The organism is Faecalibacterium sp. An122 (assembly GCF_002160895.1).
Taxonomy (GTDB): domain Bacteria; phylum Bacillota; class Clostridia; order Oscillospirales; family Ruminococcaceae; genus Faecalibacterium.
The window spans coordinates 56,848-113,404 of record NZ_NFLL01000002.1 but is presented as its reverse complement, the minus strand read 5'-3'; the positions used below and the strand labels follow the sequence as shown (position 1 = coordinate 113,404).

Annotated in this window: 52 protein-coding genes, 1 tRNA gene and 2 riboswitches (1 of these 55 cut by a window edge); of the genes, 13 read left to right on the top strand and 40 right to left on the bottom strand. The window is 64.7% G+C overall.

The window, feature by feature from the left end:
- From B5E67_RS02505 to B5E67_RS02495, 3 genes are all read right to left on the bottom strand, one after another.
- Positions 1-702, bottom strand: partial view of a homoserine dehydrogenase gene (locus B5E67_RS02505; protein WP_087366504.1) — the 5' portion only. 534 nt of this gene lie to the left of the window's left edge; only the first 702 of its 1,236 coding nucleotides appear in the window; it begins with the start codon at positions 700-702; its stop codon lies beyond the left edge, outside the window.
- Between the two features lie 36 nt (positions 703-738).
- Positions 739-1,179, bottom strand: a complete 441-nt coding sequence (locus tag B5E67_RS02500) for an ACT domain-containing protein (protein ID WP_087245347.1) — start codon at positions 1,177-1,179, stop codon at positions 739-741.
- Between the two features lie 136 nt (positions 1,180-1,315).
- Positions 1,316-3,853: a transglycosylase domain-containing protein gene (locus tag B5E67_RS02495; protein WP_242956731.1), complete on the bottom strand. Its 2,538-nt coding sequence runs from the start codon at positions 3,851-3,853 to the stop codon at positions 1,316-1,318.
- Positions 3,854-4,099: 246 nt separating this feature from the next.
- On the opposite strand from B5E67_RS02495, the gene B5E67_RS02490 reads away from it, so the two are divergent.
- Positions 4,100-4,489, top strand: a complete 390-nt coding sequence (locus tag B5E67_RS02490; protein ID WP_087245345.1) for a hypothetical protein — start codon at positions 4,100-4,102, stop codon at positions 4,487-4,489.
- A 73-nt stretch (positions 4,490-4,562) separates the two neighbouring features.
- Complete coding sequence (locus B5E67_RS02485) at positions 4,563-5,246, top strand: SDR family oxidoreductase (protein WP_087382531.1); 684 nt, start codon at positions 4,563-4,565, stop codon at positions 5,244-5,246.
- 44 nt (positions 5,247-5,290) lie between these two features.
- On the opposite strand, the gene B5E67_RS02480 is transcribed toward B5E67_RS02485, so the two are convergent.
- Both B5E67_RS02480 and B5E67_RS02475 read right to left on the bottom strand, forming a co-directional pair.
- Positions 5,291-6,499, bottom strand: a complete 1,209-nt coding sequence (locus tag B5E67_RS02480) for a cation:proton antiporter (protein WP_087382527.1) — start codon at positions 6,497-6,499, stop codon at positions 5,291-5,293.
- A 63-nt stretch (positions 6,500-6,562) separates the two neighbouring features.
- Positions 6,563-6,635: riboswitch (Fluoride riboswitch) on the bottom strand.
- A 398-nt stretch (positions 6,636-7,033) separates the two neighbouring features.
- Positions 7,034-7,498, bottom strand: a complete 465-nt coding sequence (locus B5E67_RS02475; RefSeq protein WP_087245339.1) for a CBS domain-containing protein — start codon at positions 7,496-7,498, stop codon at positions 7,034-7,036.
- Between the two features lie 331 nt (positions 7,499-7,829).
- Here B5E67_RS02475 and B5E67_RS02470 point away from each other — a divergent pair, with 331 nt between their 5' ends.
- The 6 genes from B5E67_RS02470 to B5E67_RS02445 all read left to right on the top strand — a co-directional run bounded on the left by B5E67_RS02470 (position 7,830) and on the right by B5E67_RS02445 (position 16,960).
- On the top strand, positions 7,830-9,362 hold the full coding sequence (locus B5E67_RS02470) for an ABC transporter substrate-binding protein (RefSeq protein ID WP_087382524.1): 1,533 nt from the start codon (positions 7,830-7,832) through the stop codon (positions 9,360-9,362).
- 52 nt (positions 9,363-9,414) lie between these two features.
- Complete coding sequence (locus B5E67_RS02465) at positions 9,415-9,765, top strand: Asp23/Gls24 family envelope stress response protein (protein WP_087245335.1); 351 nt, start codon at positions 9,415-9,417, stop codon at positions 9,763-9,765.
- Between the two features lie 56 nt (positions 9,766-9,821).
- Positions 9,822-11,528 carry a DAK2 domain-containing protein gene (locus B5E67_RS02460; RefSeq protein ID WP_087382521.1) on the top strand — a complete coding sequence of 569 codons (1,707 nt, stop codon included), beginning with the start codon at positions 9,822-9,824 and terminating at the stop codon, positions 11,526-11,528.
- A gap of 508 nt (positions 11,529-12,036) precedes the next feature.
- Complete coding sequence (locus B5E67_RS02455; RefSeq protein ID WP_087382518.1) at positions 12,037-14,685, top strand: cation-translocating P-type ATPase; 2,649 nt, start codon at positions 12,037-12,039, stop codon at positions 14,683-14,685.
- A 281-nt stretch (positions 14,686-14,966) separates the two neighbouring features.
- Positions 14,967-16,265, top strand: coding sequence for a potassium transporter TrkG (locus B5E67_RS02450; RefSeq protein WP_087382513.1), 1,299 nt, complete (start codon positions 14,967-14,969; stop codon positions 16,263-16,265).
- A gap of 14 nt (positions 16,266-16,279) precedes the next feature.
- The gene (locus B5E67_RS02445) at positions 16,280-16,960 is read left to right on the top strand and encodes a TrkA family potassium uptake protein (RefSeq protein ID WP_087245325.1); all 681 of its coding nucleotides are present in this window, start codon (positions 16,280-16,282) and stop codon (positions 16,958-16,960) included.
- A gap of 91 nt (positions 16,961-17,051) precedes the next feature.
- Here the strand turns inward: B5E67_RS02445 and B5E67_RS02440 are convergent, their stop codons facing one another.
- The 10 genes from B5E67_RS02440 to B5E67_RS02395 form a co-directional block, all read right to left on the bottom strand.
- Entirely contained in the window at positions 17,052-21,341 is a 4,290-nt protein-coding gene (locus tag B5E67_RS02440; RefSeq protein WP_242956729.1) for a PolC-type DNA polymerase III, read from the bottom strand.
- 12 nt (positions 21,342-21,353) lie between these two features.
- A complete protein-coding gene (locus B5E67_RS02435; protein WP_087382510.1) occupies positions 21,354-21,860 on the bottom strand; it encodes a GNAT family N-acetyltransferase in 507 nt (168 codons plus the stop codon).
- Positions 21,857-22,903, bottom strand: a complete 1,047-nt coding sequence (ispG, locus tag B5E67_RS02430) for a flavodoxin-dependent (E)-4-hydroxy-3-methylbut-2-enyl-diphosphate synthase (RefSeq protein ID WP_087382507.1) — start codon at positions 22,901-22,903, stop codon at positions 21,857-21,859. Before ispG ends, B5E67_RS02435 begins: the two co-directional genes overlap by 4 nt.
- A gap of 22 nt (positions 22,904-22,925) precedes the next feature.
- Complete coding sequence (locus tag B5E67_RS02425; RefSeq protein WP_242956727.1) at positions 22,926-24,038, bottom strand: site-2 protease family protein; 1,113 nt, start codon at positions 24,036-24,038, stop codon at positions 22,926-22,928.
- Between the two features lie 64 nt (positions 24,039-24,102).
- The gene (gene dxr / locus B5E67_RS02420) at positions 24,103-25,254 is read right to left on the bottom strand and encodes a 1-deoxy-D-xylulose-5-phosphate reductoisomerase (RefSeq protein ID WP_087382501.1); all 1,152 of its coding nucleotides are present in this window, start codon (positions 25,252-25,254) and stop codon (positions 24,103-24,105) included.
- Between the two features lie 27 nt (positions 25,255-25,281).
- Positions 25,282-26,142 carry a phosphatidate cytidylyltransferase gene (locus B5E67_RS02415; RefSeq protein ID WP_087382498.1) on the bottom strand — a complete coding sequence of 287 codons (861 nt, stop codon included), beginning with the start codon at positions 26,140-26,142 and terminating at the stop codon, positions 25,282-25,284.
- 29 nt (positions 26,143-26,171) lie between these two features.
- Positions 26,172-26,888 (bottom strand): polyprenyl diphosphate synthase, encoded by a 717-nt coding sequence (uppS, locus tag B5E67_RS02410; RefSeq protein ID WP_087382496.1) that lies wholly within the window; start codon positions 26,886-26,888, stop codon positions 26,172-26,174.
- Between the two features lie 105 nt (positions 26,889-26,993).
- On the bottom strand, positions 26,994-27,548 hold the full coding sequence (gene frr, locus B5E67_RS02405) for a ribosome recycling factor (protein WP_087245311.1): 555 nt from the start codon (positions 27,546-27,548) through the stop codon (positions 26,994-26,996).
- 165 nt (positions 27,549-27,713) lie between these two features.
- Positions 27,714-28,424 carry a UMP kinase gene (gene pyrH, locus B5E67_RS02400; RefSeq protein ID WP_087245309.1) on the bottom strand — a complete coding sequence of 237 codons (711 nt, stop codon included), beginning with the start codon at positions 28,422-28,424 and terminating at the stop codon, positions 27,714-27,716.
- A 156-nt stretch (positions 28,425-28,580) separates the two neighbouring features.
- Complete coding sequence (locus B5E67_RS02395) at positions 28,581-29,276, bottom strand: DNA alkylation repair protein (RefSeq protein ID WP_087382493.1); 696 nt, start codon at positions 29,274-29,276, stop codon at positions 28,581-28,583.
- Between the two features lie 115 nt (positions 29,277-29,391).
- Here B5E67_RS02395 and B5E67_RS02390 point away from each other — a divergent pair.
- The 3 genes from B5E67_RS02390 (at position 29,392) to B5E67_RS02380 (ending at position 31,180) form a co-directional block, all read left to right on the top strand.
- Positions 29,392-29,466 (top strand) — tRNA-Gly (locus tag B5E67_RS02390).
- Between the two features lie 72 nt (positions 29,467-29,538).
- On the top strand, positions 29,539-30,039 hold the full coding sequence (locus tag B5E67_RS02385; protein WP_087382490.1) for a GNAT family N-acetyltransferase: 501 nt from the start codon (positions 29,539-29,541) through the stop codon (positions 30,037-30,039).
- A 151-nt stretch (positions 30,040-30,190) separates the two neighbouring features.
- The gene (locus tag B5E67_RS02380; protein ID WP_158098840.1) at positions 30,191-31,180 is read left to right on the top strand and encodes a C-GCAxxG-C-C family (seleno)protein; all 990 of its coding nucleotides are present in this window, start codon (positions 30,191-30,193) and stop codon (positions 31,178-31,180) included.
- Positions 31,181-31,285: 105 nt separating this feature from the next.
- Here B5E67_RS02380 and B5E67_RS02375 read toward each other — a convergent pair whose 3' ends face one another.
- The 25 genes from B5E67_RS02375 to B5E67_RS02255 form a co-directional block, all read right to left on the bottom strand.
- Positions 31,286-31,999, bottom strand: a complete 714-nt coding sequence (locus B5E67_RS02375; protein WP_242956724.1) for a TraX family protein — start codon at positions 31,997-31,999, stop codon at positions 31,286-31,288.
- 25 nt (positions 32,000-32,024) lie between these two features.
- The gene (locus B5E67_RS02370) at positions 32,025-32,705 is read right to left on the bottom strand and encodes a precorrin-8X methylmutase (protein WP_087382484.1); all 681 of its coding nucleotides are present in this window, start codon (positions 32,703-32,705) and stop codon (positions 32,025-32,027) included.
- Positions 32,702-33,214 (bottom strand): cob(I)yrinic acid a,c-diamide adenosyltransferase, encoded by a 513-nt coding sequence (locus B5E67_RS02365; RefSeq protein WP_087245299.1) that lies wholly within the window; start codon positions 33,212-33,214, stop codon positions 32,702-32,704. The genes B5E67_RS02370 and B5E67_RS02365 overlap by 4 nt, the downstream gene beginning before the upstream one ends.
- A gap of 2 nt (positions 33,215-33,216) precedes the next feature.
- A complete protein-coding gene (locus B5E67_RS02360; protein ID WP_087382481.1) occupies positions 33,217-34,698 on the bottom strand; it encodes a cobyric acid synthase in 1,482 nt (493 codons plus the stop codon).
- Positions 34,695-35,768 (bottom strand): threonine-phosphate decarboxylase CobD, encoded by a 1,074-nt coding sequence (gene cobD / locus B5E67_RS02355; RefSeq protein WP_087382478.1) that lies wholly within the window; start codon positions 35,766-35,768, stop codon positions 34,695-34,697. The genes B5E67_RS02360 and cobD overlap by 4 nt, the downstream gene beginning before the upstream one ends.
- Positions 35,765-36,742, bottom strand: coding sequence for an adenosylcobinamide-phosphate synthase CbiB (gene cbiB, locus B5E67_RS02350; protein WP_087382474.1), 978 nt, complete (start codon positions 36,740-36,742; stop codon positions 35,765-35,767). The genes cobD and cbiB overlap by 4 nt, the downstream gene beginning before the upstream one ends.
- Positions 36,736-37,344 carry a histidine phosphatase family protein gene (locus B5E67_RS02345; protein ID WP_087382471.1) on the bottom strand — a complete coding sequence of 203 codons (609 nt, stop codon included), beginning with the start codon at positions 37,342-37,344 and terminating at the stop codon, positions 36,736-36,738. The genes cbiB and B5E67_RS02345 overlap by 7 nt, the downstream gene beginning before the upstream one ends.
- Complete coding sequence (locus B5E67_RS02340) at positions 37,341-37,679, bottom strand: bifunctional adenosylcobinamide kinase/adenosylcobinamide-phosphate guanylyltransferase (RefSeq protein WP_087382469.1); 339 nt, start codon at positions 37,677-37,679, stop codon at positions 37,341-37,343. Before B5E67_RS02340 ends, B5E67_RS02345 begins: the two co-directional genes overlap by 4 nt.
- Before the next feature lie 27 nt (positions 37,680-37,706).
- Positions 37,707-38,594: an adenosylcobinamide-GDP ribazoletransferase gene (locus tag B5E67_RS02335; protein WP_242956722.1), complete on the bottom strand. Its 888-nt coding sequence runs from the start codon at positions 38,592-38,594 to the stop codon at positions 37,707-37,709.
- Positions 38,591-39,121 (bottom strand): bifunctional adenosylcobinamide kinase/adenosylcobinamide-phosphate guanylyltransferase, encoded by a 531-nt coding sequence (locus B5E67_RS02330; RefSeq protein ID WP_087382466.1) that lies wholly within the window; start codon positions 39,119-39,121, stop codon positions 38,591-38,593. Before B5E67_RS02330 ends, B5E67_RS02335 begins: the two co-directional genes overlap by 4 nt.
- A 1-nt stretch (position 39,122) precedes the next feature.
- A complete protein-coding gene (gene cobT, locus B5E67_RS02325) occupies positions 39,123-40,205 on the bottom strand; it encodes a nicotinate-nucleotide--dimethylbenzimidazole phosphoribosyltransferase (RefSeq protein WP_087382463.1) in 1,083 nt (360 codons plus the stop codon).
- Between the two features lie 5 nt (positions 40,206-40,210).
- Positions 40,211-41,551, bottom strand: coding sequence for a cobyrinate a,c-diamide synthase (locus B5E67_RS02320; RefSeq protein WP_087382866.1), 1,341 nt, complete (start codon positions 41,549-41,551; stop codon positions 40,211-40,213).
- A gap of 30 nt (positions 41,552-41,581) precedes the next feature.
- Positions 41,582-42,778: a precorrin-6y C5,15-methyltransferase (decarboxylating) subunit CbiE gene (gene cbiE / locus B5E67_RS02315; protein ID WP_087382863.1), complete on the bottom strand. Its 1,197-nt coding sequence runs from the start codon at positions 42,776-42,778 to the stop codon at positions 41,582-41,584.
- Positions 42,766-43,518 carry a precorrin-6A reductase gene (gene cobK / locus B5E67_RS02310; protein WP_087382460.1) on the bottom strand — a complete coding sequence of 251 codons (753 nt, stop codon included), beginning with the start codon at positions 43,516-43,518 and terminating at the stop codon, positions 42,766-42,768. The genes cbiE and cobK overlap by 13 nt, the downstream gene beginning before the upstream one ends.
- Complete coding sequence (gene cobJ, locus B5E67_RS02305; RefSeq protein ID WP_087382457.1) at positions 43,515-44,246, bottom strand: precorrin-3B C(17)-methyltransferase; 732 nt, start codon at positions 44,244-44,246, stop codon at positions 43,515-43,517. The genes cobK and cobJ overlap by 4 nt, the downstream gene beginning before the upstream one ends.
- On the bottom strand, positions 44,243-45,241 hold the full coding sequence (locus tag B5E67_RS02300; protein ID WP_087382454.1) for a cobalamin biosynthesis protein: 999 nt from the start codon (positions 45,239-45,241) through the stop codon (positions 44,243-44,245). Before B5E67_RS02300 ends, cobJ begins: the two co-directional genes overlap by 4 nt.
- Positions 45,238-45,996 carry a precorrin-4 C(11)-methyltransferase gene (cobM, locus tag B5E67_RS02295; RefSeq protein ID WP_087382451.1) on the bottom strand — a complete coding sequence of 253 codons (759 nt, stop codon included), beginning with the start codon at positions 45,994-45,996 and terminating at the stop codon, positions 45,238-45,240. Before cobM ends, B5E67_RS02300 begins: the two co-directional genes overlap by 4 nt.
- 4 nt (positions 45,997-46,000) lie before the next feature.
- Positions 46,001-46,708: a precorrin-2 C(20)-methyltransferase gene (gene cobI / locus B5E67_RS02290; protein ID WP_087364579.1), complete on the bottom strand. Its 708-nt coding sequence runs from the start codon at positions 46,706-46,708 to the stop codon at positions 46,001-46,003.
- Positions 46,698-47,846 (bottom strand): cobalt-precorrin-5B (C(1))-methyltransferase CbiD, encoded by a 1,149-nt coding sequence (gene cbiD / locus B5E67_RS02285; protein WP_204246514.1) that lies wholly within the window; start codon positions 47,844-47,846, stop codon positions 46,698-46,700. Before cbiD ends, cobI begins: the two co-directional genes overlap by 11 nt.
- A 25-nt stretch (positions 47,847-47,871) precedes the next feature.
- On the bottom strand, positions 47,872-48,639 hold the full coding sequence (locus B5E67_RS02280; RefSeq protein ID WP_087382448.1) for a sirohydrochlorin cobaltochelatase: 768 nt from the start codon (positions 48,637-48,639) through the stop codon (positions 47,872-47,874).
- Positions 48,636-49,409: an ABC transporter ATP-binding protein gene (locus tag B5E67_RS02275; RefSeq protein ID WP_087382445.1), complete on the bottom strand. Its 774-nt coding sequence runs from the start codon at positions 49,407-49,409 to the stop codon at positions 48,636-48,638. The genes B5E67_RS02280 and B5E67_RS02275 overlap by 4 nt, the downstream gene beginning before the upstream one ends.
- Positions 49,406-50,482 (bottom strand): iron ABC transporter permease, encoded by a 1,077-nt coding sequence (locus B5E67_RS02270; RefSeq protein ID WP_087245269.1) that lies wholly within the window; start codon positions 50,480-50,482, stop codon positions 49,406-49,408. Before B5E67_RS02270 ends, B5E67_RS02275 begins: the two co-directional genes overlap by 4 nt.
- Positions 50,482-51,504 carry an ABC transporter substrate-binding protein gene (locus B5E67_RS02265; protein ID WP_087382441.1) on the bottom strand — a complete coding sequence of 341 codons (1,023 nt, stop codon included), beginning with the start codon at positions 51,502-51,504 and terminating at the stop codon, positions 50,482-50,484. The genes B5E67_RS02270 and B5E67_RS02265 overlap by 1 nt, the downstream gene beginning before the upstream one ends.
- Positions 51,505-51,721: 217 nt before the next feature.
- Positions 51,722-51,918: riboswitch (cobalamin riboswitch) on the bottom strand.
- A 34-nt stretch (positions 51,919-51,952) separates the two neighbouring features.
- Positions 51,953-52,948 (bottom strand): tRNA dihydrouridine synthase DusB, encoded by a 996-nt coding sequence (gene dusB / locus B5E67_RS02260; RefSeq protein ID WP_087364589.1) that lies wholly within the window; start codon positions 52,946-52,948, stop codon positions 51,953-51,955.
- A gap of 97 nt (positions 52,949-53,045) precedes the next feature.
- Entirely contained in the window at positions 53,046-53,708 is a 663-nt protein-coding gene (locus tag B5E67_RS02255) for a GntR family transcriptional regulator (RefSeq protein ID WP_087245263.1), read from the bottom strand.
- A gap of 357 nt (positions 53,709-54,065) precedes the next feature.
- Between B5E67_RS02255 and B5E67_RS02250 the strand changes: the two genes are divergently transcribed.
- Both B5E67_RS02250 and asnB read left to right on the top strand, forming a co-directional pair.
- Positions 54,066-54,512: a transcriptional repressor gene (locus B5E67_RS02250; RefSeq protein ID WP_087245261.1), complete on the top strand. Its 447-nt coding sequence runs from the start codon at positions 54,066-54,068 to the stop codon at positions 54,510-54,512.
- Between the two features lie 329 nt (positions 54,513-54,841).
- Entirely contained in the window at positions 54,842-56,416 is a 1,575-nt protein-coding gene (gene asnB / locus B5E67_RS02245) for an asparagine synthase B (RefSeq protein ID WP_087245550.1), read from the top strand.
- Positions 56,417-56,557 lie beyond the last annotated feature (141 nt).

Sequence of the window (56,557 nt, the reverse complement as noted above, 5' to 3'; positions counted from 1 at the left end):
GGCCTGGATATCCTCCACCGTCACGTCACGGATGCCGCGGGTGGGGATGTTCTGGGGGTAGACGTGATGCCCGCAGACCAGCGAGGACAGAATCGCGATCTTGCGGCAGGCGTCGCGGCCGTCCACGTCGTCGCTGGGGTCCTTGGTCTCGGCATAGCCCAGCTGCTGGGCGATCTTGAGGGCCTCATCAAAGCCCATATTCTCCCGGGCCATCTTGGTGAGCATAAAGTTGGTGGTGCCGTTGACGATGCCCTCCACCTCGGTGATGACGTTGGCGGCCAGGCACTGGTGCATGGGGGTGATGATGGGGGTGCCGCCGCCCACCGAAGCCTCAAACAGGAAGGCGCAGTTATGGCTCTTGGCCAGGGCCAGCAGCTCGGCGCCATAGGTGGCCACCATCTCCTTGTTGGAGGTACAGACGCTGCGGCCGCTCTCCAGGGCCTGCTTCACATAGGGATAGGCGAAGCGGGTGCCGCCGATGGTTTCCACCACCACCTTGACCTCGGGGTCTGCCAGAATGACGTCGATGTTCTTGACAAACAGGGCCGCGTCGGGACGGTCCGAGAAATCCCGCACATCCAGAATGTACTTGACCTCCACCGGCTCGCCGGCCCGGCGGGCCACGCTGGCGGCGTTGCGGTTCAAAACCTCATACACGCCGCTGCCCACAGTGCCGAACCCTAAAATTGCAATCTTAGCCATAGTCTTGCCCTCGCTCCTATCCTTCTGTTTTGCGGCTCAGACGTCGTAGCCCAGCCGGACCCCGACCACGGTGCTCTGGCGGCCCAGCATGGCGGCCAGCTCGTCGGGGGTCATCTGCATGGTGTCGGTGCGGATGGTCACCGCCACCTGGGCCGTCCCGTTCTCGGGGGTGGCCTGGTTGATGGTGACGATGCTGGCCCCGGCGCTGCTGATGCCGGCCAGCAGGCTCTGCAGAGCACCGGTCTCGTCCCGGAGGGTGGCCATCACGGTGATGAGCTCCCGCCCGTTCTCTGAGTCGAAAATGCAGTCTTTGTACTTATAAAATGCGCTGCGGGATAGCCCCACGCTGCGGGTGGCCGCGGAAATATTCCGGGCCTGGCCGCTGGCCAGCAACTCTTTGGCGCGGATCACCTTCAGAAAAACCTCCGGCAGCACCTGCGCGTCTACAAGATAAAATCGGCGCTCCAATCTGTTCACCTCTCAAGCACAACTGTTCTTGCAGGAAATATAATAGCATCCGCCCCCCTGCAATGCAAGAGGACGGATGCGTTTTTGGCAGAATCGCCAGTTTTCACTTGAGTGAACACGGTTTAGGTGTCCGAATTGCCCCGAATCAGTCGGTATCCACGCCCTCGGTGTCCACCGATGCAGGCACGACGCCGCCGCTGTGGTCGTAGTTGCAGGTGGCGGGCAGGTCATCGGCCTTGTAGTAACCGACCGCGGTGCTGGGACAGCCCGAAGCGGCCAGCAGGCCGCTCTGGGTGCAGTAGGACCGCTGGACCACGCCGTCGGCCACCGGGAATTCCTTGTAGGCGTAGCCTTCCTGGACCTCGTTCATGAGCGCCTTCCAGGCCTCGACGCAGGTGCGGGTCTTGGCCTGGCTGCCCAGGGTCTTGGTCATGTCGTAGGGGGAGTCATAGCCCCACCAGACGGCGGTGACGTAGTAGGGGGTGCCGCCCACAAACCACAGGTCCTTTTCATCGGTGGTGGTACCGGTCTTACCGAAGGAGCGCATTCCGCCGGTGGTGGGATAGCGGCCGGCTGCGGTACCGACGCTGCTGTACAGGACGTTCTGCAGCAGCTGGTTCATGATGGTGGCGGTCTGGGGGGTCAGAGCCTGGTAGCTGGTGGCGTTGTTCTCCAGATAGATGTTGCCGTCCCGGTCCAGAACCCGGCTGTACAGGTGCGGTGTGGTGTACTGGCCGTCGTAGAAGATCTGGAAGGCCGCCGCCAGAGCCAGCGGCGTGACGCCGTGGGTCTGGCTGCCCATGACCATGGGGGCCAGGCCGACGTCGTTGACCGGGTCCAGGGTATCCAGCTGGAGGGTGTTATAGACGAAGTTGAAGATGGTGCTGGCGCCCACCAGGTCGCCCACACGGACGGCGATGGTGTTCAGGGAGCGGGCCAGACCGTTCCACAGGGGAACATCCTGGTTGTCGCCGTAGTTGCCGCCGTAGTTCTGGGGCCAGCTGCGCCATGCGTTGGGGTAAGCCCGCAGAGCCTGGTCGGACAGGCCGGACAGGCCGTTCCGGCGGCAGTAGTCGTCGTCACGGATGACCATGTCGCTCTTGAGGTAGAGGGGCGAGTTGTTGAGCATGGTGGACCAGTTGACCAGGCCATACTCGATGCCCAGGGCGTAGGCGCCGATGGGCTTGATGGACGAACCGGTCTGGCGGGTGACGCTGTAGGCGCGGTTCAGGGTCAGGTCCCGGGTCTTTTCGCCCAGGCCGCCCACCATGGCCACCACGTTGCCGTCGTAATCCAGCATAACCATGGCCGCCTGGGTGCGGACGTTGCGGTAGTAGGTGACGGTGCCGTCCTCGGCGGTGGTGGTCTTGAGGGTGCCGTCGGCGTTGTAGACGGGGGTGTCGTCCTCCGACAGGGAGGACACCGGCTCCTCATGCCAGCCCGCCGGGAAGTAGGCGTCGCCAGTGTTGAGCATCAGCTCTTCCATCTGGGTCTGGATCTTGGGATTGACGGTGGCCTCGATGGTGAAACCGCCGGTGTACAGCATCTGCTGGGCGGCCGCCTCGGTGATGCCCTCCTTCTCCATGATGTCCTCCACCACTTCCTCAAACAGGGCGTCGGTGAAGTAGGAGTTGTTGGTGGCTGTGGTCTTGGAGGCGTCCTCCTCCGCCAGCACCAGGGGCTGGGCGATGGCCTCGCGGTAGACGTCCTCCGAGATGACCCCCTGATCCCACATATTATAAAGGATGAAATTCCGGCGGTTGATCAGGTTCTCGGGGTTGGTGTAGGGGTTGTAGTTGGTGGGGTTCTTGGTGATGGAGGCGATGGTGGCGCACTCCCACAGAGTCAGCTGGCTGACATCCTTGTTGAAATATTCCAGAGCCGCCGTCTGGACGCCCTGGATGGTGCCGGTGAAGCTGATGGTGTTGAGGTACGCCTCCAGAATGGTCTCCTTGGAGTAGTTTCGGTAGAGGGTATAGGCGCGGTAAATCTCGCGCACCTTGCGCAGGGCGCCCTCGATGCCGCTGGCGCTGTCATCATCGGTCAGGTTCTTGATGAGCTGCTGCTCGATGGTGGACGCGCCCTGTTTGGAGCTGTAGATGGGGATGATATACTCGTTGATCATGGCGCCCACCGTCCGCTTGAGGTTGAAGCCGGGCTCACTGTAGAAGTCCTTGTCCTCGGTGCAGATGAAGGCGTACTGGAGGTAGGTGGGGATCTGTTCCAGATCCACCCACATCCGGTGGCTGTTGCTGGAGCGCAGGGTGGCGTACTCGATCTGTTCCCCGGTATCGGGGTCGGTGGCCATCACCACGCTGGACTGGCTCAGCTCGATGTTGTCCAGGTTGAGCAGGTCGCCGTCGTTGGCGGTGGCCTGCACCACATAAAAGACCAGGCAGACCGCCAGGGCACACCCGGCCATGATGCCCAGGCAGAACAGGGTGGCGATGACCCGCATCACACCCCGCAGGATGGGATGGCCTTTCTTTTGCTTTTTGGGCCCGCGGCCCCGCTGGGGGTCACCCGGCTCACGGGGGGGCCGCCCGCTGCCCGACGGCGCGGATTGTGCAGACTCTTTGCGGCTGTGGGTGGTGTTGACCACCCGGCGGCCCGAGCCCGACGCGGCGCTGTGGCTGCCGCTGCCCGTGCTGTCGCTGCGGTGAATGCGCCTCATTTCATTCATAGCGATGCAAATTGCCTCCTTATCCGGATTGTTCCGGTTATCTGTTCCCCGTCTGCCGCCCGGCGGCAGAGGGATGATCTTCGGCGTTTTCTGCGGCCGCCGTCCATGCCTGGCGGCGCACAGTCCTGCGTGTTATTATAACACACTTATCCGGTGAAAGTACAGCACCCCGCTGTGAAATTTGGCATCTATTGTGTGAAATGGGCCCCTTTTGCCCATACTATCGCCGAAAGGAGCCCGGCTTTTATGCGTAAACTTTGGTATTATCTCTATTATGGCCTGTGTGCCTTCACCATCGTCTTCAGCCTGTACTGGATGGCCACCATGCCGCCCCGGTCCGCTTCTTCGGTTTCCCCCAGCTCGTCCTCCTCCAGCAGCACCCCCAGCCTGCGGGCGGGCAACTCCCTGGCGGACGTGCCCCAGGAAACCCAGCAGGAGGGCTACTATCTCTGCGACGAGGGCGGGCGGCTGGCGGTGTACAGCTGCACCGCCGACGGCACTCCCCGCCAGCGGCTGGAGCTGACCGACATCTACGTCAACCTGCTGCCCGAACAGGACGCGCTGCGGTTCAAGGCGGGGTATCTGGTCTGGAGCCGCCAGGAGCTGGAGACCCTGCTGGAAGATCTGGGCGCCTGAACGGTTGACAGCGGCCCGCCTGTTAGGGTATACTGACTTGTAAGAATTTTGTAACTTACCAGGAGGGCTTTTTATGTCCAACATTTATTTGATAACCGGCGCCACCTCTCCCCTGGGCCTGGCCCTGATGGAGCGGCTGTTGTCCACTCTGGCGGAAGGAGATCTGATCCTGGCCCAGGGCTGCGGCGATCTCTCCCGGCTGGCGGGGCTGTGCCAGGCCCGCCCCGGCTTCATCCGCCCCTACGACGTGGATTTCACCCAGCCGCTGGCGGTACGGGCATTCCTCAGCGATCTGACCGATACCTACCCCGCCCCCACCCATCTGATTCATCTGGCCGGGCTGCGGACCATTCCCGCCGCTTACGCCTGCTTTGACGAGGAGCGTTTTGCCGAGGAGCGGGCTGTCCAGCTGGACAGCGCCCTGCTGCTGTGCAAGACCTTCCTGCCCCGGATGGCTGCCGCCGGCGCCGGCCGGGTGCTGTTCCAGCTGAGCGGCGCCCTGCCGGGCGTTCCCGCCGGGCAGACCGCTTCCGCCTCGGTGGTCCAGAACGCCCTCACCGGCCTGGCCCGTTCTCTGGCGGACGAGTACGCCTCCGCCGGCCTCACCGTCAACTGCGTCCAGGCCGGGCCGTTCCAGACCGAGACCGGGGAGCCCGGCCCCGTCAGCCCCGCCGATGTGGTGCCGGCCATCCTGTTCCTGCTGAGCCAGGACGCCGCCAAGATCAACGGCGTCACCCTGCCGGTGGGCACCCTGTAACCTCAAAAAAGAGCCCCGGCGCCATCCAGCTGCCGGGGCTTTTTTCAAGTTGTCTCGGGTTCTCTGGTCAGGAGTTTCCTGTAGGTCAGGTCCATCCCCAGAGCGCCCAGCGGGGCGGTGATGAGGATGGCCAGCACCGCCACCGACAGCACCATCTGACCGCAGGGCAGGCCCATGGCCAGGGGCACCGAGCCGATGGCCGCCTGGACGGTGGCCTTGGGCAGGTAGGCGATCATGCAGAACAGCCGCTCTTTCCAGGTCAGCTGGGTGCCGGCCACGCAGAGGGCCACGCCCACCGACCGGAAGGCCAGCGCCGCCAGAATCATCCGAACGGCGGCAGGTCCGGCGGTGAGGGTGTAGCGGATATCCACCGACGCGCCCACCAGGACGAACAGGATCACCTCAGCGGCCAGCCACAGCTTGCCGAATTTTTCGCTCAGGCGCTTGGACACAAAGCTGGTGCTGCGGATTTTCAGGACACAGGCCATGCTGACCACCGCCAGCAGGCCCGACACCGACACAATCCCCTCCAGCCAGGTCTCCACCGCCATCAGCAAAAAGGACACCCCCAGCACCACAATCACCTTCATGCTGTTGCGGACATAGTGCTTGTGGGCGTAAGCGGTCTCAAAGAACTGGCTCAGCAGCCAGCCCGCCGCAGCGCCCAGCAGCACCCCCAGCACAATGGACACCGGAATATTCACAAAGTCCATCACATGGGCCGCGCCGCCCTGGGCCATGCTCACAAAGGAGGAAAAGAGGACGATCACATAGATGTCGTCGCAGGAAGCTCCCGCCAGCACCATCTGAGGGATGCTCTTGCCGGTGCCGTAGCGGCTGTCCATCAGCTGGACCATCCGGGGCACCACCACCGCCGGGGACACCGCGCCCAGCACCGCGCCCATGACGGCGGCCTCGATGCGGTTCACCCCCAGAATGGCCGGGGCCAGCAGAAAGAAGGCCAAAATCTCAAAGCTGGCCGGGACGCAGGCCATCATCACCGCCGGCCGGCCCACCTTTTTCAGGTCGGCCAGGTCCAGGGACAGGCCCGCCTTGAGCAGAATGATAATCAGAGCCATCTGCCGCAGGTCGGCCGAGATGGACAGGATGGACGGGTCCAGCACGTTCAGCACATAGGGACCCAGCAGGATGCCGGTGAACAGCATCCCGATGATGCGGGGCAGGTGCAGACGCTGGCACAGCGCCGCCAAAGCCAGCCCCACCAGGAAAATGAACGCCAGAGATGTGAGCATAAAATCGTTTCCTCCTATCGAATCGGGACAGGACGCAAAAAAGCCGATGCCTTCTGCGACCTTGCAATCACAGAAGTCATCAGCTTGTTCAAGCGGTTCAGGTTGCCCTGGGGAGAACTTCATTCCCCGGCGCACGCCCCATCTGCGGGCCCGGAACGGGCCGGCGGGGACGTCTCCGCGGGAGATTATACACCCCCGCTGCCGGTTTGTAAAGGACTTTTTTCAGCTCTGCAGCTCCTCCATGGCCTCCCGCAGGTTGTCGGCAGAGAAGAGGAACGCCCCATTTCTGCTGTATACCTCCACATGTCCGCCCACATACCGGATCTCGATTTCGCTCATCTTCTGTCTCTCCTCTCTGTCGGATGTTTCGGGGAGGGTTCCCTCCCTCGTCCTGACAAGAGAATACCAGAACAAAAGCCCTATAAACTGTACTTTCAAGTTTTTTCTGCGGCTTTTGGCGCAAAATTTGATGGGATGGACCCTCCGGGGGCAGAAAAAAACCCCCGCCGGGCGGCAGGGGTGAAGCGATCTTGTTCAGTTGCGGGCGGTGCAGACCGCCATGCCGGCGTTCTGGTCCGGGCTGTTTGCCTGTTCGCACCGGCGGGATTTGTCGTAGCAATAGCGGATGATGGCCTGGCGGCGGACAATCCCGATGAACACGCCCCGGTCATCCACCACCGGCACAAAGTTCTGGTTCATGGCGGCCTCAATCAGCTGGTCCATGCTGGTGTTGACCGTCACCGGCAGGTAATCCCTCTTGCGCTCAAAGCTGCTGATGGGGATATCCTCGGCCCCCTCAATGTCCAGGCCGTGGTACCGCTTGATCCCCCACAGCAAATCTCCCTCGGTAAGGGTGCCCACATATTCCCCTTTCCGGTTCAGGATGGGAATGGATGCATAGCGGTTGTTCTCCCACTTCTCCAGGGTCTGCCGGAGGGTGAAGTCGTCGTAAACGTACATCAGGTCCTGTTTGGGGGACAGGAAAAACAAAATATTCATTTCGATGAAGCTCCTGCTTGTATAATTGTCGGTTGGCCGGGTCTGAATAAAGTCTGTCTGCGGCGCATGGCCACAGGGGGGTTCCGTCCATGGCGTCCGCCCCCTTTCTCCTTCCTATTTTAGCACTTTCGCACAGCAAAATAAAGTTCCGCACAGATTTTTTAGATTTTATTCACAACTGCCCTTCAACTTTTTCGAAAATCCATGCCAAATCCATGCACAAGCTGCGGTTTTGTGCTATACTAAAGTTATCCCTGGGCGCGCCGTCTGCTCACCTGTTCAGTATAGCAGACCTCTGCGCCGAATCTTGCCAAAGGAGGCCGGAAAGCCCATGCACCTGTTTTCCTTCGTCCGCCGCGGCACAGCGGCGGTGCTGGCCTGTCTGGTGCTGGCCAGTTGTTCCCGACCTGCCGTCCTGCAGCCCTCCTCGTCGGAGGCAGAGAGCGCAGCCTCGGGGACGGACGGGTCCGGCGCCAGCCAGAGTCAGCCGGCCCGCTTCGCCATTGCGGTGAGCGAGGGCAACTATAACCCTTACCTGAACACCAACACCCTCACCGAACAGGTGGCGGGGCTGGTTTTTGAAAAGCTGGTCCGCATCTCCCCCCGGATGGAGCTGGAAATGCGGCTGGCCGAGTCGGTGGTGTCCACCGGCACCACCGTCACCATCCGGCTGCGCAGCGGCTACACCTTTGCCGACGGGGTTCCCATCACCGCCGATGACGTAGCCGCCAGCCTTCTGGCCGCCAAGGCCAGCGGCTTTTATGCCGGACGGCTGGCCAACCTCACCGACGCCCAGGCCGTGGGCAGCGACACCGTTGTGCTGACCCTGGCCTCCCCCGACAGCCTGTTTGGCTATCTGCTGGATCTGCCCATCCTGAAGGCAGCCGAGGTGGCCTCCCCCCAGCCCACCCCCAGCGGGCGCTACACCTATGGGGCAGAGGAAAACACCCTCACCCCCAATCCCCGGGCGCCTTTCCCGGAGGAAGGGCCCGACACCATCTGGCTGACCCCTGTCAGCGACTACGCCGAACTGGTCTCCCAGCTGGCCATGGGCCAGATCAGCTTTTATCTGGCGGAGGAGAGCGCCTCCTCGGCGGTGGCCACCTCTGAGAGCTATTTCCGCACCAACACCCTGTTGTTCCTGGGGGTGAACGGCTCGGCGGACAATCCCCTGTGCTCCACCAGCCAGGGCCGCGTCCTGCTGAGCACTGCCCTGTCCCGCCAGGACCTGGCCGACCGCTACGCCAGCGCCACCCCCGCCACCGGCGCCCTCAACGGGCTGTATGAGTGTGCCCGGGGCCAGCAGGTCATCTCGGCTGAGTCCGATCCCAACGCCCTGCCCGCCGCCATGGCGGCCCTGGGCTACACCCTGGACGAGGCCTCCGGCTACTACCAGAACGCCGCTGGACAGCGGGCCAGCGTCAGTATTCTGGTGTGCGGCAGCTCGGCCGACCGGATCTATGCGGCCCGTCTGCTGCAGCAGCAATGGGCCGAGGCGGGCATCGAAGTCACCCTCACCCAGGCCGAGGATTTCAACGCGTATCTGCAGATGATTCAGAGCCGCGAATTTGAACTGTACATCGGTGAAATGAAGTTGTATAATAATATTGACCTCTCGCCGTTCTGGAGCGGCAGCGCCCGCTATGGTCTGGCCGTCACCCAGCAGCTGCTGGACGCCTACAACCTGATGCGGGCCGACAGCTCCACGGCCGGTGCATTCGAGAGTCTTTTCGCCGAACAGATGCCCTATATTCCTCTGCTGTGGAGGGGCGGGGTCACCGTTTCCAACCGACGCACCAGCGGCGTGGTGTCCAGCGTCAGCGATTTGTATTATTCGCTGGCCAGCCTTTCCATTGCAGAGTAAGCGCAAAACGCTTTATTAAATTCAAATTTTAATAAGAAGGAGCAGAGCGATTATGATCACTACGCATTTTCCCTTGGGCGATGTCCGCTTTTCCGCCGAGTACTTCTCGACGCTGGTAGGCGAAGCCGCCAAGAGCTGCTACGGCGTGGCCGCTATGGCGCCCCGCGGGGTGGCCGACACGGTCAAAAGCCTGGTGCGCGGCGAGGATTTCGCCGAGAAGGGCGTCCGTGTCACCCCTGAGAATGGCCGTCTGGTCATCGAGATCCACATCGCTGTCGGCTATGGGCTGAACATTTCCACCGCAGCCCAGAGCATTACCCATCGCGTGCAGGATGAAGTGGAGCATGCCACCGGCCTGCGCGTGGCCCGCGTGATCGTGTCGGTGGACGACGTGATTGCCTGATCTGACCAAACACAACTCCCCGGGCGCGCCCGTGGGCTGACAAGGAGTAAAAAGCAATGATTAGTGGTAAAATTCTGCGTGACGCCATCATTTCAGGCGCAAACAACATCAACAACCAGCGCTCCCGCGTGGACGAGCTGAACGTCTTCCCCGTGCCCGACGGCGACACCGGCACCAACATGGGCATGACGGTGGGCGCTGCCGTCCGCGAGCTGGAAGCTCTGGGCGCTGACTGCACCGTGGGCGAGGCCGCCAAGACCGCCGCTTCCGCCATGCTGCGGGGCGCCCGCGGCAACTCGGGCGTCATCACCAGCCTGCTGTTCCGCGGCTTCTCCAAGGCCCTGGAGGGCAAGAAGGAGGCCGGCGCCGACGATCTGGTCCTGGCTCTGGAGAAGGGCGTGGAGGCCGCCTACAAGGCCGTCATGAAGCCCACCGAGGGCACCATCCTGACGGTGGCCCGCATCGCCTCCGAGGAGGCCAAGGCCAGCAAGATCGCCGATGTGGCCGAGCTGTGGGATCTGGTGCTGGCTGCCGGCCAGCGCGCCCTGGAGGACACCCCCAACCTGCTGCCCGTCCTGAAGAAGGCCGGCGTCGTGGACGCAGGGGGCCAGGGCATCATGATTATCTTTGAGGGCATGGGCAAGGTGTTCCACGGCGAGGACATCATTCCTCCCGCCGAGGAGACCCAGCACAAGGCCAAGCTGTCCACCGCCAACGCCGGCCGCGGCGTCTTTACCGACGACCTGATGAAGGTGGAGGACATCAAGAACGGCTACTGCACCCAGTTCCTGATCCACAAGGACGACGGTGCCAGCGCCGCCAAGATGCGCGCCTTTGCCGAGTCCAACGGCGACAGCGTGGTCTGCATCGAGGATGACGATGTCATCAACCTGCACGTCCACACCGCCGACCCCGGCAAGATCCTCACCGAGGCCATCAAGTACGGCTACCTGACCAACTTCAAGATCGAGAACATGCACGAGCAGTTCCTGGCCCGCCAGAAGCAGGGCAAGAGCCTGGAGAAGCAGGCCGAGGCCGAGCAGAAGCAGCGCGCTTCCGACGCCATCGCCAGCGAGTTCGTCTACGCAGCCGTAGATCCCAGCCGTGACTATGGCTTTGTGGCCGTGGCCGCCGGCGAGGGCCTGAAGGCCGTCTTTGCCGACCTGTCGGTGGATGCCGTGGTGTCGGGCGGCCAGACCATGAACCCCGCCACCGAGGACATCCTGGCTGCCGTCCAGAGCGTGCCGGCCAAGACCGTCTTTGTGCTGCCCAACAACAAGAACATCATCATGGCCGCCGAGCAGGCTGAAAAGCTGGCCGACCGCCGTGTGGTGGTCCTGCCCACCCGCACCATCCCCATGGGCATCACCGCCATGCTGAACTTTGATCCCACCGCCTCGGTGGAGACCAACACCATCAACATGATGAAGGCCGCCGACAACGTCTCCACCGGCCTCATCACCTACGCCGCCCGCGACAGCGAGTACGACGGCCGCCGCATCCGCAAGGGCGACATCATGTCCCTGGAGAACGGCAAGATTGTGGCCACTTCCAGCGACCTGACCAAGGCCACCTACCGTCTGGCCCGCAGCATGTGCAAGAAGGATTCCAGCTTTGTGACCATCATCTCGGGCTGCGACGTCAGTGATGAGGACGCCGAGCGCACCACCGAAATCGTCAAGGCCAAGTGCCCCAGCCATGTGGAAGTCAGCCACATCCGCGGCGGCCAGCCTGTCTACTATTATATGATCAGCGTCGAGTAAGACGCAGCTGTATGCCCCCTGACCGGTGCCGGAGGCTGTCTATGGGACAGGCCTCCGGGCCCGCGGGCATGGGAATGCGGCGGGCCCGGGCGCTTGCCTGTTTTACAAAGAAACGGGTTTGCTTATTGACAAATCTTCCCTCATCCTCTATAATCATGTACACATGAGGGAGTAATTCCGCGTGAAAACGCGAGGCCAGCCCGTCAGGACGACTCATCTGTGAATGAGTTCGGGCAGCTTTGATCAGAATGAGACTCATGCACCGGAAACCGATCCAGTGCAGGGGTCTTTTTGTTTTCTGAAAAACCGACGGTCCCGGGCTGCCCGCTGCTGCGGCGCAGCGCCCCGGGGCGGCCCCCATGCGCACAATCAGGGCGGGTCTGAGAATGCAAACACATGGAATCCTTCTTCCAAAAAAGGCAGCCGCAGCGCGGCAGATGCACTTTGGGGCAGAATGAGACAGTGTGGATGCGTTTTCCGATCCACCCCAGGAGGGAGAATATCGAGAATGAAACAGGAGTATGTACAAACCCCGCAGGAGCTGATGGAGCAGCTGAACGCCAGCCCCGACGGCCTGAGCAGCACCGACGCTGCCGCCCGGCTGGAGCAATACGGCCCCAACAAGCTCAAGGACGCTGAGAAGCCCACCCTGCTCCAGCGCTTCATCGACCAGCTGAAGGACCCCATGCTCATCATCCTGATGATCGCGGCGGCCGTGTCGGCTGTGACCAACTTTATTTCCCACGAGAGCTTTGCAGAGGTGTTCATCATCCTGATCGTGGTGCTGCTGAACGCAGTGCTGGGCGTTTTTCAGGAGAGCAAGGCCGAGGCAGCCATCGAAGCGCTGCAGACCATGACCGCCGCCACCTGCAAGGTGCTGCGGGACGGCAAGCAGATTTCCCTGCACAGCGATGAGCTGGTGCCCGGCGACGTGGTGCTGCTGGAGGCCGGCGACGCCGTCCCGGCAGACGGCCGCCTTCTGGAGAGCGCCAGCCTGAAGATCGAGGAGGCCGCCCTCACCGGCGAGAGCGTCCCGGTCAACAAGATCATCGACGCCCTGGGCCTGGCCAAGGGCCAGGAGGACGTTCCTCTGGGCGACCGTAAAAACATGTGCTATATGGGCTCTACCGTGGTCTACGGCCGCGGCAAGGCCCTCATCACCCGCACCGGCATGGACACCGAGATGGGCAAGATTGCCGGCGCTCTGGCCAACACCGACCAGGAGCAGACCCCGCTGCAGCGCCAGCTGGAGCAGCTGAGCGGCGTTCTGTCCAAGCTGGTGCTGGGCATCTGCCTGTTTATCTTTGTCTTTGACCTGATCGTGGCCGGGTCCTTCACCCTGGACTCGGTGCTGTCCACCTTCATGGTGGCCGTGTCTCTGGCCGTGGCCGCCATCCCCGAGGGCCTGGCCACCGTTGTGACGGTGGTGCTGTCCATCGGCGTCACCAACATGAGCAAGCGCAGCGCCGTCATCCGCCGGCTGACCGCTGTGGAGACCCTGGGCTGCACCCAGGTCATCTGCTCGGATAAGACCGGCACCCTGACCCAGAACAAGATGACGGTGGTTCAGCACCTGGGCGAGACCGCTCCCCTGGCCACCGCCATGGCCCTGTGCAACGACGCCCATCTGAACGACGCCGGCGAGGCCGAGGGCGAGCCCACCGAGGCCGCTCTGGTGAACTTTGCCGCCAAAGAGGGCCTGCCCAAGGACCAGCTGGCCGCCGCTGAGCCCCGTGTGGACGAGGCACCCTTTGATTCTTCCCGCAAGATGATGAGTACCGTCCACACTTCGGCCAAGGGCTTTGTCCAGTACACCAAGGGCGCCCCCGACGAAATCCTCAAGCGCTGCACCAGCTATCTGGAAAACGGCCAGGTTCTGCCCATGACCGACGCCAAGCGGGAGGAAATCCTCAAGGCCAACAAAGAGATGGCCGACCAGGCTCTCCGCGTTCTGGCTGCCGCCAAGCGGGACTGGACCGAAAAGCCCGCCAGCAACGACGCCGCCTATCTGGAGCAGGATCTGTGCTTCCTGGGCCTGACCGGCATGATTGACCCGGTCCGTCCCGAGGTCAAGCCCGCCATCCAGGAGTGCCGCGAGGCCGGCATCCGCCCCGTCATGATCACCGGCGACCACAAGGACACCGCTGTAGCCATCGCCAAGGAGCTGGGCATCATCACCGACGCCAGCCAGGCCATCACCGGCGCTGAGCTGGACAAAATCCCCGACAGCGAGATCGGCGAGGCCGTCAAGAAGTACGGCGTCTACGCCCGCGTCCAGCCTGAGCACAAGGTGCGCATCGTCACGGCCTGGAAGGCCAACGGCGCCATCACCGCCATGACCGGCGACGGCGTCAACGACGCGCCCTCCATCAAGTCGGCCGACATCGGCGTGGGCATGGGCATCACCGGCACCGACGTCACCAAGAACGTCGCCGACATGGTCCTGGCCGACGACAACTTCGCCACCATCGTGGGCGCCGTCGAAGAGGGCCGCCGCATCTACGCCAACATCCGCAAGGCCATCCAGTTCCTGCTGGCCTCCAACATGAGCGAGGTGCTGGGCGTCTTCTGCGCCACCCTGCTGGGCTTCACCCTGCTCAACCCCGTCCACCTGCTGTTCATCAACCTGATCACCGACTGCTTCCCCGCTCTGGCCCTCGGCATGGAGCAGGGCGAGTCCGACATCATGAAGCGCAAGCCCCGCAACTCGAAAGACGGCATCTTTGCCGGCGGCCTGGGCTTCGACATCGCCTACCAGGGCCTGCTGATCGCGATCATCACCCTGGCCTCCTATATCATCGGCCACTGCATGGAAGTGGGCTACTTCGAGATGCCCCACGGCGTCAGCGAGGACGGCATGACCATGGCCTTCCTGACCATGAGCATGTGCGAGATCTTCCACAGCTTCAACATGCGCAGCCAGCGCAAGAGCGTCTTTACCCTCCACACCCACAACAAGGTTCTGTGGGGCGCTATGCTGGGCAGCCTGGTGCTGACCACCGTGGTGCTGGAGGTGCCTTTTGTGGCCAACATGTTCGGCTTTACCCCCGTGGACTGGAAGGAGTACCTGGTCGCCCTGCTCCTCGCCTTCGTGGTCATCCCGGTGGTCGAGGTCGTCAAGGCCATCCAGCGCGGCATGAGCAAGCAGGCCGCCTGAGCCTGCGCGCTTTCCTCCCTGCCTTTTTGAAATGGGCCTGTGTTCCCGCCTTTGGGGGCACAGGCCCCTTTTCAAAGCAGTAATGTGGAAACCGAAAAACTTTCACCCCGCTTTTTTCCAGAAAAGCGAAAAAAGGCTCTTCCCTTTTGGATATTTCCTGCTATACTATGGGGTAACTCGACAGGTCAGTTTCCTGAACAAACCGGCCTTTCGAGCCGCGATCCCCAGTCTTCAATGGCGCGGCCCGGCGCACGGGCCGCAACGGCAAGCAAGGAGATTTTATGTTTGAGTTCATCAAAAAGCAGTCGCCGGTGCGGGTCATTGCCCTGGGCTTTGCACTGGTGATCCTGCTGGGTTCGGTGCTGCTCATCATGCCTTTCAGCGTACAGGAAGGCGTGGACGTAGCCTACATCGACACCCTCTACACCTCGACGAGCGCGGTCTGCGTCACCGGCCTGATCGCCACCGACGCGGGCGACACCTTCACCTTCATCGGGCAGTTCATCCTGATGCTGCTGATCCAGGTGGGCGGCCTGGGCGTCACTTCGGTGGGCGCGGGCATCATCCTGGCGATGGGCCGCAAGATCAACCTGAAGGAGCGCAGCGTCCTGCAGGAGGCCCTCAACCTCGATTCGGCCCAGGGCATCCTCCGCTTCCTCAAGAGCATCTTCCTGATGACCCTCTGTTTCGAGGGCGCGGGCGCGGCGCTCAGCTTTCTGGTCTTTGTGCAGGATTACCCGCCCCTGCGGGCGCTGTGGATCAGCATCTTCCACTCGGTCGCAGCCTTCAACAACTCGGGCTTTGATATCCTGGGCAACTACCAGAACCTGATCCCCTACCGGGACAACGTGCCCCTCAACCTGATCACCTGCGGGCTGATCATCTTCGGCGGCATCGGCTTTCTGGTCATCCGGGACGTGCTGCACAACCGCTTCCGCTGGAAGAAGTTCTCGATGCACACCAAGGTGGTCATCTCGGTCAGCGCGGTGCTGATCGTGGTGGGCGCGGTGCTGCTCAAGCTGACCGAGGACATCACCTGGCTGGCAGCCTTCTTCCACAGCGTATCGGCCCGTACCGCCGGCTTTTCGACCTACGCGCTGGGCGAGTGGAACAGCGCCGGCCTGCTGGTGCTGATCGTGCTGATGTTCATCGGCGCCTCCCCCGGATCGACCGGCGGCGGCATCAAGACCAGCACCTTCTTCGTCCTGCTGCAGGGCATCAAGTCGGCCGCCACCAACCGGGGCGAGAAGGCTTTCCGCTACTCCATCCCCTCCGGCGCCTTCCGCAAGGCCGCGGTCATCACCCTGATCGCCATCAGCGTGGTGCTGACCGGCACCTGGCTGACCATGGTCTTTGAGCCGCAGCTGCGGCTGGTCGACGCCCTGTTCGAGCTCACCAGCGCCTTTGGCACCGTCGGCCTTTCGACCGGCATCACCACCACCCTGGGGGTGCCCGCCAAGCTGGTGTCCATCCTTACCATGTATATTGGCCGCCTTGGCCCCCTGACCATCGCCTCGGTCTGGTACTTTGACAAGGGCGAACGCATCCGCTACCCCGAGGGCAACATCGCCATCGGCTGACAGGAGGAAACAACATGTTTGGCAAATCGAAGAAAGCAAAAGCGTCCTATGGCATTGTGGGCCTGGGACGGTTCGGCATGGCCCTGGCCATTGAGCTGGCCGAGGCCGGCGAGGACCTGGTGGTTCTGGACCAGGACGAGGAAAAGGTCCGCATCATGCGGGATTACACCGAGAGCGCCTATGTGGTCAAGGGCCTGGACAAAAAGACCCTGGAGGAGACCGGCATCCAGAACTGTGATGTGGCGGTGGTCTGCATCGGCGAGAAGATGGACGTGTCCATCCTGACCACCCTGCACCTGGTGAGCCTGGGCATCCCCAACGTCATCGCCAAGGCCGCCAGCGAGGAGCAGGGCCAGGTCCTGCGGAAGCTGGGCGCCCAGGTGGTCTATCCCGAGCACGACATGGCCATCCGTCTGGCCCACCGGCTGGAGACCACCGGCATGCTGGACTTTGTCCAGCTGAGCGAGCGGGTGAGCATCTCCAAGCTGGCCGTTCCCCCCAAGATGATCGGCCGCACCGTCGTGGATGTGAACCTGCGCGGCCAGTTCGGCCTGAACATTATCGCCATCGAGAACGGCGGCAAGGTCAACGAGACCGTCGGCCCCCACACCGTTTTCCAGGAAGGGGACATTCTCTTTGTGTCGGGCGGCAAGAACGCTGCCAACAACCTGATCGAGTGGCTGGATAACCACTGATCCCCTCCCCGTTTTCCCCATCAAAGCAAACAGCCCGCCCTCCGGCAAAACCGGCAGAGCGGGCTGTTTTTTGTTTGTTTTTGGGTCCGGGTCAGAAGAAAGACACCTGGCTGCTCTCGGGCAGATCGCCCAGGGCGCCCACCTGGCGCAGGCGGTCGATGACCGCACTGGTGACGCCGGCGGCCTGCTGCAGCTCCTCCACCGAGAGGTAGTCCTCTCCATGAATGGTGACGTTTTCCAGCGCCAGCGCCGCGCTGGCGCCCAGGCCCTTGATGGCCGCAAAGGGCAGCCGGACCTTGTCGTCCTCCAGCACGTACTTGATGCCCCGGCTCTTGCCGATCTGGATGGGCAGGAACTCATATCCCCGCATCAGCATCTCATTGACCAGCTGGAGGGACACCAGCAGGTCTTCATCCTTGGCGTTCTTTTCCTCCTTGAGGCGGCGGTTTACCTCGTTCATGTGGGCGCGGGCCACGTCGGGGCCGCCCACAGCCGCCTCATAGTCGATGTCGTCGCCGCGAACGGTAAAATACACTGCGTAGAACGCCTGCGGATAATACAGCTTGTACCACATCAGCCGGATGGCGCTCATCAGGTAGGCCACCGCGTGGGCCTTGGGGAACATATATTTGATCTTGCGGCAGGACTCGATGTACCAGTCGGGGACATCGTGTTCCCGCATGGCCTCCTCCCAGCCGGGCTGGAAGCCGCCCTTGGCCACCTTGCCCTTTCGGACCGCCTCCATGATGTCAAAGGACATCTTGGGTTCCAGGCCCTTGCGGATCAGGTACAGCATGATGCTGTCGCGGCAGCCGATGACCTCCGCAATGGTACAGGTGCCGTTGCGGATCAGTTCGTCGGCGTTGTTGGTCCAGACGTCGGTGCCGTGGGACAGGCCCGAAATCTGGATCAGCTCGGAGAAGTTCTTGGGCCGGGCCTCCACCAGCATCTGACGGACAAAGTTGGTGCCCATCTCGGGGATGCCGAAGGTGCCGGTCTGGCTGTCGATCTGCTCCGGGGTGACGCCCAACGCCTCGGGACTGGTCAGCAGGCTGTAGACCTTGGGGTCGTTCATGGGGATGCTGTCCACCGGCACCCCGGTATACTCCTCAAAGTACTTGTAGAAGGTGGGCATATCGTGGCCCAGCTCGTCCAGTTTGAGAAGGGTGTCGTGGAGGTATTTGAATTCGAAATGGGTGGTCAGCAGGCCGCCGGCCACGTCGTCGGCGGGGTGCTGAATGGGGCAGAAATCGTAAATCTGACTGGTGGCCGGCACAACCACCATGCCGCCGGGGTGCTGGCCGGTGGTGCGTTTGACGCCGGTGCAGCCCAGGGTCAGGCGGTTTTCCTCGGCGTGGTTGACCGTCATCCCCCGCTCTTCCAGATACCGCTTGACGTAGCCGTAAGCGGTTTTATCCTGAATGCCCGAGACGGTGCCCGCCTTAAAGACGTTCTCCTTGCCGAACAGTTCCTCGGTGTAGCGGTGGACGCTGCTCTGGTACTCGCCCGAGAAGTTCAGGTCGATATCCGGCTCCTTGTCGCCGTAGAAGCCCAGGAAGGTCTCAAAGGGGATGTCGTGGCCGTCCACCAGCATGGGGGTGCCGCAGACGGGGCAGTCCTTGTCGGGCAGGTCGAAGCCGTCCTCCACGCTGCCGTCGGTGATGAATTCGCTGTGCTTGCACTTGGGGCAGCGGTAGTGGGGCGGCAGGCTGTTGACCTCGGAAATACCCGAGAAGTGGGCCACAGCCGAGGAGCCAACCGAGCCTCGGCTGCCCACCTGGTAGCCGCCGGCATTGGAATAGGCCACCAGCTTGACCGCGATGACGTACAGAACCGCGTATCCGTGGCCGCAGATGGAGTCCAGCTCCTTCTGGAGCCGTTCCCTCACCAGATCGGGCAGGGGGTCGCCATAGTCCTCTTTGGCCCGTTTCCAGGTAGCCTCACGCAGCTGTTCCTCCGCGCCCTCGATGCTGGGGGGATAGGTGCCCCGGGGGATGGCCCGGACGGTGTTGTCCACCATGGCCGCAATCTTGTTGGGGTTGGTGACCACGATTTCCAGGGCCTTTTCCGGGGGCAGGTAGTCGAACTGGGCCAGCATATCCTCGGTGGTGCGGTAGTACAGAGGCGGCTGATGGTCGGCGTCCTTGTAGCCGCCGGCCGCCTGCATCACCGTCCGGTAGATGGCGTCCTCCGGCTCCTGGAAATGGACGTCGCCGGTGGCGATGACCGGCTTGTGCAGGTCCTCGCCCAGCCGGATCACCGTCCGGTTGAAGTCCTTCACCCGCTCGATGCTGTCCACCCGGCCCTCTCGGACCATATAGGCGTTGTTGCCCAGGGGCTGCACTTCCAGGATATCGTAATAGGCCGCGATCTTTTTCAGTTCCTCATAGGGCCGCTCGTCCACGATGGCCCGGTACAGCTCACCCGCCTCACAGGCCGAGGTGATGAGCAGGCCTTCCCGGTACTGGTTCAGCAGGCTGCGGGGCACCCGCGGCTTTTTGAAGAAGTAATCCAGATGGGCCTTGCTGACGATCTGGTAGAGGTTTTTCAGGCCCGACTGGTTTTTCACCAGCAGGATGATGTGGTAGTATTTCTTCTTGAGGACTTCCCGGTTGCCGCCCAGGCCGGTGTTGATGCCGCTGATATCGGTGATCTGTTTTTCTTCCAGATCCCGCAGCATGACGCAGAAAATCCGGCCCAGGGCCCCGGCGTCCTCACAGGCCCGGTGGGCCTCATAGTCGGGCAGCTCCAGGTGTTTGTTGATGGTGCCCTGTTTGTAGTTGTGGAGGCCGGGGTACATGGTCTGGGCCATGGTCAGGGTGTCGATGTAGGTGGGCTCAAACTTGATGCCGCTGCGCTTGGCCGCCGCCCGCATAAAGCGGATGTCAAAGCCGTTGGCGTTGTGGGCCACCAGCACCCGCCCCCCGGCAAAATCCAGAAACGCCTGCAGCGCCTCCCCTTCCAGGGGGGCGTCGGCTACCATCTCGTTGGTGATGCCGGTGAGCTCGGTGATCTTGGGGGTGATGGACTTGGGGGGCTTGACAAAGGTGTCGAACTCGTCCACCACTTCCCCGTCCCGCACCAGCACCGCGCCGATTTCGGTCAAGTACTCACAGCCGGGGTCCAGGCCGGTGGTCTCGGTGTCAAAGACGCAGAACTCCCCTTTCAGGGGCTGGTCCTGGGTGCCGTAGACACAGGGGACCATGTCGTCCACAAAATAGGCCTCACAGCCATAGATCAGTTTGAAATTGGGGTCGGATTTATGGATGTCGTCGGCGGCCAGCATGGCCTCGGGATAGCCCTGGCAGACGCCGTGGTCGGTGATGGCGATGGCGGGATGGCCCATCTTATGGGCCAGCTTGACGATGCCGCCCGGGTCACAGAAGCCGTCCAGGGCCGACAGTTTGGTATGCAGGTGGAGCTCCACCCGCTTCTGGGGGGCATGGTCCTCCCGATGGCGGCGCTCCACAATCAGGACGTCGTAGGGATAGACGATGTAGTCGTGCTCATACTTGTCGTAGGCGCAGTCGCCCCGCACCAGCAGGGTGGTGCCGTTCTTGATGCCTTCCCACTTGGAGCAGTCCTCCCCTTCCTGGGCCCGGACCTTCAGGTTGATGGAGCCGGTATAGTCGGTGATGGAGACGCTGTACATCTTGCGGAAGCTGCCCTTCACCTCGGTGGCAAAGACATCGCCCCAGATCATGCACTTGCCGCCCTCGCCGCCCAGATTTTTCAGGGGGGTCAGGTCCTTGGGCTTGAACATCTTGCCGTGGAAGATCTGGACCGGCTTGTCGGTCAGGTCCAGGCCCTCCACCTGGATGGTGGGGCCGGTGCGCTTGGCCTCGAACTGGACCACCGGCGGCGCCGCCTTTTCTTCCAGCTTCTTTTCCAGCTCCCGGCGCTCGGCCTCTCCGGCGGCCGACACCAGGGTCACGGTGGGGCGCTCGCCGGTATGGCTCTCCACCCGGTCGGCCAGCAGGCGGTCAAACTCCAAATCCTGCAGAAAACCGGTGCCGTTGCGGACCCCCACCGTGATGTGTTTGCCCTCCAGAGCCAGGGTGCACCGGTCCAGAAAGCCGTTGATGGGGATGCTGTCCTTTTTCATCTCCTCAAAGAGGTCCTGCAGGGTCTCCTCGGTGAGGCTGGCGTAGGGGTAGCAGTTGTGGATCAACAGCTCATAGCCCTCATAATCGGGCTGCAGAGACGCCAAAAGCCGCGCACACAGGCCCTTGTCCAGCGGCGCGGCACTCTGCAGGGTAAAAATCACCTTTTGCTCGGTCCGCAGCATCAGGGCGTGCTCCACAATCACCCTGCCGAAACAGGCGGCAAAGTCGGGGTCGGCCATGAACTGGGGCCAAAGCTGGGATACCAGTGGTTTCAATGCGTTTCTCCTCTAAAACAGCTCTTTTTCAAAGCAGTCAAAGTCCATTTCGTACAGCCGGGCCTCCCCTGCGCGGCGGAATCCCAGCCCGGCATACGCCCGCAGGGCCCGGACATTCCCCCGGCCCACCAGGATGCGGCAGCTGCGGCATCCCTGTGCCGCCAGCCGCGCCATGGCATCGGCCAGAAGGCGCCGGCCCAGGCCCTGGTTTTCCCAGGCGGGGGCCACCACCAGCCGCGCCACCTCGCCGGCGGGCTCCAGGGTGCGGTCCCAGCAGGGCAGGGCGTCGGTCTCGGGGTCAAAGGCCAGGGCATAGCCTCCCATCAGCTGCCCTGCCGGCCCCCAGGCGCAAAAAAGCCTACCCTGGGCCTGGTCGGCGGCCAGGGTGGCTTCATCGGGGTACCATTCATCCCAGGGGCAGTCAGGCCGGGCCGCCGCTCCGCGGCAGAGGGCCAGCATGGGGGCCACCTGGGCGGGGGCCGCCGGGGCAATCCGAAGGGCTGTCACAGCTTTCCTCATAGTTTATAGATCTCCTCCATGAACTGGTCCAGGATATTGTCCCCGGTCAGCTTGCGGACCGGCTCGCCATGGACAAACAGCAGGGCCTCGCCCTTGCCGCCGGCGATGCCGATATCGGCCTCCCGGGCTTCGCCGGGGCCATTGACCACACAGCCCATCACCGCCACCTTGATGGGCTTTTTATAGCCCTGGAGCCGGCGCTCCACCTCGTTGGCGATTTCGGTGCAGGGGTACTGGGTGCGGCCGCAGGTGGGGCAGGTAATCACCTCGGGGCCCGCCACCGGGAATCCCACCGCCCGCAGAATGTTGTAGCCGGCCTCCACTTCCTTCTCGGGTTCGGCCGCCAGGGACACCCGGATGGTGTCGCCGATGCCTTCCAGCAGCAGCCCGCCGATGCCCATGCCGGATTTCAGCAGGCCCATCTGGTAGGTGCCGGCCTCGGTGACTCCCACGTGGAGGGGGTAGTCGGTGACCGCCGACAGCTGCCGGTAGGCCTCCATCATCCGGGGGACGTTGGAGCTCTTGATGGAGATGACAATATCGTGGAAATCAAACTTTTCCAGCAGGCGCACATGGTACAGGGCGCTCTCCACCATGGCCTCGGGCACCGGCGCGCCGTACTGGGCCAGGATGTGCTTTTCTAGGCTGCCGCCATTGACGCCGATGCGGATGGGGATGTTTCCGGCCCGGCAGGCCCGGACCACTTCCTTCACCCGGTCGTCGTCGCCGATGTTGCCGGGGTTGATGCGGATTTTATCCACGCCCACGGCGGCGCAGGCCAGAGCGGCCCGGTAGTCAAAGTGAATATCCGCCACAATGGGGATATTCACCGCCTTTTTCACCGCCTCGATGCACTTGGCGTCGGCGGGGGTGGGACAGGTCACCCGCAGAATCTGGCAGCCCGCCGCCTCGCATCGTTTGGCCTGGGCCACGTTGCCCTCAATGTCCTCCACGGGGACGTTGAGCATGGTCTGGACGGCGATGGCGTGGTTGCCGCCGATGGTGAGATTGCCGATTTTAACTTCACGCTTGAGCTGGCGCATGGGGATACCTCCTGTTGATGGGTCAGGCGCCGGTGATGAGACGCAGCACGTCGTTGTAGGTGGCGAAGATCATCAGGCCGAACAGCAGAATGAAGGTCGCCAGGGTGAGATTTTCCTGGACCCGCTGGGACACAGGCCGCCGGAGGACGGCCTCCACCGCCAGAAAGACCAGACGTCCGCCGTCCAGCGCCGGAATGGGCAGCAGGTTAAGGACGCCCAGGTTGACGGTGATGAGGACCAGCAGCTCCAGCAGGTCGGTGAGGCCGTAGCTGGCGGCCTGGCTGATGGCGGACACAATGCCCACCGGGCCCGACAGGTTGTTGATGCTCTCCCGGCCCCGCAGCAGGTCGATGAGGGATGTGAAGATGATCCGCCCATAATAGAGCTCGCTGTTGAAGATCTCTTTCAGTATATTGACCGGCGTTTTTTTCAAAGCGTAAACGGTGAAGCCGATATCCATCCGGCTGTTGCCGTTTTCGTCGGTGTAGCTGTCAAACTGAACCCCCTGCAGCTGGACCAGTTTGCCGTCCCGGCGGACGGTGAAGTCGGCCTGGGTGTTCTGGGTGCGGACCAGTTCGTACAGAATGTCGTTGGCGATGAAGCACCGCCGGCCGTTGACCGCCACAATCTCGTCCCCGGCCTGCAGGCCGGTCTGACCGCAGCGGGCCCCGTCGGCGATGTTGTAGATGACCCGGCTGGCGATGGGGTCGGACCGGAACGAAATCAGGCCCAGCAGCACCACAAATCCCAGCACAAAATTCATCAGGGGGCCGGCCACCATCACCAGGGCCCGCTTCCAGATGGCGGCCTCTGGGAAGGGAATGCCGGTGCGCAACTCAGGGGGAATGGGGCACAGGTCCTCCTCTTCCTCCTGGTCCTCCCCGTCCCGCTCCCGCTGGGCCGCGTTGGCCTCGGGGCTGCCCTCCCCTTCCATGGCCACATAGCCGCCGATGGGCAGCAGCCGGAGGGTGTACTGGGTACTCCCGATGATCTTTTTGAACAGGGTCGGGCCCATTCCGATGGAATACTCGTTCACCTGGATGCCCGAGAGCTTGGCGGCGCCGAAGTGCCCCAGCTCATGGATGGCGATGACCGCGCCGAACACCAGCACAGACGCCAGAAAGGTTATCAGCATTGACATAGATTTCCCTCTGCGGCGCCCCGCGCCGCCTGCCCCCTCTCGCCGGGGCTCTCAGTTTTTACAGGTGGCTGTGGACAAAGGCCCGGGCCATCCGGTCGCACTCGTACACATCCGCCAGGGTATAGCTGCCGCCGAAGCGGTCGCTGTCCACCACCGCCTCCACCAGGCGGCCGATATCCAAAAAGCCGATCTTATCCTCCAGGAACAGCTTGACGGCCTCCTCGTTGGCGCCGTTGGCGGCGCAGGGGCCCAGGCCGCCCTTGGCGATGGCCTTTTTGCAGGCCGCCAGGCAGCGGAAGGTCTCCTCGTCGGCCACATCGAAGGTCAGCACCTTGAGGGCTGCAAAGTCCAGCTCGGGAGCCACCGGCCCGCCGCGGCGGGGCCAGGTCAGGGCATACTGGATGGGGATACGCATATCCGGCACGCCCAGCTGGGCAATCACCGAGTTGTCGCTGAACTGGACCGCCGAGTGGATGATGCTCTGGCGCTGGACCACGATCTGGATTTTCTCGGGGGGCAGGCCGAACAGCCACACCGCCTCGATCAGTTCCAGGCCCTTGTTCATGAGGGTGGCGCTGTCGATGGTAATTTTGGCCCCCATATTCCAGTTGGGATGGCGGAGGGCATCCGCCTTGGTCTTGCCCCGCAGCTGGTCGGTGGTCATCCCAAAGAAGGGCCCGCCCGAGGCCGTCAGCAGGATTTTGGTGAGGGACTTGGCGCTCTCGGTGTCCTGCAGGCACTGGAAGATGGCCGAATGCTCGCTGTCCACCGGCAGCAGCTTGACGCCGCAGCGCTCCACCGCCTGGGTGACCAGGTGACCGCCGGTGACCAGGCTTTCCTTATTGGCCAGGGCCAGGTCGTGGCCGCTCTCGATGGCGCTGAGGGAGGCCCCCAGGCCCGCGATGCCCACCACGCTGTTCAGCACCACATCGGGGCCGTCCAGGGCGGCCAGCTCCCGCAGGCCCTCGGGACCCCGCAGCAGCCGGGGTGCGCCGGCGCGGCCCGCCAGGGCGGCGTCCAGCCGATCGGCGGCGTCCGGGCTGGTCATGCAGACCACCTGGGGGTGAAATTCTTCGATCTGACGCACAAGCAGATCCACCTGGCTGTGGGCCGACAGGCCAAACACCTCATAGCCCTCGGCCCGGACCACGTCCAGGCTCTGGGTGCCGATGGAGCCGGTGGAGCCCAGCAGAGTAATCTTTTTTGCCATAGGAGCCTTCTTTCCTTTTGGAGCGCCTCAGCGGTAGAACATGGCGGTAATCACCATGGACACAAAAGGCGCAATGAACATGACGCTGTCAAACCGGTCCAGGATGCCTCCGTGGCCGGGGAAGATGGTGCCGTAATCCTTGATGCCGCACTGGCGCTTGACCACGCTGGCGAACAGGTCGCCGTAAATGCCCAGCACCGCGGCCACCACGCCCAGCAGAGCGATGATGACGTACATGGACACGCCGATGTTGCTGCGGGTAAAGGCCTCGGTGCGGTCGGCCAGCAGGGAGTAAATCACCGTGATGATGACGCCGAACAGCATGGTGCCCAGCACGCCGCCGATGGCGCCCTCCACCGTCTTTTTGGGGCTGACCTTGGGGCAGAGCTTATGCTTGCCGAAGGCGCGGCCGGCGAAATAGGCGCAGGTATCCCCGCCCCAGGCAAAGCAGAGGATCAGCAGGATAAAGAAGATGGCGTCGTAGCTGTACTCCTCCACCGGCAGCAGCATCTTCAGGTGGATCAGGGAGTAAAAGCAGAACAGGATAATCCCTGAAAAAAGCACCAGGCCGCTGACTTTTTGATAGCTGACGCTGCCGTTGCGCACCACCAGATAGATGCAGTAGAACAGCATCAGGGCGAAGGAAACCGCCATCACCATTCCCCGGGCGACCTGGTAGCTGGACAGCATCACCAGCAGGGTGTAGGGCACCAGAACGGCGTACAGTAGCCAGTCCTTCCGGTCAAAACCCAGGGCGGCGTAGACCTCGTGCATTCCAATCAGGGCGACGGCGGCCACCACCAGGTTGAACACCATGGTGTTGAAGGTCAGCATGACCAGAACCAGGACGGCAATGCCCACCAGGGCTGTAATCACTCGTGTTTTCATCGTTTCTCCTTACTTCGAGGTGTCCCCGGTCAGATGCCGCCGAACCGGCGGGAGCGCCGGTTGTACTCCTCAATGGCGGCGTCCAGGTCGGCCGGGGTGAAGTCGGGCCAGAGGACGTCCATCTCCACCAGCTCGGAGTAGGCGGCCTGCCACAGCATGAAGTTGGACAGCCGCTTCTCCCCGCTGGGGCGAAGGATCAGGTCGGGGTCCCGCTGACCGGCGGTATACATATGGGCCGACAGCATTTCCTCGGTGATGGAGGCGGGGTCCAGCTGACCGGCGGCGGCCTGACGGGCCAGGGCCTGGGCCGCCCGGACAATCTCCTGGCGGCCGCCGTAGTTGACGGCGATGTTCAGCACCATGCCGGTGCGGTCGGCGGTGCCCTCCTCGATCTCGTTCATCAGCTTCTGGTAGCGGGGCTCCAGGGCCGTGCGGTCCCCCAGAAAGACAATCTTATTGTTGCGGCTCTTGTAATCAAAGGCCTTGATAAGATATTCCCCCAGCAGCTTCATAATAGCCCCCACCTCGTCGGCGGGGCGCTTCCAGTTTTCGGTGGAAAAGGCATAGAAATACACCGACGCCAGGCCCAGCTGGTCGCAGTAATCGGCGATCTGCTGGAACACCTCGGCGCCCTTTTTATGGCCGGCGGTGCGGGGCAGGCCCCGCTTTTTGGCCCAGCGGCCGTTGCCGTCCATGATGATTCCCACCGACAGCCCGCGTGCAAATGAATCGGGATGCTGCGGCATTGTTTCAACCTCCTGTCCCGTCCGGCACTTCCCCGGCCGGTTATCGCAAAAAGTGCCGCGCACCTCCCAGCACACGGCACCTCCTGTTCCTTTGCTTGTGATCGATCAGACCGACATGATTTCCTTCTGCTTTTCCTCGACTGCCTTGTCGACCAGCTTGATGAACTTGTCGGTGACCTTCTGGACATCTTCTTCCATGGTCTTCTGGCTGTCCTCGGTCAGCTCGCCGGCCTTCTTCATGGCCTTGGCCTTATCCATGGCGTCGCGGCGGACGTTGCGGATGGCCACCTTGGCCTCCTCGCCCATCTTGGCCACGTCCTTGGCCAGCTGGCGGCGGCGTTCCTCGTTGGGTGCGGGGAAGTTCAGGCGGATGGTCTGGCCGTCGTCAATGGGGTTGATGCCCACGTCGCTGGCCTGGATGGCCTTGCTGATGGGACGCAGCAGAGAGCGGTCCCACGGGGTGATGGTCAGGGTGCGGGCCTCGCTGACGGCCACCGAAGCCACCTGCTGGATGGGGGTGGGGGAACCATAGTAGTCCACCGTCACCTTATCCAGGACGGCGGGGTTGGCCCGGCCGGCGCGGACAGCGGCCAGCTCCCGCTCCAGATGCTCCACCGCGCTTTTCATCTTGTCCTCAAACACCTTGGTATTGCTGCTCATAGTCGTCTATCTCCTGTTCGTTATCGTAATCCTGCCGGGCTGCGCGCCCAGTCTGATCCTGATTCCAGCATCGCGCTGCGGCGAAAAGCTCTTCGCCGCGGCTCGCCCCGCGGGCCGGGGCCCGGACGGAGGGAGCAAGTTCTTTCAGATTAGTATAGCGCCGGGTTACTCCTCGTAGACCAGAGTGCCCACATTTTCGCCCTGGACAGCCCGGGCGATGTTGTCGGGGTCAGCCAGGTCAAACACCAGGATGGGCAGGTGATTTTCCCGGCAGAGGGTAGCGGCGGTGCCGTCCATGACGGCCAGCTGATCCTCCAGCACCTTGGTGAAGGTGAGGGTATCGTACTTCTTGGCGTCGGGGTACTTGTGGGGGTCCTTGTCATAGACGCCGTCCACCATGGTGGCCTTGAACATCACATCGGCGGACACCTCCACGCCCCGCAGAGCGGTGGCGGTATCGGTGGAGAAGAAGGGGTTGCCGGTGCCGCCGCCGAAAATAGCCACCTTGCCGGCGTTCATGGCGTCCAGAGCGGCCTTACGGTCAAAGACCGGGGCCACCTTGGGCATCTCGATGGAGGTGAAGACCTCGGCGGGAACCCCCAGCTGGGCCAGCTTGTCCGAGACGGCCAGAGCGTTCATGACGGTGGCCAGCATTCCGATCTTGTCGGCCAGGGTGCGCTCCATCTTGCCGCTGGTGCGGCCGCGCCAGAAGTTGCCGCCGCCCACCACGATGCCGATCTGGACGCCCAGGTCATAGGCCTTCTTGACGCCGCCGCAGATGGAGTCCATGGCGGCCTCGTCAAAGCCCGAGCCCTTGTCGCCGCCCAGGGCCTCGCCGCTGATCTTGAGAAGAATACGATTATATTTCAGTGCCATACAATTTATCACTCCGCGCAAATTGAGATTCTCATTGTGCCTATTTTACAATAAAACCGGCCCAAAGTAAACAGGAAAAGCATCTTCCGCCGCCGGGTATTTGCCAAAAGGCCGGTGCCAGGGAACGGGGGCGGCTATTTCCCCGGGAAATGGCCCTCAGAGGCTGTCCCGCAGGGCCCGGAGGGCCTGTTTTTGTTCCGGGGTGATGCGGCGGCTTTCCAGAGCTTTCTGGATGGCCTTGGCCCGGACCCAGGGGGACAGCCGGGGCTCGGCCACCCAGGGCCAGGCGGCCTCGGGCTGTTTGGCCAGGGCGGTGGCAAAGAACCAGGCCACCATCATCCGCACATAATACTCCTCCGAATCCACCGCCCCCGCCCATTCCAGGTACTCGGGCCGGAACCCATCGTCCAGATAATAGCGCATCAGCATCCCCAGACCATAGCGGACGGTATAGACCCGGTCGGAACCCATCCACCGCCGCACCGGTTCCAGCAGGCGGTCGGTGTTTTTGGCGAATACCCTGGGGCTGGTGGTGTCGCAGGTGGCCCAGTTGTCGATGTAGGGCAAGAAGGCCTCCACCCCCGCCAAGGCTGCGTCGTAGTCCCGGATTCGCTCCAAAAGGAAGCCGTGGAGGTTGTCCTCCTCATAGTAGGCGTGGGGCAGCTGGCCCAGAAAGGCCTCCCCTTCGGGGGTGCCGGCCAGCTCCCTGGCCAGGGCCCGCAGAGCCGGAATCCGAACCCCGATCACCCTTTCGGGCGGAACGGTGGGCATCAGTCTGCACTGAAAGGCCTGATAGCTCTCATCCTGCATGGCAAAGAGTTTTTGGCGGATCTGCTGGGCCGCATCGGACATGGAACACCCCTCCTTTCCCCTATCTTACCGGAAAGCCGGACCGGTGTAAAGCAGGATTTTTCATTTTTCGCTCTGGACTTTTTGAAAAAAGTGTGGTAAAATACTACTCACACATGCGGGTATAGTACATCGGCTAGTATAACAGCCTTCCAAGCTGTGGAGGTCGGTTCGATTCCGATTACCCGCTCCAATCGCCCCACAGGTTTCGGCCTGCGGGGCTTTTTTGTCGTTCTTTTTCCCGTGAACCCCAAGGAGGCCCATCATGTCCGCTGTCATCCAGCTCAAACCCTACCAAAACGAAACCGACACCGCCCTCTCCCTGATCCAGGCCTTCTGGCTGCGCCACAGCCATGTGGAGCAGACCGCCGAGGAGGCCGCCCGGGACCTGAAGGCCTGGACCGGCGATGGCCACGCCTTTTATCTGATCCAGCGCCAGGGGCAGGTGGTGGGCTTTCTCCATCTGGGCAGTCGGGGCGGCCCCATCGACTGGCTGGAGGAGCTGTTCATCCTGCCCGCCTGGCAGAACCAGGGCATCGGCACCGAGGTCATCCGTCAGGCAGAGGAGATGGTCCGGGCCTATTCCGACGCGGTCCACATCGAGGCCGTCGCCCGGAACGAGGGCGCCATCCGGCTGTACCGCCGTCTGGGCTATGACTGCCTCAACTCCATCACCATCCGCAAAGACCTGCGGGACACCGGATTCCGCTGCGTGCGGCAGGAAAAACTCTACGATCTGCCCTTTGAAATCCGCAAAAAAGACTGAGCCGGAGGCGCCCGTAGAATACATCATCCATTTGCTTGAAAATTATTTGACAATCACCGCCGAAAGTGTATAATATCACTAAAGCCTTTGACTCACACGAAAGTCTCTGGCTTTTATGACTTTCATGGACTTATATGGAGGAGATTGTATCATGTCCAAGTTGGAAACCCGCAGAACGTTCCTGAAGCAGACCGGCCTGTCCCTGGGCGGCCTGGCTCTGCTCGGTCTGACCGGCTGCTCTCAGCCCGCCGCCAGCTCCACCGCAGCATCCTCTGCCGCGTCCTCTGAGGCCACGGCCACCGCTGCTGCCGCAGAAGCCACCATTCCGGCCCATCCCTATCCTTCCTGTGAATTCGATCTGGACCGGGTGCAAGAACTGGGCTATGAGAGCTTCTATCAGAACGGCTGCTGCTTTGCAGTGTCCAACGCTCTGCTGACCGAGCTGAAGGAAAAGGTCGGCTTCCCCTACACTGCCATCCCCGCCGAGATGTTCGTCAACGGCAAGGCAGGCTACGGCGCCGGCACCCTCTGCGGCTCTCTGGGCGGCGCAGCCGCCGTCATCGGCCTGATGTGCTCTCCGGAGGACGCTTCGGCCATCACCAAGGAGCTGTTCAGCTGGTACACCTCCACCAATCTCCCCATCTATCAGCCTGAGATCACGGCCGAAACCCCCACCATCGCCAAGACCGTGAACTGCTCCGACAGCGTCACCACCTTTATGAACGCCGCCGGCATCACCGAGATGAGCGATCCCCGCCGTATGGCCCGCTGCGGCGGCGTCAGCGCCGACGTGGCCCGCAAGACCGCCGAGCTGCTGAACATCCACTTCGGCTACATGGATGCCGCCCTGGCTGAGAACACCGCCGAGGAGGCTCTGGCCGACAATGAGTACATCGGTGAGGGCGAAGGCTTTGGCGGCACCATCAAGGTCAAGGTCACCATGGACGGCGACAAGATCAGCAAGATCGAAGTGCTGTCCCACGGCGAGACCGCCGGCGTGTCCGACCCCGCCTTTGAGACCATCCCCGACACCATCATCAAGGCCCAGTCCACCGACGTGGATCTGGCTGCCGGCGCATCCTTCTCCAGCCAGGGCATCATTGACGCCGTGAACGACGCTCTGTCCAAGGTGGCCAAGTAAGCGCCTGTCCCCTTTTTTCTGAACAAAAAGAAATCCGCATCTTTCCTGTGCCGTTTTGGCCGGAGGGATGCGGATTTTTCTGGTTTCAGAGGATGTTCCCGGGCCTCACAGCAGGGCGAGACGGATCAGGCCCAGCACCAGCAGGTGGACCGGGTAGAACAGGTAGAAAAACCACTGGGCGAACCGGCGGCCCTTCTCGGCCCGCCGGCCATTGTAGAGGCACAGGATGACAAAGCCTGCCAGCACCACCCCCAGGGCGCCCCAGGGTCCGGTCTGGCTCAGCAGGCCCATGACGGCAAAGAGGACCGCGGCCCAGCCAAAGGCCTGGATGGTCCGCCGGCGGGAACCCCTGGCCCAGGCGAACAGGAGGGTGTAGCAGGGAGCCAGCAAAGCCCAGTCGCAGATGCAGGACAGCAGCACCAGACCCGTCAGGGCAGTTTTGCGCCGCAGACCGGGGGCCAGGCGCTCCCGCACCTCCAGAAGGCCAAAGCAGATCAGGAGGGTGAACAGCATGTTCAGACCCTGGAACTGGATGCCTGTTCCCTGGCTGAAGGCCAGGCTGAAGGGCAGCTGGGACAGCAGGGCGAACCCTGCCAGCCGGAGGGCATATTTTTTCTTGGAGCGGGTGTAGCCGTATCCCTCCACCAGAAACCAGCACATGACCGGCGCGGTGAAATAGCCGATGTCCACCATCACCTCATACAGAAGGCCGGGGGCCAGAAAGATATTGGCGATGTGGTTCAGCAGCATGGTGAACATGGCGATGTACTTGATCTGGTCCCGGTTCAGCACCGGCCAGCGCGCGGCTTGTTCATCCATTGGAAACAACTCCTTTCCCGTTTCCTCAGCCCTGCCAGCCCCGGGCGGCGGGGTCCAGCTGGCCGGCGGCGGTGTACAGCAGGGCGTTGCAGACAGCCGCCGCCACGCTGCTGCCCCCCTTGCGGCCCATGGCGGCAATGGCCGGCACCCCCAGCTTTTCGCACAGGGACATCAGCCGTTCCTTGCTCTCCACCACGTTGACAAAGCCCACCGGCACCCCGATGATGAGGGCCGGGCGGAAATCCCCCGCCTCCATGGCGTCACAGAGGGCAAAGAGGGCGGTGGGGGCGTTGCCCACCGCAAACACTGCCCCCGGGTGCTGCCGGGCGGCATACTTCATGGCCGCCACCGCCCGGGTGGTGCCCGCCTCTTTGGCGGCGGCTGCCACCGCCGGGTCGGCCATATAGCAGAAGGCCGCTCCGCCCAGTTTGACCAGGGCCGGCTTGCTCACCCCCGCCAGGGCCATATTGGTGTCGGTGACGATAACTGCCCCGGCGGCCAGGGCTTCCGCCCCCCGCCGGACCGCCTCCGGGGTGAACCGGAGATTTTCGGCGTACTCGAAATCCGCCGTGGCGTGGACCACCCGGCGGACCACCGCCTCATTCTCAGGCGGCGGAGTCAGACCCCGCTGGGCCAGCTCCTCCGCAATGATGGCCAGGCTGGTCCGCTCGATGTCGCCGGGCAGTTTATGGGTTTGTTCGCTCAAAATTCCACCCCTTTCCGGGCTTTGACCCCTTTTTCGTAGGGGTGGCGCCAGCAGTGCATCTCGGTGGAATAGTCGGCCAGCTCCTCCATCCAGGGGGCGGGCTTGCGGCCGGTGAGGACAATCTCCTGCCCCGCCGGGCGTTCCCGCACCGCCTGTTCCAGCAGCTGCCGGTCCACCATGTTCAGTTCCCAGGCGGCGCAGGCCTCATCCAGCACCAGCAGGTCCGCCGGGCGGGCCAGCGCGGCCCGCAGATTCTCATTTTGCAGGGCCCGGGTGGCGGCTTTTTCGGCGTCGTTCATCTGAAAGACAAACTTCTGCCCCGCCTTGCCCCGGTAAACCTCGGCCCCCAGCTGCCGCAGCAGAGGGATTTCGCCGGTGTCGGCTCCCTTCAAAAACTGCACCACCACCACCCGGCATCCATTGCCCAGGGCCCGCAGGGCCAGGCCCATGGCGGCGGTGGTCTTTCCCTTGCCTTCTCCCCAGTAGAGGTGTACCATTCCCAGTTCCATTGTCAGCCCTCCATCATTCGATAAATGGCGTCCATGTCCAGCGCGGCCCGGACCGCTTCGGCCAGGCGGTCAAATTCCCGCTCCTGGAACGCCCGGTGGGACAAAGGCGCCGCCCCGGCCGGGTCGATGCCCTTGGTTTTGCACAAAAGGTCCGCCAGGCGGGCGGTGGCCTCGCCGGTGTCAAACAGGCCGTGGAGGTAGGTGCCGTAGACATTGCCCGCCGCACAGCCCTCGGCCCGGCCGTCTTCCAGGCGGCAGAAGGGTTCCCCATCCACCCGGGTCTTGCCCATGTGGATTTCGTAGCCCTCCAGCCGGGCCCCTGCGAAGGGCCCCGCCAGGGCCCGGGCTTCCACCCGGGTGCGGGTCTTTTGGGCACAGAATACCGTATCCACCGGCAGCAGGCCCAGACCCCGCACCACCGCCCCGGGAACGCCGCCCTCGGTGCCCTCGGGATCGGAGAGGGTGCGGCCCAGCATCTGATACCCGCCGCAAATCCCCATCACCGGCACGCCGGCGGCGGCCAGCTTCAGGATGACGGCTTCCAGGCCGTTCTCCCGCAGCCAGACCAGGTCGTCCAGGGTGCTCTTGGTCCCGGGCAGAATCACCACGTCGGGCCGGCCCAGCGTCTGGGTGCCGCTGACATACCGCACCCCCAGCAGCGGATGCTGTTCCAGGGGGGAAAAGTCGGTGAAGTTGGAGATCCGGGGCAGCCGGATCACCGCGGCGTCCAGAGGCTTGTGGGCCTCGGTGCGGCCCAGGGACGGGGCCAGAGAGTCCTCGTCGTCGATCTCGGTCCGCACATAGGGCACCACCCCGATGACCGGCACCCCGGTCTTTTCCTCCAGAGGGGCCAGGCCGGGGCGCAGGATTTCCACATCGCCCCGGAATTTGTTGATAATCAGGCCTTTGACCCGGGCCCGTTCCTCCGGTTCCAGCAGGGCCACCGTGCCGTACAGCTGGGCGAACACCCCGCCCCGGTCGATGTCTCCCGCCAGCAGCACCGGCGCATCCACCAGCCTGGCCAGGCCCATATTGACGATATCGTCGGCCTTGAGGTTGATTTCGGCGGGGCTGCCCGCCCCCTCAATGACGATGACGTCGTTTTCCTCCGCCAGGCTGTGATAGGCCGCCAGAATCTCGGGCACCAGCTGCTTTTTGTACCGGAAATAGTCCCGGGCCGGCATCTGGCCCCGGACCTCGCCGTTGACAATCACCTGGCTGCCCACGTCGCTGCAGGGTTTCAGCAGGATGGGATTCATCCGCACATCCGGCTCCACCCCGGCGGCCATAGCCTGCACCACCTGGGCCCGGCCCATCTCCAGGCCGTCCCGGGTGACGTAGCTGTTCAGGGCCATGTTCTGGCTCTTGAAGGGGGCGCACCGCAGCCCGTCCTGATGGAAAATCCGGCACAGGGCTGCACACAGCAGGCTTTTGCCTGCCCCCGACATGGTCCCCTGCACCATGATGCAGCGGGTCTTTTTCATCCCAGCACCTCCTTCAAAGCCGCCAGCAGGCGGTCATTTTCCGGCCCGGTGCGGACCGCCGTCCGGTACCATGCATCGTCCAGGCCCTGATAATTGCCGCAGCTGCGCAGCAAAATCCCACGCTGCCGCAGAGGATCTATCAGGGGCTTTTCGCAGCGGAACAGCAGATAGTTGGCCTCGCCTTCCACCACCCGGCAGCCCAAAGCCCGCAAGCCCGCTGCCAGCCGGGGCCGCTGGGCCCCGATCAGGGCCCGCACCCGCTCCACATAGGCCGTTTCGTTCAAAGCAGCCAGACCCGCCTCCTGGGCCGGGGTGGACACCGCCCAGGGCTGGCCGGCCCGGCGCATCCGGTCCAGCAGGTCCTCATTGGCGGACAGAGCATAGCCCAGCCGCACCCCCGCCATGCCGTAAATCTTGGTGAAGGCCTTGAAAATCAGCAGGTTGGGAAAATCCTTCAGTCTGCCTTTCAGCGTGTGGGCGTCGGGGTCGGCCAGAAAATCCCCGAAGCACTCGTCCAGGGCCAGCACCGCCCCCACCTCCCGGCAGCGGGTCAGAATCCGTTCCAGCAGGGGCCGGGGGGTGGTGCGGCCGGTGGGGTTGTTGGGCTCACAGAGAAAGACCATCTCCACCCCGGGGCGGATGGCCTCCAGAATCCCCTCGTCCAGGGCAAAGTCCTTTTCTTCCCGCAGGGCATAGTGTTCCACATTGCATCCGGCGGACTGTTCCAGGGCTTCCTGGTATTCCGCAAAGGTGGGCGCGGTCACCAGGGCCTGTTTGGGCCTCAGGGCCAGCGCCGCCCGCCAGATCACATCTGCGGCGCCGTTGCCGCAGAGAATCCATTCCGGCGGCAGGCCCTCCGCCTGGCCGATGGCCTCCCGCAGGGCGCGGCAGAGGGGGTCCGGGTAGCGGGTGCACCGGTCGGCGCAGGAGGTCAAGGCCCGGGCCACCCCTTCCGGCAGGCCCAGCGGGCTGACATTGGCCGAACAGTCCAGCAGCGGGGCGTCGGGGCCGTACTGGGCCGCAAAGCCCGCCCAGTCCCCGCCGTGGGTCAGCGTCACATTCTGCTTCATAGCCACCACCTCAGCCCAAACCACACACCCAGCCGGAGGGCCAGACCCAGACCCAGAGCCAGGAATCCCGCCAGGTAGAGAATCCGGTCGGCCCGGAGAATGTCCTCCGGCTCCACCGGGCGGCCGGGGTCGCCGATGGTGGGCTTGTCATAATATTCCCCAAAATACCAGGCCGGACCTGCCAGCTGGACCCCCAGGGCTCCGGCGCAGGCCGATTCGGTCTGGGCCGAATTGGGGCTGGCGTGGCAGCGGCGGTCCCGCCGCCAGATGCGGAAGGCATTTTTGGCGTCAAAGCCGGCCAGGGCCGAGGCCGCAATCCAGACCAGGGCCGCCAGCCGGGCGGGAATCCAGTTGGCCGCGTCGTCCAGATGGGCCGCAGCCCGGCCAAAGTAGAGATACCGCTGGTTTTTGTAGCCCACCATGCTGTCCATGGTGTTGACGGCCTTATAGGCCAGGCCCAGGGGCGCGCCCCCGATCAGCAGGTAAAACAGCGGCGCCAGCACCCCGTCCGAGAAGTTCTCGGCCACCGTCTCCACGGCGGCCTTGGCCACTCCTTCCGACGACAGGGCCGCCGTGTCCCGGCCCACAATCCGGCTCACCTGACGCCGGGCCGCCGGCAGGTCCCCGGCTTTCAGGGGCGGATAGACCCGGCTGCTCTCGTCGGCCAGCCCCTGCAGGGCCAGCGCCTGCCAGCACCACAGCAGTTCCACCCCAAAGCCCAAAGCCGGGTGGATGTGATAAGCCAGGGCGCAGACCGCCGCCGTGACAGCCCAGGTGCCCAGAGGCAGAACCGCCGCCAGCACCCGCCCCGCCGTCTGCTGTCCGGCGGGGGTGTCGGGAAAGATCCGCCGCAGCAGCTGTTCCAGCCGGGCAATGATTTTGCCCATCAGCACCACCGGGTGGGGCATCCAGGCCGGGTCGGCCAGCAGCAAATCCAGCCCAAAGCCTCCCAGCACCGCCAGCGCCGTCAGCATTCAGCCTCCGGGCGGGTATACTGGACGGTGCCCAGGCAGCGCAGATGGTGTTCTTTCTGCCAGGTGTCGGCGTCCCCCTCCAGCACAAAGCCGCCGGCGTTGGGGCCGCACCATTCATGGTAGGTCTTGCGGGGCAGGGCATACCGCTCCATGGAGGCCATCTGGGTGCCGCCATGAGCCAGAATCACCAGCTGGTCCTTTCCCTCGGCAAAGGCCTGGTCCACCAGACGGGCAAAGGCCGCGCAGACCCGGGCCGAAAAGTCCTCTTTCCGCTCGCCGTCGGGGCAGGTGCTCTCACAGTTGGAGGCCACCCAGGCCAGATAGTCGGGGTCCTGCTCCATCTCGATGTAGTTGCGGCCCTCAAAGGTGCCGAAGTTCATTTCCCGCAGATCGGGCACCACCACCTGGCGGGCCTCCGGGAACAAAATCTTGGCGGTCTGGCGGGCCCGGGTCAGGGGGCTGACATAGACCACCTCGGGGTCAAAATCGGCCCGGCGCAGCATGGCCCGGCCCTTGGTGGACAGGGGGATATCCCGCTGTCCCTGATAGCGCTTCTGGGTATTGTACTCGGTCACGCCATGGCGCAGCAAATAGATTTTCACAGTGCACACTCTCCTTTCAATACCAGCGGCAGCCCGCAGAACACCCGCACCACGCAGTCGGCCCGGGCCGCCAGCAGGCAGGCCAGGCGGCCCGCCGCTTCCCGGCTGGCCCGCTGGGCGGGGTCGGCCGGCACCACGCCGGCCCCCACCTCGGTCATCAGGACCGCCTCCCGGGCGGACAATTCCTCCGCCAGGGCTTCCAGATTCTCGCAGTCTGCCGCCAGGTCCTGGGCATCCCAGACGGCGCGGGAGGACAGTTCCTCCGGGGTGCAGCCCAGCACACGGCAGGCAAAAGCCCGCTTCCCACTCCAGAGCGGGCCGGTAATCAGCATCATTTTACCCTTTCCCCCTCTCTGCGGGCCTCAAAGGCCCGCCAGCTGCACCGCTGTCAGGGCGGCCAGCATCCACAGCTCACACCGCTGGAGGAACCATCCGGCCAGGTCCCCGGTGATACCGCCGAAGTCCCGCCGGGACACCACGGTATACCGGCCCAGGGCCGCCAGGGCGGCGGCCAGCACCGCCCAGCCCGAGGCGCCCCCGGCCCCCACCAGGATCATGGATACCACCAGAATCACCCCGGTGAGGATGGCTTTCACCCGCCTGCGGTCGGCGGCGGTGGAAAAGGTATAGGCCAGGCCGCTGTGTTTGGCCAGCGGCAGGGCGGCCACCGCCCAGCCCGAAATCGCCCGTTCCAGCACAAAGCCCAGCTGCATGCAGCCCACTGCTTTAGGGGTCAGGGGCAGGGTTCCCCACAGGGCAAAGCTCAGCACAAACCAGCTGCACAGCCGGATCACCGCAAAGGCCCCGCAGTGGGAGTCCTTGAGGATGGAAAGGCGTTTTTCCTGGTCGCCGTAGCTGGCCAGGGCGTCGCAGGTGTCGGCGTAGCCGTCCAGATGAATCCCGCCGGTGATCCACACCGGCAGCAGGCAGAACACCGCCGCCCGCAGCAGCACCGGCAGTTCCAGCGAGGCCGCCAGCCAGCCCCAGATCCCGGCAGCCGCGCCGCACACCACTCCCACCAGGGGGAAGGCGCACAGGGCGTACCGCATGTTCTGTTCGTTCCAGATGGGCTGGGGCACCGGCACCGCCGAGAACATCCCGAAGGCCACCGATACCGTCTGGCCCATGATTTTCAGCCGGCCCGGCATCTTTGCGCCGGCCCGTTCGGTCCAGTCCTTCACCCGGGCCGTTCCCCGCGCCCAGCCTGCCCGGATTTTTTCCCGGGCCTTTTCCATGGTTTCCTTGTTCATTCCTCTGCCCCCTTGTAGTAATACGGCAGCCCGCAGACCACCTCGCAGACCCGGTCGGCCCGGGCCGCCAGCGCCCGGTGCGCCCGGGCCATCAGGCTGAGATAGTCCTCGGTTCCCGGGGCGTAGTCCCGCCCGCCGGCAAAGATCTCGTTGGAGACCACCACCAGTGCGCGGCACTGCACCCGCAGATGTTCGATTCCGCCCAGAATGGCGTCCAGAGCCCCTTCCGGGCCGGCTCCCGCCGGGCTGTACAGCTCATTGGCCGCCAGGTTGCCCAGATCTTCTAGCAGCACCGTCCCGCCCGGCCCGGGCAGGGTCAATCCCGCCAGGCCGGTGTACCGTTCCACCGTCACAAAGCCTTTCTCGGCCCGCATGAGCCGGTGGCGGTCAATCCGGGCATGGCACTCGCCGTCCATGGGCTCCATGGTGGCCAGATAGTACCGGGGCCCCGGCCCCGCCGCCAGCACCAGGCTTTCGGCGTATTCGCTTTTTCCCGAGGCCGACCCACCAATCACCAGCGTCAGCATCTCACACACCTTCTCCCTGGGGCTGGTAGGCCTCCACCCCGCACTGGTCAAAGCTGTAGCTCTCGGCGTAGACCGCCCGGGCCATATCCCACAGGGGGATGGAGGCCACCGCACCGGTCCCCTCTCCCAGCCGCATCCCGGCGGTGATGAGGGGCTGTTTGCCCAGAGCGTCCAGCACCGCACGGCCGGCCGGCTCCGCCGACACATGGCTGGCAAACACCGCCTTGGCCGCGCCGGGGCAGAGCCGCACCGCACACAGAGCCGCCACCGTACTGATGAGGCCGTCGGCCAATACCGGCACCCGGTACGCCGCGCCCCCCAGAAAAACGCCGCACAGGCCCGCCAGGTCAAAGCCCCCCACCTTGGCCAGCACGTCCAGGGGATCGGCGGGGTCGGGGTGGTTGACTTCCAGCGCCCGCCGGACGGCGATCCGCTTGCGGGCCAGGCCGGCGTCCGACAGGCCGGCGCCCCGGCCCACAAAGTCCTCCGCCGGGCGGTCCAGCAGAGCGCAGGCCACCGCCGCCGAGGTGGTGGTGTTGCCGATGCCCATTTCGCCGGTGGCCAGAAGATTCACTCCGGCCTCCGCCTGGCGGGCCACCAGGGCCGCCCCGGCCAGCACCGCCTGTTCCGCCTGGGCCCGGGTCATGGCCGGGCCGCAGGTAATATCTCCGGTGCCATTGCCCACACGGCAGGACAGCACCCCCTCTGTGGGGGGAAAGTTCAGAATGCCCATGTCCACCGGCACCACGGCGCACCGGGCGGCGTGGGCCATCCGGCAGACGGGGCTCTCCCCTGCCGCAAAGCCCCGGGCCACTGCTGCGGTGACCTCCGGCCCGGTCTGGGTGACCCCCTGGGCCACCACTCCATTGTCGGCGCAGAGCACCAGCACCGCCCGCTTGTCAAAACACAGCTCGGCGCTGCCGGTGAGGGCTGCCGCATCTTCCAGCATGGTCTCCAGCAGGCCCAGACTGCCCAGCGGGTGGGCCAGGCTGGCCCAGCGCTGATGGGCCGCCGACCGGGCGGTCTCATCCGCCGGGGCCGAGGCCCGTTCCAACAGGGTTTCGATGTGCTCTAACTGTTCCATTTTCTTCACCTTCCCTTTCGATAGGCTGCCGCCGCGGCGGCAAACCGTTCCGCCAGCCGGGGCTGGCCCGCAAAGTACAGATGCGGGAATCCGGCGTACAGGCTGGGGGAACTATACCCGCAGGCCCAGCGGCGGCCGTCCGGCTTTTGGGCCTCGAAGGCCTCTCCCGGCCGGGTGGAGTCCCAGTGGTGGAACTCATGGGCCGGAGCGGTCTCCCCCGCCCGGAACAAAAGGCTGTCCTCCCGGGCAGTGAGGGCCGCATAGCCGAACCGCACCAGCCGTCCCACCCGGATTCCTTCTCCGGGCAATACTCCTGCCATGGGCCACACCGTCCCGGCCTCATCCGCCAGGCTCTGGCCCAGGTAGAGAAAGCCTCCGCACTCGGCCACGGTGGGCATCCCGGCCTTTACTGCCTCCGCAATGGCCCGGCGCATGGGCTGATTTTGGCTCAGGGCCCGAGCGTGCAGCTCAGGGTACCCGCCGGGCAGATAGAGGCCGTCGGCCTCGGGCAGGGCCGCATCCGCCATAGGGCTGAAAAAGACGCACTCCGCCCCCGCCTGCCGCAGGGCTTCCAGCCCTTCGGGATAGCAGAAGGAGAAGGCCGCGTCCCGGGCCACTGCAATGCGGGCCCGCACCGGGGGCAGAGGCTGGGGCGCGCCGACCGGCGCCGGCCGGCGGCACAGATCCAGCAGCTTGTCCAGGTCGGCGTTGGCCTCCAAAGCATCCGCCAGAGCGTCCAGACGGCCGGTCAGGTCCTGGATTTCCTGGGCGGTGTACAGGCCCAGGTGGCGGCTGGGCAGTTGGGCGGCCTCCAGCCGGGGCAGGCAGCCCACCACCGGCAGGCCGGTCTCCTGTTCCAGCAGGGGGGCCAGCCGGGCGGCGTAGGCCGCCGAGCAGTCGTTCAGCAGCAGAGCCGCCAGGTGACTGTTTTGCCGGAAAGCCTGCAATCCCTTGATCTGGGCCGCCAGGGTCAGACTGGCGCCCCCAGGCCGCACCACCAGCATCACCGGCAAATCCAGCGTGTCCGCCACCTGCCAGCCGCTGGCGGCGTCAGTGAGACCTGCGCCGTCGTAGTACCCCATGGCCGACTCCACCACCGCCGCCCCACGGCCCGCCAACCGGGCCTCATAGAGGGTTCGCAGCCGCTGGGGCGGCGTGAGGTACAGATCCAGGTTGCAGCTGGGCACCTCCAAAGCCGCCCGGTGAAACATAGGGTCGATGTAATCGGGGCCGCACTTGAAGGCGCAGGGCTTCATCCCCCGCCGCCGCAGCGCCCGCAGCAGGGCGCAGACCACCGTGGTCTTGCCGCTGCCCGAGGCCATGGCCGCCGCCATCAGCTGGGGAATCTTTGGGTTTTCCATGGCCGCAGCCCTCCTTTAATCCTGTGCGGTGAGAATGAAAATCGGGTTTTCGGCCCGGAGGAGATGGATTTTTCCGCTCCCGGTATGGGAGGCCGCAATCTGGCTGACCTGCACCGTCCGGCCCAGAGCCGTCAGGGCCGCCACGGCCGAGGCCAGGGTCTCCACCGTCACGGCGGTGATGCAGACCCGGGCGGCGGGGTTCGACCGATACACGGCGGCCAGAATCTCCCCTATCTCTCCCCGGGTGCCCCCGATAAAGACGGCGTCGGGGGCGGGTAGGCCCTCCAGAGCCGCAGGGGCTCGGCCCTCCACCACCCGGACGTTCCAGCCGCCCAGACGGCGGCGGTTCTCCCGGATGAGGTCACAGGCCTCGGGCAGGCATTCCACCGCCCACACCGGGGCCCCGCCGTTGGCAAAGGCCAGTTCCAAGCTGACGCTGCCGGTGCCGGCCCCGATGTCCCAGACCGTCTCCCCGGGGCGGATGGCCAGTTTGGCCAGCACCTGGGCCCGGACGGCCTGTTTGGTCATGGGGATGGCCTCGGCCCGCACAAAGGTCTCGTCGGGCCAGCCCGGGGTCCGGGCCGGAGCCCGGGAGACCGGTTCCATCAGCAGCACCGCCAGGGGGCCGAAGGTCCGGCCGGCCAGTTCTCCGGCCGTGCCGGCGGTAATGGTCTCGCCGGGGCAGGCCAGGTTCTCCCCCACCGTCACCGGCAAATCCCCCAGTCCGGCCTCAGCCAGGCGGGCGCAAAGGTCGGCGGGGCCGGTGTCCTTTCCGCCGGTGAGGAAAAACACCGGCTGTCCACTGCAGACAGCGGCCACCGGGTCACAGGCGGTGCCGTGGGCCGACACCAGTTTCCAGTCCTGCCAGGGGCGGCCCAGACAGGCGGCCAGCAGCTGGACGCTGGAAAGTCCCGGCAGCACCCGGGCAGGGATGTTTCTCTGGGCCAGCCGTTCCAGCAGGCCCACCGCCCCCGAGTAAAACCCGGTGTCCCCGCTGTAGAGGGCCACGCAGGGCCCCGGGGAATCCAGCACCGCCGCCAGCACGTCATCGGCCCGGGCGGCGGCGACTCTCTCGGCGGTCAGGTCCTGGGGCAGGGCATCCAAAAGGCGCCTGGCCCCCACAATCCGCACCGCCTCAGCCAGGGCCCGGGCGGCCTCGGCGGTGAGGGTGGCGGCCGAAGCCCCCATTCCCACCAGCGTTACCTGTTCCATGATGCCACCGCCTTTCTGCACTGGCCCAATACTTCCTCATAGGATGCGCCGCCGTCGGCGGGACGACGGATCACCACCAGGGTGGCCCCCGCTGCCCGGGCGGCTTCCACTTTGGCTCCAAAGCCTCCGGCCTCGCCGCCGTCCTTGGTGACCAGATACCGGGCCGAGAACTGCCGCAAAAGGGCTTCGTTCATCTCCCGGGTGAAGGGCCCCTGCATGGCCACGATGTTCCGGGCCGGGATGCCCGCCGCCGCGCAGGCGTCCAGCCCTTCATGGCTGGGCAGGACCCGGGCGATCAGCCGCTGGCCTCCCAGAGGCCCAAAGACCACCAGCTCCTTGGCCCCGGTGGTCAGCAGAATATTTCCCTGGGTGCCGGCCAGCAGCCGGGCCGCCGAAGCCGCATCGGGGGCGGTCAGGGCGTCCTCGGGCAGAGGGCTGGCGGGGCGGAGCAGCCGGAGACAGGGCACCCCGGCCTGTTCACAGGCCGTCCGGATGTTGGCGCTAGCCTGGGCGGCGTAGGGGTGGGTGGCGTCCACACAGAGGGCCGCCCCCGCCACCAGAGCCGCCATGCCGGCAGGGTCCAGCCGGCCGGTGTGAACCGTGATGCCCGGGGCTTCCCCCTGCTGGATCTGGCCGTATTCGGTGGCCACGCAGACGGTGACCGGGATTCCTTCCGCCGCCAGCTGATGGGAGAGGGTCCGCCCCTCGGTGGTGCCGCTGAATACGGCAATCCCTGTCATTTCCGGTACCCCCGCGGGGTGATGAGGCATCCGTTCTGGACCCGGGTCTCGGAGGAGCCCACAAAGACGGTGGTGAACATATCCAGCTCGGCGCTGTGCAGCTCTTCCAGGGTCAGCAGGCGGGCGGTCTGGCCGCCCCGGGCAATATTCCGCACCCAGCCGCAGGCGGTGTCGGGGCGCAGGCCCGCATCCAGCAGGATCTCACAGGCCCGGCGGAGGGTATCTTTCCGCCGGTGGGAGGCGGGGTTATACAGGCAGAGGACAAAATCCCCCGCCGCCGCGGCCCGCAGCCGCTTTTCCACCATCTCCCAGGGGGTCAGCAGGTCGGACAGGGACACGGTGCAGAAGTCATGCCCCAGAGGCGCACCCAGCACCGCCGCCCCGGCCAGGGCCGCGGTCACGCCGGGAACCACTTCCACCTCCACCATGGGATAGTTCCCCGCCAGTTCCAGCAGGGGCGAGGCCATGCCGTACACCCCCGCATCGCCGCTGCACACCAGAGCCGCGGTGCGGCCCTCGGCGGCCAGCTCCAGCGCCATCCGGCACCGGTCGATCTCCTTGGTCATGGGGGTGGAGCGCATCTCCTTGCCCGGGAACAGGGGGGCCACCAGGTCCAGATACACCGTGTATCCGCAGATGACATCCGCCTCCTGCAGGGCGGCACGGGCCGCCGCCGTCATTCCCAATGCGCTGCCGGGCCCCAGGCCCACTACATAGACTTTGTTCATTCCATCCACTTCCAATCCGGCTCAAAAGCCTTTGCGGCCAGGGCCAGCGTCGCGCCGTCCCCGGCCTGTTTGGGTATTTGCAGCGGCCCGCCCTCTGCGCCCAGCACGGCGGCCCGCTCACACACGTTGTCCACCCCCACCGTCCGGGCCACAAAGGCCGAGGGGGTGAAGGTTCCTTCCACCTGTTCCAGCTGCTGCGCCGAAAAGGTCCGCAGGGGCCAGCCGTGGGCCCGGCAGAGGTCCAAAAGCCCCGGTTCCCGGGCTTTGAGGTCAATGGTACAGACCATGGCCACCGCCTGGGCCGGGATGCCGGCCACTGCAAGGGCCTGCTGCACAGCTTGTTCCAGCCGCTGGACCGGCACGCCCCGGCGGCAGCCCATTCCCAGTACAGCGGCCCGCGGGGCAATCCAGAGGGGGCCCGGGCCGGGGTCGGTAAGGGTGACGGCGGCGTCGCAGGCCGACTTGTCCCCCGTCAGCTCCACCCCGGCGGGGGGTGCGCCGGCAATGGGCCAGTCGCTGTAGATGCAGCAGGTTTTCCCCGCCAGGATGGCGGCGGAAAAGTACTTGATGGTTTCGGGCCGCGGGATGACGCAGCCCTGCGCCCGGGCCCAGTCGTCCACCGGGAACAGTCCCCCGGCATCGGTGGCGGTGGTCAGCACCGGCACCGCGCCGCAGACTTTGGCGATGGACCGGGCCAGAGCGTTGGCCCCGCCCAGATGGCCCGACACCAGGGGCACCGCAAAGTGTCCCTGCTCGTCCACCGCCACCACGGCGGGGTCCTCGGCCTTATGGACCAGGTGGGGGGCCACCGCCCGGACGGCGATGCCGCAGGCCCCCACATACACCAGCCCCGCCCCGGAGGCGAAATGTTCCGCCGTCCAGCCGGCCAGGGTCACCGGCCCGCCGCAGCGGACCGCCTCCCCGCCCAGGGCGCGGGCCAAATTTTCGGCCAGAGCCAGACCCCGGGCGCTGAAGGCCAGATAATACAGCCTCACAGGGAGGCCTCCCGGTATTCGGTGGTGAACGAGGGGTCGTAGAGCTTGCTCCGCTCATAGCCCCCCTGCCCCAAAAAGCCCCCCACCAGCACCAGAGCGGTCTTGCGGATGCCGGCCTCGGCCCCTTTGGCCGCCAGGGTGCCCACGGTGCACCGGACGATTTTTTCCTCCGGCCAGGTGGCCTTATAGACGATGGCGGCGGGGGTGTCGGGGGTATAGGCCCCCTTCAGCAGCTCCTCCTGGACCTGGGGCAGCATCCCCGACGACAGGAACAGCACCATGGAGGCCCCATGGGAAGCCATGGAGGCCAGGCTTTCTTTCTCAGGCACCGGGGTCCGGCCTGTCAGCCGGGTGATGATGACGCTCTGGCTCACCCCCGGCAGGGTGTATTCTGCCCCGAGAGCCGCCGCCGCCCCGCAGAAGCTGGACACCCCCGGGGTGTCGTCCCAGGGGATGCCGGCGTCGTCCAGGGCGTCCATCTGTTCCCGGATGGCCCCATAGACGCAGGGGTCCCCGGTGTGGAGCCGGACGGTGTCCCGACCGTCGGCCTCGGCGGCCCGGATGGTGTCCAGAACCTGTTCCAGGGTCATTTCGGCGCTGTTGTAGATGGGGCAGCCCTCCGGCGCCATCTCCAGCAGGGCCGGATTCACCAGGCTGCCGGCGTAGATGATGCATCCCGCTTCGCCCAGCAGTTTGGCCCCCCGCAGGGTCAGCAGGTCGGGGGCTCCCGGCCCTGCTCCCACAAAATGTACCATCTTCTCACCCCTCCTTGACCACAATGGTCACAAAGTACCCGGCGTCCAGGGCGCGGACGGCGTCCTGGTCCAGGCTGGGCAGCACCAGCTCCCCCGGCAGGCCGCAGTTGGCCACCAAAGCGCTGCGGTCCGACAGGCCCTTCTGCTCCAGGGTGTTCAGCACCTGGGGCAGGCGGCGGGCGCTCTTCATCAGGATCTTGGTGCCGGGCCAGTCCAGGGCCGCCGCCAGATCTTCCTCCTGGCCGCTGGGAATGATGTGCAGCGGGGTGTCGATCTCGGTGAGGCTGATGTTCAGCCGGGCCGCCGACGCGCAGAAGCTGGGCACTCCCGCCACCCGGGCGGTGGCAAAGCCCTCCTCGGCCAGGTGTTCCATGAGGTAGGAGCAGGTGGCGTAGATGGACACATCCCCGATGTTCAGCATGGCCACATCCCGGCCGGCCTCCAGCCGGTCCCGGACCAGGGCCATGGCCGCGTCATAGGAGGCTTTCCGCTTGGCCGGGTCGGGGGACATAGAGATATCCAGAGGGAGAATTTCTTTTCCCTCCAGGTCCACCGCCTGGCGGGCGATGTCCAGGGCGATCTGGTTGCCCCCGGCGGTGCGGGGGGCGGCAATCACCGGGCATTCCCCGATGATCCGCACCGCTTTCAGGGTGAGAAGTTCGGGGTCCCCCGGGCCGACGCCCACCCCATAGAGTGTACCTTTATTGTTCATGATGTTCTTCCCTCCAGCTATGGATGATGGCCTCGGCCTGAGGGCTGACCCCCAGGGTGCCGTATACGTTGGAAAAAAGCAGGATCCCCGCCTCATAGGCGCCGGCGGCCCGGCGCTCCACATGGCGCTGGGCGGCGGCGGTGAGGCTGGCCAGCACCGGCGGACGGAGGTTTTCCTCTTCCAGCAGGGCAATGCAGGCGTCGGTGGTGGCGGCTTCCATCAGCCGGGCGCAGAGGCTCCGGCTGGCCCCGGCCACCGCCGCATGGGCACAGAACAGCTCACAGCGGCCGTCGGCCTGGCGGGAGTGGGTGTTCATGATCCCCCCGGCCAGCTTGACCAGCTTGCCGATATGGCCCGCCAGAAGCACCTGGGCAAAGCCCTCGGCGGCGGCCATGTCCAGAGCGTCGCCGATGAAGTTGGAACACCGCACCACCGGCACGCCCAGCCCGTCCAGGCCGTGGGCCGCCAGAAAGTCCGCCCCATAGTTGCCGGGGGTCAGAATCAGCCGGCGGCTGGTCTGGGCGGCCTGGCGCACCTCCACCGCAATGGTGTCCACAATGGCCTGTTCGCTCATGGGTTCCACGATTCCCGAAGTCCCCAGCACCGACAGGCCGCCTTCGATGCCCAGCAGGGGGTTGAAGGTCCGTTTGGCCCGCTCCTCCCCGCCGGGGATGGAGACAATCACCTCCACCCCGCCGGCATAGCCCGCCTCGCGGCAGATGTTTTTCACCGCCTGGGCGATCATCTGCCGGGGAACATGGTTGATGGCGGCGGCCCCCACCGGCTGATCCAGGCCGGGCCGGGTGACCCGGCCCACCCCTTCCCCGCCGTCGATGCGGACCCCCGGTTCCTCCGTCCGCCGCACCAGCGCGGTCACCAGCATTCCATGGGTGACGTCGGCGTCGTCGCCCCCGTCCTTGCGGACCGAGCAGACCGCCCCGTCCTTCGTGCGGGCCAGGCCCTCGGGGCAAACCTCCACCGTCCAGCCCTTGGGGGTGGGCAGAGAGAGGGTTTCGGGCATCTCACCCAGCAGCAGAAGCCGCGCCGCCCCCGACGCCGCCAAAGCGGCGCAGGTGCCGGTGGTATAGCCGCAGCGCAGCATCTTCTGGCCGCTGCGGATGTAATGTTCAAAGGCCACGGCCTGTTCCTCCTTGCGGATGCGTTTAGTTCAGGTCCTGGGTCAGGTGGGCGGCATACAAGGCCTGGATCTCCTCCCGGCGGCCCAGACCCTCCAGGGTGGCGGTGACGGCATAGCCGTCCTGCTCCAGCAGGGTTTTCCAGCTGTCGGGGCCCTCCCCGGCCATGTCGTTGAGGGCATGGTCCCCGGCCACCAGCATCAGGGGGGCCAGGTGGACCCGTTCCACCTTCATACTGCGCAGGGTCTCGCGCACTTCCTCCAGGGTGGGCCAGCCCTCCACCGTACCCACGCGGATATCCGGCCGACCGGCCAGCTCAAAAATGGTCTGGATGGCCGGATACACCACGTTGGCAAAGTGGGTGGAGCCGTGGCCCATCAGGACCACCGCCCGGCCCGCCTCGGCGGGGAAACGGTCCGCCACCATGGCGGCCACCGCCCGCAGGTCTTCGGTGGAGGCCAGCAGGGGCCGGCCCACCCGCAGCCGGGCAAAGCCGGAGGCGGCGAACAGGGCTTCGGCCCTTAGTTTATCATATTCGACGCCGCAGAGGAAGTGGGTGGGCTGGACAAACACGTCCTCCACCCCGTCCCGGCGCAGCGATTCCAATGCCTCGGGCAGGCTGGGCACCGGCTGGCCCCGCCCGGCCAGCACCCGGCGGATCATGCCGCTGGTGAAGGCCCGGACCATGACCCGCTCCGGAGCGGCGGCGGACAGGGCCTGTTCCACCGCCTCGATCTCCTGGCGGGCCGAGGGCACTGTGGTGCCAAAACTGACGCAGATAAGGGCTTGTTTCATGGGTTGGCTCCTTTCATGGGCCGGTACCAGATGGCGGGCCGGCCGTCCATTTCGGTGACCCGGGCGTCCACATGGTAGACCTGCCGGATCAACTGTGGTGTGAGTACATCCCGGGGCGTGCCGCTGCCGGCCAGTTCCCCGTCCTTCAAAGCGTACAGCCAGTCGCAATAGGCCGCCGCCAAATTCAAATCGTGCAGCGCCGCCACCACCGTCAGGCCCAGACCCCGCACCAGCTCCATCATGGACAGCTGGTACTGAATATCCAGGTGGTTGGTGGGCTCGTCCAGCAAAAGGCACTTCGTCTGCTGGGCCAGGGCCCGGGCCAGCATCACCCGCTGGCGCTCCCCGCCCGACAAGGTCCCGAAGCTGCGTTTTTCCATGCCGGCCATTCCCACCGCCGTCAGGGCGTCGGCAGCTATCTGCCGGTCGGCGGCGGTGTCCCGCTGGAGGGGTTTCTGGTGGGGCGCACGGCCCATCAGCACCAGTTCCTCCACCGTGAAATCAAAGGCATAGGCATTGTGCTGGGCCACCACCCCGATCTTTTGGGCCGACTGGCGGAGGGTATAGTCCTGCAGGGGCCGGCCATCCAGCAGTACCGCCCCGCCGGTGGGGGCAAGGGTGCGGTAGATGCATTTGAGGAGGGTGGATTTGCCGCTGCCGTTGGGGCCGATCAATCCCACAAACTGCCCCGTGTGGGCGGTCAGGTCGATGCCGTGGAGGATTTCCCGGCCGCCGGCGGCGGCGCGGAGGGCTTTGGTTTCCAGTTTCATGGGTTGGGCCCTCCAAAACCGTAGCGGCTGCGGGCCATCAGGCCCAGAAACACCGGGGCGCCCAGCATGGCGGTCAGGATGCCCACCGGCAGCTCGTTGCCGGGCAGAATCACCCGGCAGAGGACGTCGGCCCACAGCAGGAACAGCGCCCCGCCCAGCGCCGACAGAGGAATCAGGCGGCGATGATCGCTACCGAAGGCCAGCCGCACCAGATGGGGAATCACCAGGCCCACAAAGCCGATGATTCCCGCCGCCCAGACCGACAGCCCCACCAGCAGGGAGGCCGCCGCCAGGTAGACCATCCGCCGGCGGCGCAGGGAGACCCCCAGGGTCAGGGCGGTGTCCTCCCCCAGCAGCATCAGATTGAGGGGGCGGCACTGGGTGAGGAAAAAGGCGGTGCCGCCCAGGGCGGCGGCCAGCAAAACGCCGTTCACCGGCCAGGACGCCCCCGCCAGGCTTCCCATGGTCCAGCGGACAATCTGGCTGGCGGCCCGGTCGGGGCCGGCCTGGTAGATCAGGAAGTTGGAGAAGGCCCCGCAGACCGCCGACAGGGCCGCCCCGGCCAGCAGGAGCTTGACGGTGCTGGGCCGGCCGCCGGCGTTGGCCAGCAGGACCACCGCCGCCGACACTCCCATGGCCCCCAGAAAGGCCATGACGCCCACAAAATTCTCTCCAAAGGCGGCGCCTACCCCCAGCAGCAGGGCCAGGGAGGCCCCCAGCGACGCCCCGGAGGAAATCCCCAGCACATAGGGGTCGGCCAGAGGGTTCTGGACCACCGCCTGCATCACCGCGCCGCACAGGGACAGACAGCATCCCACCGCCGCGGCCAGCACCAGCCGGGGCAGCCGGATCAGCCACACCACGTCGTGGATGGGGGTGCCGGGACCCCAGCCCTCCGGGATGGGCCGGCCCAGCACCTTCCAGGCCAGTTCATCCCGGAGGACGGCGTAGACCTGGCCGGCGGGCAGCGGGTTGGTGCCCATGCACACCGCCGCCAGAAAAGACAAAGGCAGCGCCGCTCCCAAAAGGGCCAGCGTCAGCCCGAAGGCGGGCCGAAAGCTCCGGCGGGCCATCAGGCTGCATCCCCATACAGGCCGGCGGCAATGGTGCGGATGCCGTCCACCGTGCGGGGGCCGGCGGCATAGATATCCCCCAGCATCACCGGGTATACCCGGCCGTTCTGCGCCGCCGACAGGCTGGCCAGGGCGGGGTCCTCTGTGATGGCCGCCAGCTGGCTGGCCATGACCGTCTCAGGGTCCTCCCCCGAATAGGCCATATACACCACGAAAATCACCTCGGGGTCGGCGGTGACCAGGGCTTCCTTGCTCATTTCGCTGCCCTCGGGCTGGACCAGCTGGCCTCCCAGCTGGGTCACCATATCCCCTGCCAGGGTGTTGGCCCCGTAATTGGTCACCGTCCCGCCGATGGGCTCCACCACGGCGGTCCGCACCGCCGGGCGGCCCTCCACTGCCTGGAGGGTGGACTCGATCTCCTGGCGCATTTCGGCCACCAGGGCCTCGGCCCGGTCCTCCACGTCAAAGATTTTGCCCAGGTTCAGAAGGTCGGTGTATTCGTTTTCCAGGGTGCGGGAGCCGCCGGGGCAGGTGTTGCTGTTCATGTAGGTTCCCACTCCCTTGGCGTTCCATGCGGCGGTATCACCCAGGTTCTTCTCGCTGAACAGGGACCCCCAGGACAGGATCAGGTCGGGCTGAAGCAGGGTCACCGTCTCCTTGTCGGGGGCAAAGACATCGGCCTGGTAGTTCATTTGGGCAAAGCCCTCCTGCCACTCGGCCTTGACCTCATTGTCCAGGCCATAGGAGGCCACCACATGGTCCTCCAGGCCCAGGGCGATCATGCTCTCGATGGAGCCCTGGTACACCGCCACCACCCGCTGGGGGGCCTGGGTGTAGGTATAGGTCACCGGCTCGCCGGCGTAGTTGTAGTTGGTGATGGTCACCGGGTAGTGGCTGTTTTCCGGGGCGGATGTCTGGGGGACGACGCTGGAGGCCGGCGGGGTGGTGCCGGCGGCGCAGCCGGCCAGCTGGACGGTCAGGGCCATGGCGGCCAGGGCTGCAAGGAAGGTTCTGCGTTTCATGGGATCTTCTCCTTTCGCCTGTACTGCACAGCGCTGCAAAAAGAAAACGCCCCTCTCATAATTCCCTTATGAGAAAGGCATCCCAAAGACAAAGCTCCTCCAAGGGCAGGCCGCGGGGCCCGCCCTCCAAAAATCAGCGCACTTGTTTTCCGCGCCGGCGTTTGGTCCGTCCGCAGCGCGGGTTCTGCCCTTCCGCCGCCGGACAGGCTCCGGGGCGTGCAGTATGAACCGACAGGGCAGGTCTTCCGGCTCGGGCGTCAGCGCCCCGGCCTGCCTTCCCGCATGATCGCATGCAGTGACATCGTTGGCCGGAGCTCCTCCCTTACGGCGGCGGTCCCGCACAGGCTTTGCACCTGTTTCCCTATTCTCCCGGCCGGCCCTGCGGCCCCGGGCACCCTGCGGCGCTTTGTGTTTTATAGCATAGCATAAACCCGGCTCTGCCGCAAGGTTATTCCTCGTCTCCGGCGGCCCGGCGCTGCTCGGCAAACACCGTCTCGATCAGCTCGTCCAGGTCGGACAGGTAGGTCAGCTGGCAGCAGGCCCGGCGCAGGGCGGCCGCCCCTTTCAGGCCCTTCATATAGTGGATGGCCTGAGCCCGGGCCTGGGGCATGGCGGTGCGCTCCCCCTTCTGCTCCACCATCTCCTCCACCTGGCGGCGGAGGGCGTTCATCCGGGCCTGGAGGTTGGGCTCGGGGGGCGCTTCGCGGCCCTCGATGGCGGCATTGACCCGCTCAAAGAGCCAGGGATCCCCCAAAGCCCCCCGGGCGATCATCACGCCGTCGCACCCGGTCTCCTGCATCATGGTCAGAGCGTCGGCGGGGCTGTTGATATCCCCGTTGCCCAGCACCGGCACCTTCACCGCCTCTTTCACCGCACGGATGATGGACAGGTCGATGCCGGGGGTGTACATCTGCTCCCGGGTGCGGGCGTGGACGGCGATCAGCACTGCGCCGGCCTGCTCACAGGCTTTGGCGCATTCCACCGCCGTCACATGGTCGGCGTCCCAGCCCTTCCGCATCTTGACGGTGACGGGGCGGCTGGTATGGGCCACCACCTGGGCCACGATCTCTCCGCACACCTCGGGGTGAAGCATCAGCTTGCTGCCGGCGCCTCCCGATACGATCTTGGGGGCGGGGCAGCCCATGTTGATATCCAGAAAGTCGAAGTCGTATTCCTCCAGGGCGGCGGCAGCCTCGCCCATGATGGAGGGCACTTCCCCGAAGATCTGCACCCCGTAGGGGGCGCCGTTGGGCTCGGCCTTTACCAGGCTCAGGGTCTTGTAGTCGTGGTAGGTCAGGGCCCGGCTGGACACCATCTCGCTGACGGTGAACCCCGCCCCGTGCTGGGCCATCAGCCGCCGGCAGGGGGCGTCGGTGAAGCCGGCCATGGGCCCGAACACCGCCCGGTGGGCCAGGGTCACCGGCCCGATTTGGATTGTCTGCATAGTCTCTCCCCGCGCCGTTTTTCCGCCGGCGCGCTGCAAAAAAGGGAGGCCAGCCCCTGCGGCTTTGCCGCCGGGCCGGCGTCCCCTGGTGTGTCGCTTATTCGCCGAGGTGAATCCGGTCCAGGACTCCTTCGGCCTTGGCCCGGGCCAGTTCCAGATGATGGGTCAGGGCGTCGGCGGCCGCCGACCAGTCCCCGGCCAGAGCCGGCTCCAGAATGGCCAGATGCTCATCGCAGGTGTCCCGCTGGCCGATCATGCCCACCTTGCCGGTCATGATCCGGAACCGGGTGTTCTGGCCGGTGATGGAGTCATGGGCCGACCGGAGGTACCGGTTGGGCAGGGTGCTGATGAGCAGCTCATGGAACGCGTCATCCCCTGCGCAGAAGTCCGGCATCAGTTCCGGATGCTGCATCAGGGTGACGAAATGCTCCAGCTGGTCCCGCGGAAGCTGGGATCCATACATCCGCAGCGCGTAGGGCTCCACCAGAAGCCGCACTTCGTAGATGCTGTGGACGTCCTCGTCGGTGATGGGGGACACCATCAGGCCCTTCTTGGGCAGGATGGTGATGAGCCCCTCCTGCTCCAGGCGGCCCAGCGCATCCCGCATGGGGGTGCGGCTGATGTTGCCCATCTCGGCGCACAGCTTCTGTTCGTTGAGGAACTGGCTGGGCGCATACTCACAGTTCAAAATTTTGGTTTTCAGGTATTGGTAAGCCTGCAGCTTTAAGCTGGGCTTGGCGGTGGTCTCGTTTTCTTTCATTCTTCTCTGCCTTCCCTTGAAATGCCGGCCCTGCAAACCGGACTTTGGACGCTGATGCCCCGGCCCTCTGAGGGATTCTGCACCCTGTGCGCAGCGCACCCGCGGCCGATGGCAATAGTAATACAGTTTTATTATTTCACATTTCGGGCCAGATTACAAGGTTTCGGAACGGGTTTCACTTTCCTTCCACGTTTTATACAAAATTTTGCCTTTTTTTCTTCAATTTTGCCCAGTTTTTCTATCCGGAGTTTTGGGGCGCGATTTTCCGCTTGCGCTTTTTGGCCGGGATGCTATACTAAAATGACGCAGAACTTACCCCCAAAACCTCGATCGAACGCAAAGGAAGTGTACCATCCCATGGCCCGCAGCAGCAGCTACAACACCCACACCCGCCAGCTCATTCTGGATTATCTCACCGAGAACCGCCGCCGGGCGGTGAGCGCCGCCGACATCGTCTCCCACCTGGAGGCCGCCGGCCAGCGCACCAACCCCACCACCGTCTACCGGTATCTGGACAAGCTGGCGGGAGAACAGCGGGTGATGAAATACGTGGCCGACAAGGGCGAGCGGGCGGTGTACCAGCTCACCGACGCCCAGCGCCATTGTCACCAGCACATCCATCTCAAGTGCACCCGCTGCGGCGAGATCTTCCACATGGACTGCCATTTCATGGACGAGGTGCGGCGGCATCTGCTGGCCGAGCACGGGTTCACCCTCCAGTGTGAGGGGAGCATCCTGTACGGTCTTTGCCGCCGCTGCGCGGAAAAAGAGAATTCGGCGGTTGACAGCGAGGCTCAGCCGTGATACAATGCTCCCATCAAAAGCTGTGACCGGGAAAAGTAAGGTCCAACAGGCTTTCTCCCAGAGAGCGCGGGCAGGTGCAAGCCGCGCAGAAGGCCGGACCCGAACGAACACCCGTGAGCTTCCCCCTGAACCCGCCGGCCATGCCGGGGCAGTAGGGCCGGACGGCGGCCGCACGTTACGCGGCGGCGCTTTCAATGAGGAGAGCGCAGAGGGGCCGGCTCATGCCGGCAAACTAGGTGGCACCACGGATACGGCAGCATTCGTCCTAACAGAGGATGAACGCTGCCGTATTTTTGTTTGCAAAGGAGAATCGCCATATGTGTTGTATCATGGGTTACACCGGGCACGATCTGTCTGCCGCCGCCTTCAAAGAGTACCTGCTGCGCACCGTCAGCCGCGGTCCCGACGACCAGCGGGTGGTGGAAGGGCCCTTCGGCCTGCTGGGCTTTGGGCGTCTGGCCATCATGGGCCTGACCCCCGAGGGAATGCAGCCCTTTTACCGCGGGGCCGACTGTGTGGTCTGCAACGGCGAGGTCTACGGCTTCCGGTTTGAGAAAGAGATTCTCAAGCGGGCGGGCTACAAGTTCGCCTCCGACTGCGACTGCGAAATCCTGCTGCCCCTGTACTACGAGTACGGGCTGGATATGTTCCGCCACATGGACGCCGAGTTCGCCCTGATCCTCTACGATTCCCGCAAGGACCGGCTGATTGCCGCCCGGGACCCCATCGGCATCCGGCCCTTGTTCTACGGCTATTCCAAGTCCAGCCATCAGATCGCCTTTGCCAGCGAGATGCAGAACCTGGTGGGCTGGTGCGAGGACATCCGTCCCTTCCCCATCGGCAGCTATTACTGTGACGGGCGGTTTGTCCGCTACGAGGACATCGCCGACGTCCCCGCCCCCCACGCCGACGGGATGGAGACGGTGCTGCGCAGCATCCGCGAAAAGCTGATCGCCGGGGTGGAAAAGCGTCTGGACGCCGACGCGCCGGTGGGCTTTCTGCTGTCGGGCGGCCTGGACTCCTCCCTGGTCTGCGCCATTGCGGCCCGCAAGCTGGGCAAGCCCATCCGCACCTTTGCCATCGGCATGGACACCGACGCCATCGACCTGAAATACGCCCGCCAGACGGCGGAGTATCTGGGCACCGAGCACCACGAAATCATCATCAACCGGGACACCGTGATCCAGAGTCTGGAGGAAGTGATCCGAATCCTTGGCACCTGGGACATCACCACCGTCCGGGCCAGCGTGGGCATGTATCTGCTGTGCAAGGCCATCCATGAACAGACCGACGTGCGGGTGCTGTTGACGGGAGAGATTTCCGACGAGCTGTTCGGCTACAAGTACACCGACTACGCTCCCACGGCGGACGCCTTCCAGCAGGAGTCCCAGAAGCGGATTCGGGAGCTGTACATGTACGACGTACTGCGGGCCGACCGGTGCATCTCGGCCAACAGCATCGAGGCGCGGGTACCCTTCGGGGATCTGGATTTTGTGCGGTACGTCATGGCCATCGACCCGGAAATGAAGCTGAACAGTTACGGCAAGGGCAAGTATCTGCTGCGCAAAGCCTTTGAGGGGGACTGGCTGCCCCCGGAGATTCTCTGGCGGGAGAAGGCGGCCTTTTCGGACGCAGTGGGCCACAGCATGGTGGACGACATCAAGCAGTATGCCGAGGAGGTCTACACCGACGAGATGTTCCAGCTGCGGCGGGCCAACTATTCGGCCCACTGCATGCCCTTCACCAAGGAGAGTCTGCTCTACCGCGAAATCTTCGAGAAATACTACTACGGCCAGGCCCGGACCATTGTCAGTTTCTGGATGCCCAACAAAGCCTGGCCCAACTGCAACGTCAACGATCCTTCCGCCCGCGTCCTCGCCAACTACGGCGCCTCCGGCCTATAACCTCCTACTTTTTCGAGAAAAAGTAGGCAAAAAGCTTTTCACTGGGTACCATCAACTCGGGCCGCTCTTTAGGAGGTCCAGCCGGCGGCACACTTTGCCGCGCTCACCCAGGTCCGGGCTGCGCCCGGGTACGATGCAACG

Coding starts and splice junctions, on each gene's coding strand:
- B5E67_RS02495 (WP_242956731.1), bottom strand. CDS start 3,853: ATGAATGAAATGAGGCGCATTCACCGCAGCGACAGCACGGGCAGCGGC.
- B5E67_RS02490 (WP_087245345.1), top strand. CDS start 4,100: ATGCGTAAACTTTGGTATTATCTCTATTATGGCCTGTGTGCCTTCACC.
- B5E67_RS02485 (WP_087382531.1), top strand. CDS start 4,563: ATGTCCAACATTTATTTGATAACCGGCGCCACCTCTCCCCTGGGCCTG.
- B5E67_RS02480 (WP_087382527.1), bottom strand. CDS start 6,499: ATGCTCACATCTCTGGCGTTCATTTTCCTGGTGGGGCTGGCTTTGGCG.
- B5E67_RS02475 (WP_087245339.1), bottom strand. CDS start 7,498: ATGAATATTTTGTTTTTCCTGTCCCCCAAACAGGACCTGATGTACGTT.
- B5E67_RS02470 (WP_087382524.1), top strand. CDS start 7,830: ATGCACCTGTTTTCCTTCGTCCGCCGCGGCACAGCGGCGGTGCTGGCC.
- B5E67_RS02465 (WP_087245335.1), top strand. CDS start 9,415: ATGATCACTACGCATTTTCCCTTGGGCGATGTCCGCTTTTCCGCCGAG.
- B5E67_RS02460 (WP_087382521.1), top strand. CDS start 9,822: ATGATTAGTGGTAAAATTCTGCGTGACGCCATCATTTCAGGCGCAAAC.
- B5E67_RS02455 (WP_087382518.1), top strand. CDS start 12,037: ATGAAACAGGAGTATGTACAAACCCCGCAGGAGCTGATGGAGCAGCTG.
- B5E67_RS02450 (WP_087382513.1), top strand. CDS start 14,967: ATGTTTGAGTTCATCAAAAAGCAGTCGCCGGTGCGGGTCATTGCCCTG.
- B5E67_RS02445 (WP_087245325.1), top strand. CDS start 16,280: ATGTTTGGCAAATCGAAGAAAGCAAAAGCGTCCTATGGCATTGTGGGC.
- B5E67_RS02435 (WP_087382510.1), bottom strand. CDS start 21,860: ATGAGGAAAGCTGTGACAGCCCTTCGGATTGCCCCGGCGGCCCCCGCC.
- ispG (WP_087382507.1), bottom strand. CDS start 22,903: ATGCGCCAGCTCAAGCGTGAAGTTAAAATCGGCAATCTCACCATCGGC.
- B5E67_RS02425 (WP_242956727.1), bottom strand. CDS start 24,038: ATGCTGATAACCTTTCTGGCGTCTGTGCTGGTGTTCGGCGCGGTCATC.
- dxr (WP_087382501.1), bottom strand. CDS start 25,254: ATGGCAAAAAAGATTACTCTGCTGGGCTCCACCGGCTCCATCGGCACC.
- B5E67_RS02415 (WP_087382498.1), bottom strand. CDS start 26,142: ATGAAAACACGAGTGATTACAGCCCTGGTGGGCATTGCCGTCCTGGTT.
- uppS (WP_087382496.1), bottom strand. CDS start 26,888: ATGCCGCAGCATCCCGATTCATTTGCACGCGGGCTGTCGGTGGGAATC.
- frr (WP_087245311.1), bottom strand. CDS start 27,548: ATGAGCAGCAATACCAAGGTGTTTGAGGACAAGATGAAAAGCGCGGTG.
- pyrH (WP_087245309.1), bottom strand. CDS start 28,424: ATGGCACTGAAATATAATCGTATTCTTCTCAAGATCAGCGGCGAGGCC.
- B5E67_RS02395 (WP_087382493.1), bottom strand. CDS start 29,276: ATGTCCGATGCGGCCCAGCAGATCCGCCAAAAACTCTTTGCCATGCAG.
- B5E67_RS02385 (WP_087382490.1), top strand. CDS start 29,539: ATGTCCGCTGTCATCCAGCTCAAACCCTACCAAAACGAAACCGACACC.
- B5E67_RS02380 (WP_158098840.1), top strand. CDS start 30,191: ATGTCCAAGTTGGAAACCCGCAGAACGTTCCTGAAGCAGACCGGCCTG.
- B5E67_RS02375 (WP_242956724.1), bottom strand. CDS start 31,999: ATGGATGAACAAGCCGCGCGCTGGCCGGTGCTGAACCGGGACCAGATC.
- B5E67_RS02365 (WP_087245299.1), bottom strand. CDS start 33,214: ATGGAACTGGGAATGGTACACCTCTACTGGGGAGAAGGCAAGGGAAAG.
- B5E67_RS02360 (WP_087382481.1), bottom strand. CDS start 34,698: ATGAAAAAGACCCGCTGCATCATGGTGCAGGGGACCATGTCGGGGGCA.
- cobD (WP_087382478.1), bottom strand. CDS start 35,768: ATGAAGCAGAATGTGACGCTGACCCACGGCGGGGACTGGGCGGGCTTT.
- cbiB (WP_087382474.1), bottom strand. CDS start 36,742: ATGCTGACGGCGCTGGCGGTGCTGGGAGGCTTTGGGCTGGATTTGCTG.
- B5E67_RS02340 (WP_087382469.1), bottom strand. CDS start 37,679: ATGATGCTGATTACCGGCCCGCTCTGGAGTGGGAAGCGGGCTTTTGCC.
- B5E67_RS02335 (WP_242956722.1), bottom strand. CDS start 38,594: ATGAACAAGGAAACCATGGAAAAGGCCCGGGAAAAAATCCGGGCAGGC.
- B5E67_RS02330 (WP_087382466.1), bottom strand. CDS start 39,121: ATGCTGACGCTGGTGATTGGTGGGTCGGCCTCGGGAAAAAGCGAATAC.
- cobT (WP_087382463.1), bottom strand. CDS start 40,205: ATGGAACAGTTAGAGCACATCGAAACCCTGTTGGAACGGGCCTCGGCC.
- cbiE (WP_087382863.1), bottom strand. CDS start 42,778: ATGGAACAGGTAACGCTGGTGGGAATGGGGGCTTCGGCCGCCACCCTC.
- cobK (WP_087382460.1), bottom strand. CDS start 43,518: ATGACAGGGATTGCCGTATTCAGCGGCACCACCGAGGGGCGGACCCTC.
- cobJ (WP_087382457.1), bottom strand. CDS start 44,246: ATGAACAAAGTCTATGTAGTGGGCCTGGGGCCCGGCAGCGCATTGGGA.
- cobM (WP_087382451.1), bottom strand. CDS start 45,996: ATGGTACATTTTGTGGGAGCAGGGCCGGGAGCCCCCGACCTGCTGACC.
- cobI (WP_087364579.1), bottom strand. CDS start 46,708: ATGAACAATAAAGGTACACTCTATGGGGTGGGCGTCGGCCCGGGGGAC.
- B5E67_RS02280 (WP_087382448.1), bottom strand. CDS start 48,639: ATGAAACAAGCCCTTATCTGCGTCAGTTTTGGCACCACAGTGCCCTCG.
- B5E67_RS02275 (WP_087382445.1), bottom strand. CDS start 49,409: ATGAAACTGGAAACCAAAGCCCTCCGCGCCGCCGCCGGCGGCCGGGAA.
- B5E67_RS02270 (WP_087245269.1), bottom strand. CDS start 50,482: ATGGCCCGCCGGAGCTTTCGGCCCGCCTTCGGGCTGACGCTGGCCCTT.
- B5E67_RS02265 (WP_087382441.1), bottom strand. CDS start 51,504: ATGAAACGCAGAACCTTCCTTGCAGCCCTGGCCGCCATGGCCCTGACC.
- dusB (WP_087364589.1), bottom strand. CDS start 52,948: ATGCAGACAATCCAAATCGGGCCGGTGACCCTGGCCCACCGGGCGGTG.
- B5E67_RS02255 (WP_087245263.1), bottom strand. CDS start 53,708: ATGAAAGAAAACGAGACCACCGCCAAGCCCAGCTTAAAGCTGCAGGCT.
- B5E67_RS02250 (WP_087245261.1), top strand. CDS start 54,066: ATGGCCCGCAGCAGCAGCTACAACACCCACACCCGCCAGCTCATTCTG.
- asnB (WP_087245550.1), top strand. CDS start 54,842: ATGGGTTACACCGGGCACGATCTGTCTGCCGCCGCCTTCAAAGAGTAC.